The organism is Streptomyces sp. NPDC093260, from assembly GCF_040683715.1.
GTDB lineage: Bacteria > Actinomycetota > Actinomycetes > Streptomycetales > Streptomycetaceae > Streptomyces > Streptomyces sennicomposti.
Genome location: NZ_JBFBEK010000025.1, coordinates 1 through 56,175, shown reverse-complemented (window position 1 = coordinate 56,175; position 56,175 = coordinate 1). Strand labels below are relative to the sequence as shown.

Annotated in this window: 52 protein-coding genes and 1 pseudogene (1 of these 53 only partly in view); 26 read left to right on the top strand and 27 right to left on the bottom strand. The window is 73.3% G+C overall.

What is annotated here, in order from left to right; genetic code table 11:
• From AB0N63_RS27110 to cobI, 7 genes are all read left to right on the top strand, one after another.
• Window positions 1-754 carry the 3' portion of a cobalamin biosynthesis protein gene (locus AB0N63_RS27110; RefSeq protein WP_365532585.1) on the top strand. The gene continues 275 nt to the left of window position 1, outside the view, so only the last 754 of its 1,029 coding nucleotides appear in the window; its start codon lies off the left edge, out of view; it ends in the stop codon at window positions 752-754.
• Entirely contained in the window at window positions 751-2,259 is a 1,509-nt protein-coding gene (locus AB0N63_RS27105) for a cobyric acid synthase (protein ID WP_365532583.1), read from the top strand. The genes AB0N63_RS27110 and AB0N63_RS27105 overlap by 4 nt, the downstream gene beginning before the upstream one ends.
• Window positions 2,256-5,909 (top strand): cobaltochelatase subunit CobN, encoded by a 3,654-nt coding sequence (gene cobN / locus AB0N63_RS27100; protein ID WP_365532581.1) that lies wholly within the window; start codon window positions 2,256-2,258, stop codon window positions 5,907-5,909. The genes AB0N63_RS27105 and cobN overlap by 4 nt, the downstream gene beginning before the upstream one ends.
• Entirely contained in the window at window positions 5,906-7,936 is a 2,031-nt protein-coding gene (locus tag AB0N63_RS27095) for a putative cobaltochelatase (RefSeq protein ID WP_365532579.1), read from the top strand. The genes cobN and AB0N63_RS27095 overlap by 4 nt, the downstream gene beginning before the upstream one ends.
• Entirely contained in the window at window positions 7,936-8,535 is a 600-nt protein-coding gene (cobO, locus tag AB0N63_RS27090; protein ID WP_365532576.1) for a cob(I)yrinic acid a,c-diamide adenosyltransferase, read from the top strand. Before AB0N63_RS27095 ends, cobO begins: the two co-directional genes overlap by 1 nt.
• A 67-nt stretch (window positions 8,536-8,602) precedes the next feature.
• Window positions 8,603-10,033, top strand: a complete 1,431-nt coding sequence (locus tag AB0N63_RS27085; RefSeq protein ID WP_365532692.1) for a cobyrinate a,c-diamide synthase — start codon at window positions 8,603-8,605, stop codon at window positions 10,031-10,033.
• Entirely contained in the window at window positions 10,030-10,761 is a 732-nt protein-coding gene (gene cobI / locus AB0N63_RS27080; protein ID WP_365532574.1) for a precorrin-2 C(20)-methyltransferase, read from the top strand. Before AB0N63_RS27085 ends, cobI begins: the two co-directional genes overlap by 4 nt.
• An 83-nt stretch (window positions 10,762-10,844) precedes the next feature.
• On the opposite strand, the gene AB0N63_RS27075 is transcribed toward cobI, so the two are convergent.
• Complete coding sequence (locus tag AB0N63_RS27075) at window positions 10,845-11,576, bottom strand: ZIP family metal transporter (RefSeq protein ID WP_365532572.1); 732 nt, start codon at window positions 11,574-11,576, stop codon at window positions 10,845-10,847.
• 95 nt (window positions 11,577-11,671) lie between these two features.
• Here AB0N63_RS27075 and cobM point away from each other — a divergent pair, with 95 nt between their 5' ends.
• Genes cobM through cobC form a run of 5 tightly spaced genes read left to right on the top strand, consistent with a single transcriptional unit; the run spans window position 11,672 to window position 17,558 of the window.
• The gene (cobM, locus tag AB0N63_RS27070) at window positions 11,672-12,490 is read left to right on the top strand and encodes a precorrin-4 C(11)-methyltransferase (protein ID WP_365532569.1); all 819 of its coding nucleotides are present in this window, start codon (window positions 11,672-11,674) and stop codon (window positions 12,488-12,490) included.
• Window positions 12,487-13,749, top strand: coding sequence for a precorrin-6y C5,15-methyltransferase (decarboxylating) subunit CbiE (gene cbiE / locus AB0N63_RS27065; RefSeq protein WP_365532568.1), 1,263 nt, complete (start codon window positions 12,487-12,489; stop codon window positions 13,747-13,749). Before cobM ends, cbiE begins: the two co-directional genes overlap by 4 nt.
• Window positions 13,746-15,452, top strand: a complete 1,707-nt coding sequence (gene cobJ, locus AB0N63_RS27060) for a precorrin-3B C(17)-methyltransferase (RefSeq protein WP_365532566.1) — start codon at window positions 13,746-13,748, stop codon at window positions 15,450-15,452. Before cbiE ends, cobJ begins: the two co-directional genes overlap by 4 nt.
• A 59-nt stretch (window positions 15,453-15,511) precedes the next feature.
• The gene (locus AB0N63_RS27055) at window positions 15,512-16,432 is read left to right on the top strand and encodes a sirohydrochlorin chelatase (protein WP_365532565.1); all 921 of its coding nucleotides are present in this window, start codon (window positions 15,512-15,514) and stop codon (window positions 16,430-16,432) included.
• A complete protein-coding gene (gene cobC, locus AB0N63_RS27050; protein WP_365532564.1) occupies window positions 16,422-17,558 on the top strand; it encodes an Rv2231c family pyridoxal phosphate-dependent protein CobC in 1,137 nt (378 codons plus the stop codon). Before AB0N63_RS27055 ends, cobC begins: the two co-directional genes overlap by 11 nt.
• Before the next feature lie 139 nt (window positions 17,559-17,697).
• On the opposite strand, the gene AB0N63_RS27045 is transcribed toward cobC, so the two are convergent.
• Both AB0N63_RS27045 and AB0N63_RS27040 read right to left on the bottom strand, forming a co-directional pair.
• The gene (locus AB0N63_RS27045) at window positions 17,698-18,621 is read right to left on the bottom strand and encodes an SCO1860 family LAETG-anchored protein (RefSeq protein ID WP_365532563.1); all 924 of its coding nucleotides are present in this window, start codon (window positions 18,619-18,621) and stop codon (window positions 17,698-17,700) included.
• A 308-nt stretch (window positions 18,622-18,929) separates the two neighbouring features.
• The gene (locus AB0N63_RS27040; RefSeq protein WP_365532560.1) at window positions 18,930-20,027 is read right to left on the bottom strand and encodes an amidohydrolase family protein; all 1,098 of its coding nucleotides are present in this window, start codon (window positions 20,025-20,027) and stop codon (window positions 18,930-18,932) included.
• A gap of 131 nt (window positions 20,028-20,158) precedes the next feature.
• On the opposite strand from AB0N63_RS27040, the gene AB0N63_RS27035 reads away from it, so the two are divergent.
• The 5 genes from AB0N63_RS27035 (at window position 20,159) to thpD (ending at window position 24,888) form a co-directional block, all read left to right on the top strand.
• Entirely contained in the window at window positions 20,159-21,265 is a 1,107-nt protein-coding gene (locus AB0N63_RS27035; protein ID WP_365532559.1) for an aminotransferase class V-fold PLP-dependent enzyme, read from the top strand.
• Between the two features lie 331 nt (window positions 21,266-21,596).
• Window positions 21,597-22,172 carry a diaminobutyrate acetyltransferase gene (gene ectA, locus AB0N63_RS27030; RefSeq protein WP_365532557.1) on the top strand — a complete coding sequence of 192 codons (576 nt, stop codon included), beginning with the start codon at window positions 21,597-21,599 and terminating at the stop codon, window positions 22,170-22,172.
• A 71-nt stretch (window positions 22,173-22,243) separates the two neighbouring features.
• Complete coding sequence (ectB, locus tag AB0N63_RS27025) at window positions 22,244-23,515, top strand: diaminobutyrate--2-oxoglutarate transaminase (RefSeq protein ID WP_365532555.1); 1,272 nt, start codon at window positions 22,244-22,246, stop codon at window positions 23,513-23,515.
• 69 nt (window positions 23,516-23,584) lie between these two features.
• The gene (locus AB0N63_RS27020; protein WP_365532553.1) at window positions 23,585-23,989 is read left to right on the top strand and encodes an ectoine synthase; all 405 of its coding nucleotides are present in this window, start codon (window positions 23,585-23,587) and stop codon (window positions 23,987-23,989) included.
• Window positions 23,990-23,994: 5 nt separating this feature from the next.
• The gene (gene thpD, locus AB0N63_RS27015) at window positions 23,995-24,888 is read left to right on the top strand and encodes an ectoine hydroxylase (protein ID WP_365532551.1); all 894 of its coding nucleotides are present in this window, start codon (window positions 23,995-23,997) and stop codon (window positions 24,886-24,888) included.
• Between the two features lie 64 nt (window positions 24,889-24,952).
• Here the strand turns inward: thpD and AB0N63_RS27010 are convergent, their stop codons facing one another.
• From AB0N63_RS27010 to AB0N63_RS27000, 3 genes are all read right to left on the bottom strand, one after another.
• Window positions 24,953-26,038, bottom strand: a complete 1,086-nt coding sequence (locus AB0N63_RS27010; RefSeq protein WP_365532690.1) for an aminotransferase class V-fold PLP-dependent enzyme — start codon at window positions 26,036-26,038, stop codon at window positions 24,953-24,955.
• 70 nt (window positions 26,039-26,108) lie between these two features.
• Window positions 26,109-26,831 carry a DsbA family oxidoreductase gene (locus AB0N63_RS27005; RefSeq protein ID WP_365532549.1) on the bottom strand — a complete coding sequence of 241 codons (723 nt, stop codon included), beginning with the start codon at window positions 26,829-26,831 and terminating at the stop codon, window positions 26,109-26,111.
• A 161-nt stretch (window positions 26,832-26,992) separates the two neighbouring features.
• Complete coding sequence (locus tag AB0N63_RS27000) at window positions 26,993-28,522, bottom strand: aldehyde dehydrogenase (NADP(+)) (protein WP_365532547.1); 1,530 nt, start codon at window positions 28,520-28,522, stop codon at window positions 26,993-26,995.
• A gap of 143 nt (window positions 28,523-28,665) precedes the next feature.
• On the opposite strand from AB0N63_RS27000, the gene AB0N63_RS26995 reads away from it, so the two are divergent.
• Window positions 28,666-29,439, top strand: a complete 774-nt coding sequence (locus AB0N63_RS26995) for an IclR family transcriptional regulator (protein WP_169436713.1) — start codon at window positions 28,666-28,668, stop codon at window positions 29,437-29,439.
• Window positions 29,440-29,535: 96 nt separating this feature from the next.
• Here AB0N63_RS26995 and AB0N63_RS26990 read toward each other — a convergent pair whose 3' ends face one another.
• Window positions 29,536-30,339: an HAD family acid phosphatase gene (locus AB0N63_RS26990; RefSeq protein ID WP_365532545.1), complete on the bottom strand. Its 804-nt coding sequence runs from the start codon at window positions 30,337-30,339 to the stop codon at window positions 29,536-29,538.
• A gap of 219 nt (window positions 30,340-30,558) precedes the next feature.
• Here AB0N63_RS26990 and AB0N63_RS26985 point away from each other — a divergent pair, with 219 nt between their 5' ends.
• Window positions 30,559-30,810: a hypothetical protein gene (locus AB0N63_RS26985; RefSeq protein WP_365532542.1), complete on the top strand. Its 252-nt coding sequence runs from the start codon at window positions 30,559-30,561 to the stop codon at window positions 30,808-30,810.
• 53 nt (window positions 30,811-30,863) lie between these two features.
• Here the strand turns inward: AB0N63_RS26985 and AB0N63_RS26980 are convergent, their stop codons facing one another.
• A complete protein-coding gene (locus AB0N63_RS26980; protein ID WP_365532540.1) occupies window positions 30,864-32,027 on the bottom strand; it encodes a hypothetical protein in 1,164 nt (387 codons plus the stop codon).
• Window positions 32,024-32,968 carry a 5-dehydro-4-deoxyglucarate dehydratase gene (locus tag AB0N63_RS26975; protein WP_365532538.1) on the bottom strand — a complete coding sequence of 315 codons (945 nt, stop codon included), beginning with the start codon at window positions 32,966-32,968 and terminating at the stop codon, window positions 32,024-32,026. The genes AB0N63_RS26980 and AB0N63_RS26975 overlap by 4 nt, the downstream gene beginning before the upstream one ends.
• Before the next feature lie 227 nt (window positions 32,969-33,195).
• Between AB0N63_RS26975 and AB0N63_RS26970 the strand changes: the two genes are divergently transcribed.
• Together AB0N63_RS26970 and AB0N63_RS26965 are read left to right on the top strand one after the other, a co-directional pair.
• A complete protein-coding gene (locus tag AB0N63_RS26970; RefSeq protein ID WP_365532536.1) occupies window positions 33,196-34,005 on the top strand; it encodes an NAD(P)-dependent oxidoreductase in 810 nt (269 codons plus the stop codon).
• A 181-nt stretch (window positions 34,006-34,186) separates the two neighbouring features.
• On the top strand, window positions 34,187-35,395 hold the full coding sequence (locus AB0N63_RS26965; protein WP_365532687.1) for a TerD family protein: 1,209 nt from the start codon (window positions 34,187-34,189) through the stop codon (window positions 35,393-35,395).
• A gap of 262 nt (window positions 35,396-35,657) precedes the next feature.
• On the opposite strand, the gene AB0N63_RS26960 is transcribed toward AB0N63_RS26965, so the two are convergent.
• The 3 genes from AB0N63_RS26960 to AB0N63_RS26950 form a co-directional block, all read right to left on the bottom strand.
• Window positions 35,658-36,224, bottom strand: a complete 567-nt coding sequence (locus tag AB0N63_RS26960) for a helix-turn-helix domain-containing protein (protein ID WP_365532533.1) — start codon at window positions 36,222-36,224, stop codon at window positions 35,658-35,660.
• A gap of 245 nt (window positions 36,225-36,469) precedes the next feature.
• A complete protein-coding gene (locus tag AB0N63_RS26955) occupies window positions 36,470-36,688 on the bottom strand; it encodes a hypothetical protein (protein ID WP_365532532.1) in 219 nt (72 codons plus the stop codon).
• A 614-nt stretch (window positions 36,689-37,302) separates the two neighbouring features.
• Window positions 37,303-38,757: a hypothetical protein gene (locus AB0N63_RS26950; protein ID WP_365532530.1), complete on the bottom strand. Its 1,455-nt coding sequence runs from the start codon at window positions 38,755-38,757 to the stop codon at window positions 37,303-37,305.
• Window positions 38,758-39,090: 333 nt separating this feature from the next.
• On the opposite strand from AB0N63_RS26950, the gene AB0N63_RS26945 reads away from it, so the two are divergent.
• Window positions 39,091-40,914, top strand: a complete 1,824-nt coding sequence (locus tag AB0N63_RS26945) for an endonuclease/exonuclease/phosphatase family protein (RefSeq protein WP_365532526.1) — start codon at window positions 39,091-39,093, stop codon at window positions 40,912-40,914.
• Window positions 40,915-41,092: 178 nt separating this feature from the next.
• On the opposite strand, the gene AB0N63_RS26940 is transcribed toward AB0N63_RS26945, so the two are convergent.
• From AB0N63_RS26940 to AB0N63_RS26925, 4 genes are all read right to left on the bottom strand, one after another.
• Window positions 41,093-41,578 (bottom strand): DUF3618 domain-containing protein, encoded by a 486-nt coding sequence (locus AB0N63_RS26940; protein ID WP_365532523.1) that lies wholly within the window; start codon window positions 41,576-41,578, stop codon window positions 41,093-41,095.
• Complete coding sequence (locus tag AB0N63_RS26935; protein ID WP_365532520.1) at window positions 41,575-42,036, bottom strand: phage holin family protein; 462 nt, start codon at window positions 42,034-42,036, stop codon at window positions 41,575-41,577. The genes AB0N63_RS26940 and AB0N63_RS26935 overlap by 4 nt, the downstream gene beginning before the upstream one ends.
• A 142-nt stretch (window positions 42,037-42,178) precedes the next feature.
• Entirely contained in the window at window positions 42,179-42,904 is a 726-nt protein-coding gene (locus AB0N63_RS26930; RefSeq protein WP_365532518.1) for a hypothetical protein, read from the bottom strand.
• Window positions 42,901-43,050, bottom strand: a complete 150-nt coding sequence (locus tag AB0N63_RS26925; RefSeq protein ID WP_365532516.1) for a hypothetical protein — start codon at window positions 43,048-43,050, stop codon at window positions 42,901-42,903. Before AB0N63_RS26925 ends, AB0N63_RS26930 begins: the two co-directional genes overlap by 4 nt.
• A gap of 171 nt (window positions 43,051-43,221) precedes the next feature.
• Here AB0N63_RS26925 and dapA point away from each other — a divergent pair, with 171 nt between their 5' ends.
• A complete protein-coding gene (gene dapA, locus AB0N63_RS26920) occupies window positions 43,222-44,148 on the top strand; it encodes a 4-hydroxy-tetrahydrodipicolinate synthase (RefSeq protein ID WP_365532514.1) in 927 nt (308 codons plus the stop codon).
• A 75-nt stretch (window positions 44,149-44,223) separates the two neighbouring features.
• Here dapA and dapD read toward each other — a convergent pair whose 3' ends face one another.
• The 11 genes and pseudogenes from dapD to AB0N63_RS26865 form a co-directional block, all read right to left on the bottom strand.
• Complete coding sequence (dapD, locus tag AB0N63_RS26915) at window positions 44,224-45,210, bottom strand: 2,3,4,5-tetrahydropyridine-2,6-dicarboxylate N-succinyltransferase (protein ID WP_365532512.1); 987 nt, start codon at window positions 45,208-45,210, stop codon at window positions 44,224-44,226.
• Between the two features lie 63 nt (window positions 45,211-45,273).
• A pseudogene (locus AB0N63_RS26910) lies at window positions 45,274-45,624 on the bottom strand (hypothetical protein).
• Window positions 45,625-45,660: 36 nt separating this feature from the next.
• On the bottom strand, window positions 45,661-45,984 hold the full coding sequence (locus AB0N63_RS26905; protein WP_365532509.1) for a multidrug efflux SMR transporter: 324 nt from the start codon (window positions 45,982-45,984) through the stop codon (window positions 45,661-45,663).
• A 136-nt stretch (window positions 45,985-46,120) separates the two neighbouring features.
• Window positions 46,121-46,453, bottom strand: coding sequence for a metal-sulfur cluster assembly factor (locus AB0N63_RS26900; protein ID WP_365532507.1), 333 nt, complete (start codon window positions 46,451-46,453; stop codon window positions 46,121-46,123).
• On the bottom strand, window positions 46,450-46,917 hold the full coding sequence (gene sufU / locus AB0N63_RS26895) for a Fe-S cluster assembly sulfur transfer protein SufU (protein ID WP_365532505.1): 468 nt from the start codon (window positions 46,915-46,917) through the stop codon (window positions 46,450-46,452). Before sufU ends, AB0N63_RS26900 begins: the two co-directional genes overlap by 4 nt.
• 21 nt (window positions 46,918-46,938) lie before the next feature.
• Window positions 46,939-48,195, bottom strand: coding sequence for a cysteine desulfurase (locus AB0N63_RS26890; RefSeq protein ID WP_365532503.1), 1,257 nt, complete (start codon window positions 48,193-48,195; stop codon window positions 46,939-46,941).
• Window positions 48,192-48,956, bottom strand: coding sequence for a Fe-S cluster assembly ATPase SufC (gene sufC / locus AB0N63_RS26885; protein ID WP_009187972.1), 765 nt, complete (start codon window positions 48,954-48,956; stop codon window positions 48,192-48,194). Before sufC ends, AB0N63_RS26890 begins: the two co-directional genes overlap by 4 nt.
• Window positions 48,957-48,963: 7 nt before the next feature.
• Entirely contained in the window at window positions 48,964-49,287 is a 324-nt protein-coding gene (locus tag AB0N63_RS26880; protein ID WP_365532501.1) for a non-heme iron oxygenase ferredoxin subunit, read from the bottom strand.
• Window positions 49,284-50,465, bottom strand: coding sequence for a Fe-S cluster assembly protein SufD (gene sufD / locus AB0N63_RS26875; RefSeq protein ID WP_365532498.1), 1,182 nt, complete (start codon window positions 50,463-50,465; stop codon window positions 49,284-49,286). The genes AB0N63_RS26880 and sufD overlap by 4 nt, the downstream gene beginning before the upstream one ends.
• 87 nt (window positions 50,466-50,552) lie before the next feature.
• Window positions 50,553-51,974 (bottom strand): Fe-S cluster assembly protein SufB, encoded by a 1,422-nt coding sequence (sufB, locus tag AB0N63_RS26870; protein WP_365532497.1) that lies wholly within the window; start codon window positions 51,972-51,974, stop codon window positions 50,553-50,555.
• Entirely contained in the window at window positions 51,971-52,714 is a 744-nt protein-coding gene (locus AB0N63_RS26865) for an ArsR family transcriptional regulator (RefSeq protein ID WP_365532494.1), read from the bottom strand. Before AB0N63_RS26865 ends, sufB begins: the two co-directional genes overlap by 4 nt.
• A 367-nt stretch (window positions 52,715-53,081) precedes the next feature.
• On the opposite strand from AB0N63_RS26865, the gene AB0N63_RS26860 reads away from it, so the two are divergent.
• The 3 genes from AB0N63_RS26860 to AB0N63_RS26850 all read left to right on the top strand — a co-directional run bounded on the left by AB0N63_RS26860 (window position 53,082) and on the right by AB0N63_RS26850 (window position 56,053).
• Window positions 53,082-54,005: an ABC transporter ATP-binding protein gene (locus AB0N63_RS26860; protein ID WP_365532491.1), complete on the top strand. Its 924-nt coding sequence runs from the start codon at window positions 53,082-53,084 to the stop codon at window positions 54,003-54,005.
• A gap of 180 nt (window positions 54,006-54,185) precedes the next feature.
• Entirely contained in the window at window positions 54,186-54,989 is an 804-nt protein-coding gene (locus AB0N63_RS26855; protein ID WP_365532490.1) for an ABC transporter permease, read from the top strand.
• Between the two features lie 56 nt (window positions 54,990-55,045).
• Window positions 55,046-56,053, top strand: coding sequence for a COX15/CtaA family protein (locus AB0N63_RS26850; RefSeq protein ID WP_365532488.1), 1,008 nt, complete (start codon window positions 55,046-55,048; stop codon window positions 56,051-56,053).
• Window positions 56,054-56,175 lie beyond the last annotated feature (122 nt).

The window sequence follows — 56,175 nt, the reverse complement described above, 5'->3', positions numbered from 1 at the left end:
CGTCGGCGGCACCTCCCTCGCCCGCGAGGCCCGCGCCGTCGGACGCGCCCTGGAGTCCGGCGACGTCGAGGCCGCCCGGGCCCGCCTCCCCCACCTGTGCGGACGCGACCCGCAGGCGCTGGACGCCGACGGGATCGCCCGCGCCGTGGTCGAGTCGGTCGCCGAGAACACCTCCGACGCCGTGGTCGGCGCGCTCACCTGGGGCGCCGTCGCGGGCGTGCCGGGACTCCTCGGGTTCCGGGCGGTCAACACGCTCGACGCGATGGTCGGCCACAAGTCGCCACGCCACCGCCGCTACGGCTGGGCCTCCGCCCGGCTGGACGACGTGGCGGGCTGGCCGGGGGCGCGGCTGACCGCCGTCCTGGCCACCGTGGCCGGCGGCGATCCGCGCGGCGCCGTACGGGCCTGGCGCGCCGACGCCGCCGAGCACCCGAGCCCCAACGCCGGGCCGGTCGAGGCCTCGTTCGCGGGCGCGCTCGGCGTGCGGCTGGGCGGCACCCTGTCGTACGGGGGGCGCGTCGAGCACCGTCCGGTGCTCAACGGCGGCGGACGCGCCGTCCAGGTGTCCGACATCGACCGGGCCGTACGCCTCTCCCGGCGCGTGAGCTGGCTCGCGCTCGGCGTCTGCGCCGGCGCACGCCTCCTGGGCAGTCGCCTCCTCAACCCCGCGCCGAAGGGCGGTCACCCCTTGGCCGCCGCGCCGAAGTCCGGCCGCCGCGCCCGCATCCCCGTGCCGAAGGGACGTACCTCATGAGCGGCGGTCTGCTCGTCGCCGGAACCACCTCCGACGCCGGGAAGAGCGTCGTCACCGCCGGGATCTGCCGGTGGCTGGTCCGCCAGGGCGTCAAGGTCGCGCCGTTCAAGGCGCAGAACATGTCCCTGAACTCCTTCGTCACCCGCGAGGGCGCCGAGATCGGCCGCGCGCAGGCCATGCAGGCGCAGGCGTGCCGCATCGAGCCGACCGCGCTGATGAACCCGGTGCTGCTCAAGCCGGGCGGCGAGCAGAGCAGCCAGGTGGTGCTGCTCGGCAAGCCGGTCGGCGAGCTGAGCGCCCGCGGCTACCACGGCGGGCGGCAGCAGAAGCTCCTGGGCACCGTCCTGGACTGCCTGGCCGAGCTGCGGGGCACGTATGACGCGGTGATCTGTGAGGGGGCGGGCAGCCCGGCGGAGATCAACCTGCGCCGGACCGACATCGTCAACATGGGCATCGCGCGCGGCGCTCGGCTGCCAGTGCTCGTCGTCGGCGACATCGACCGCGGCGGCGTCTTCGCCTCCTTCTTCGGCACCCTCGCCCTGCTGTCCCCCGAGGACCAGGAGCTGGTCGCCGGGTTCCTCGTCAACAAGTTCCGCGGCGACGTCTCGCTGCTCGAACCCGGCCTCGACATGCTGCACGGGCTGACCGGGCGGCACACCTACGGCGTGCTGCCGTTCCGGCACGGGCTCGGCATCGACGAGGAGGACGGCCTCCGGGTCTCCCTGCGCGGCGCCGTCCGGGAGTCCGTCGTCGCCCCGCCGGTCGGCGAGGACGTGCTGCGCGTCGCGGTCTGCGCGATCCCGCTGATGTCCAACTTCACCGACGTGGACGCGCTGGCCGCCGAACCGGGCGTCGTGGTGCGGTTCGTGGACCGCCCGGAGGAACTGGCCGACGCGGACCTGGTCGTCGTCCCCGGCACCCGCGGCACGGTCCGCGCACTGCGCTGGCTGCGGGAGCGGGGCCTCGCCGACGCCCTGGTGCGCCGGGCCGCCGAGGGGCGGCCGGTGCTCGGCGTCTGCGGCGGCTTCCAGATCCTCGGCGAGCACATCGAGGACGAGGTCGAGTCGCGCGCCGGCGCGGTCGCGGGGCTCGGACTGCTGCCCGTGCGGGTGCGCTTCGCCCGCGAGAAGACCCTCACCCGGCCCTCCGGGCAGGCCCTCGGCGAGCCGGTCGAGGGGTACGAGATCCACCACGGGGTGGCCGCCGTCGAAGGCGGTGAGCCCTTCCTGGACGGCTGCCGGGTCGGCGCCGTGTGGGGCACCCACTGGCACGGCTCGCTGGAGTCGGACGGCTTCCGGCGCGCCTTCCTGCGTGAGGTGGCCGCCGCCGCGGGCCGCCGCTTCACACCCGCGCCCGGCACCTCGTTCGCCGCGCTGCGCGAGGAGCAGCTCGACCGGCTCGGCGACCTCATCGAACAGCACGCGGACACGGACGCGCTGTGGCGGCTCATCGAGTCCGGCGCGCCGCAAGGACTGCCCTTCATCCCACCGGGAGCGCCCGCATGAGCACAGTGTTGTTGTTGTCGACCGCCGACACCGATCTCCTGGCGGCCCGGGCCTCCGGCGCGGACTACCGGATCGGCAACCCGACCCGCGTGGACGTGGCAGCCGAGCTGCCCGCGCTGCTGGACGGCGCGGACCTCGCCGTCGTCCGGCTGCTCGGCGGCAAGCGGGCCTGGGAGGACGGGCTGGCCGCCCTGAAGGCCTCCGGGGTGCCGACCGTGCTGCTGGGCGGCGAGGCCGTGCCGGACGCGGAGCTGATGGCCGAGTCGTCCGTCCCGGCGGGTGTGGTGGCCGAGGCGCTGCGCTACCTGGTCGAGGGCGGACCCGACAACCTCACCGAGCTGGCCCGGTTCCTGTCCGACACGGTGCTGCTGACCGGCGAGGGCTTCGAGGAGCCCCGGAAGATGCCGGAGTTCGGCGTCCACGGCGACCGCGCCCTCACCCCGGGCCGGCCCACCGTCGGCGTGCTCTTCTACCGCGCCCACGAACTCAGCGGCAACACCGCCTTCGTGGACACCCTGTGCGACGCGATCGAGGCGCACGGCGCCAACGCCCTCCCGGTGTACTGCGGTTCGCTACGCGGCGCCGACCCGGCCCTGTACGAGCTGCTGGCCGAGGCGGACGCCCTCGTCGCCACCGTGCTGGCCGCCGGCGGCACGCACGCCTCGCGGGCATCGGCGGGCGGCGACGAGGAGGCCTGGGACATCGGCGCACTCGCCGACCTGGACGTGCCTGTGCTGCAGGGGCTCTGCCTCACCTCCTCGCGGGCCGCCTGGGACGAGTCGGACGCCGCGCTGTCGCCCATGGACGCGGCGATGCAGGTCGCGATCCCCGAGTTCGACGGCCGGCTGATCACCGTCCCGTTCTCCTTCAAGGAACAGGGCCCGGACGACGTCCCGGTGTACGTGGCCGACCCCGAGCGCGCCGCCCGCGTCGCCGGGATCGCCGTACGGCACGCCCGCCTCGGGCACAAGCCGAACGCCGAGAAGAAGGTCGCCCTCGTCTTCACCGCCTACCCGACCAAGCACTCCCGCGTCGGCAACGCGGTCGGCCTCGACACCCCTGCCTCCGCGGTACGCGTCCTGGACGCCCTGCGCGACGCCGGGTACACGCTGACCGAATACCCCGCGGGCGGCGACGAGTTGATCCACCGGCTCATCGAGGCCGGCGGCCACGACGTGGAGTGGCTGACCGAGGAGCAGCTCGCCGCCGCGCCCGCCCGAGTGCCGCTCGCCGACTATCAGGCGTGGTTCGCGCGGCTCGACCCGGAGCTGCGCGAGGCGATGACCGAGGCGTGGGGCGAGCCGCCGGGCTCCCTGTACGTCGACGGCGACGACATCGTGCTCGCCTCCCTCCGGTTCGGGAACGTCGTCGTCATGATCCAGCCGCCGCGCGGCTTCGGCGAGAACCCGATCGCGATCTACCACGACCCCGACATGCCGCCCTCCCACCACTACGTGGCGGCCTACCGCTGGCTGGACAACAGCTTCGGCGCGGACGCGATCGTGCACATGGGCAAGCACGGCACGACGGAGTGGCTGCCGGGCAAGGGCCTCGGCCTGAGCGCCGGGTGCGCACCGGACGCGGTCCTCGGCGAACTCCCGCTGATCTACCCGTTCATCGTCAACGACCCGGGCGAGGGCACCCAGGCCAAGCGACGCGGCCACGCCACCGTGGTCGACCACCTCGTCCCGCCGATGGCCCGCGCCGACACCTACGGCGATCTGGCCAAGCTGGAACAGCTCCTGGACGAGTACGCCCTCGTCTGTGACCTGGACCCGGCCAAGGCCCCGGCCGTCCGCGCCCAGATCTGGACGCTGGTCAAGGCCGCCGAGCTGCACCACGACCTGCACGTGAACGAGCAGCCGGACGACGACGAGTTCGACGAGTTCGTCATGCACATCGACGGCTATCTGTGCGAGATCAAGGACGTGCAGATCCGCGACGGCCTGCACGTCCTCGGCGGCGGCCCGGTGGGCGAGCCCCGGGTGAACCTGGTCCTCGCGGTGCTGCGCGCCTCCCAGGTGTGGGGCGGGCAGGCGAACGCGCTGCCCGGTCTGCGGGCCTCGCTCGCGGCCCACTTCGGGCTGGTGGAGAAGGAGTTGCTGGCCGAGCCGGGCGCCCCGGTGAAGATCCCGGTGGAGCTGACGGACCTGGCGGACGGTCCGGCGCGGTCGGCCGCCGACGCGATCGACCTGCTGGAGCAGCTGTGCCGGCGGATCGCGGAGGGCATGGAGGAACGCGGCTGGGCGGCGGCCGAGAGCGCCGCCCTGGTACGGGAGGTGCTGAAGGCCGAACTGCCCGAGGCGGTCGCGGTGCTGGAGTTCGCCTGCACCGAGGTCGTGCCGCGGCTCGCCCGCACCACGGACGAGATCGGGCACATCCTGCGGGCGCTGGACGGCGGTTACGTCCCGGCCGGTCCGTCCGGCTCACCGACCCGCGGCCTGGTCAACGTGCTGCCGACCGGCCGCAACTTCTACTCCGTCGACCCCAAGGCGATTCCGTCCAGACTGAGTTGGGAAGTCGGCCAGTCGCTGGCGGACTCACTGGTGCAGCGGTACCTGACCGACACCGGCGCGTACCCGAAGTCCGTCGGCCTGACGGTGTGGGGCACCTCCGCGATGCGCACGCAGGGCGACGACATCGCCGAGATCCTGGCGCTGCTCGGCTGCCGCCCGGTGTGGGACGACGCCTCGCGCCGGGTGACCGGCTTCGAGGTGGTGCCGCTGGAGGAGCTGGGCCGGCCGCGCATCGACGTCACGGTCCGTATCTCCGGCTTCTTCCGGGACGCGTTCCCGCACGTGGTCGGGCTGATCGACGACGCGGTGCGGGCGGTGGCGGAGCTGGAGGAGCCCGCCGAGTCCAACTACGTACGGGCGCACGCCGACGAGGACACCGCCGAGCACGGCGACCGGCGGCGCGCGACGGCCCGGATCTTCGGCTCCAAGCCGGGCGCGTACGGCGCGGGCCTGCTGCCGCTGATCGACGCCCGCAACTGGCGCTCGGACGCGGACCTCGCCGAGGTGTACGCGGTGTGGGGCGGTTACGCCTACGGGCGCGGGCTCGACGGGCGGGCGGCGCGCGGCGACATGGAGACGGCGTTCCGGCGGATCGCGGTGGCCGCGAAGAACGTCGACACGCGCGAGCACGACCTGGTCGACGCGGACGACTACTTCCAGTACCACGGCGGCATGGTGGCCATGGTCCGCCATCTGACGGGCACCAGCCCGGAGGCGTACGTCGGCGACTCGGCCGCCCCGGACCAGGTCAGGACCCGCACGCTGGGCGAGGAGACCCACCGCGTCTTCCGCGCCCGGGTGGTCAACCCGCGCTGGATGGCGGCCATGCGCCGGCACGGCTACAAGGGCGCCTTCGAGATGGCGGCCACCGTCGACTACCTGTTCGGCTACGACGCCACGGCGGGCGTGGTGGACGACTGGATGTACGAGAAGCTCAGCGCCGAGTACGTCTTCGACGCGGAGAACCGGGACTTCATGAAGAAGTCCAACCCGTGGGCGCTGCGCGGCATCACGGAACGGCTCCTGGAGGCGGCGGACCGGGGGCTGTGGGCGGAGCCGGACGCGGACACGCTGGAGCGGCTGCGCGCCACCTATCTGGAGCTCGAGGGCGACTTGGAGGACGACGAGAAGTGAGTACCCCGTTTCCGTTCACGGCCGTCGTCGGTCAGGACGATCTGCGGCTGGCGCTGCTGCTGAACGCCGTCTCCCCGGCGGTCGGCGGTGTGCTGGTACGCGGCGAGAAGGGCACCGCGAAGTCCACCGCCGTGCGGGCGCTCTCGGCGCTGCTGCCCGCGGTGGACGTCGTCTCCGGGTGCCGTTTCTCCTGCGACCCGGACGCGCCCGACCCCGCCTGCCCCGACGGGCCGCACGAGCCGGGGGCGTTCGAGTCGCGCCCGGCGCGGATGGTCGAGCTGCCGGTCGGCGCCTCCGAGGACCGGCTGGTGGGCGCCCTGGACATCGAGCGGGCGTTGGCGGAGGGCGTGAAGGCCTTCGAACCGGGCCTGCTCGCCGACGCCCACCGGGGCATCCTCTACGTCGACGAAGTCAACCTCCTGCACGACCACTTGGTCGATCTGCTGCTCGACGCGGCCGCCATGGGCGCCTCGTACGTCGAGCGCGAGGGCGTCTCCGTACGGCATGCCGCGCGGTTCCTGCTCGTCGGGACCATGAACCCCGAAGAGGGCGAGCTGCGGCCTCAGTTGCTGGACCGGTTCGGGCTGACCGTCGAGGTCGCCGCCTCCCGCGAGCCCGACCAGCGGGTGGAGGTCGTGCGCCGGCGGCTCGCCTACGACGACGATCCGGCCGGGTTCGCCGCGCGCTGGGCCGGCGAGGAGGCCGCGGTGCGGCACCGCATCGTCGCCGCGCGGGAGTTGCTGCCGCAGGTGCGGCTCGGGGACGGGGCGCTGCGGCAGATCGCGGCGACCTGCGCCGCCTTCGAGGTGGACGGCATGCGTGCCGACATCGTGATGGCGCGTACGGCGACGGCGCTGGCCGCCTGGGCGGGGCGGACCGACGTCCTCGCCGAGGACGTACGGCAGGCCGCGCTGCTGGCACTGCCGCACCGGCGGCGGCGCAACCCCTTCGACGCGCCCGGTCTGGACGAGGACAAGCTCGACGAGACGTTGGAGCAGTTCGCCGGAAACGACGGGGACGGCGGGGACGGCGACGGGGACGACGGGCCCGACCCGGGTCCGGACGGACCCGGCGGTGGCGGCGGGCAGCCCGCGCCGGACGACGGCGGTCCCCAGGGCGGTGACGCCGCGGCGCGGCCGGAGGCCGCGGAGGGCGGGGAGCCGCAGCCGTCCGGAGCGGGCGGCGGTGAGCAGGCGCCGGCGCGGGCGGCGGAGCCGTTCCGCACCAAGGTGCTCAGTGTTCCGGGCATCGGCGAAGGCGCCGCCGGGCGCCGCTCCCGGGCGCGGACCGAGCACGGCCGGACGACCGGCGCGCGGCGTCCGCGCGGCGCGCTGACCAAGCTGCACCTGGCGGCGACCGTGCAGGCCGCCGCCCCGCACCAGCGGGCTCGGGGGCGCAGTGGTCCGGGGCTGGTCGTGCGCCGGGACGATCTGCGGCAGGCGACGCGCGAGGGGCGCGAGGGCAACCTCGTCCTCTTCGTGGTGGACGCCTCCGGTTCGATGGCGGCGCGGCAGCGGATGAGCGCTGTGAAGGGCGCCGTGCTGTCGCTGCTGCTGGACGCCTACCAGCGGCGGGACAAGGTGGGGCTGGTGACGTTCCGCGGCCGGGACGCGGAGGTCGCGCTGCCGCCGACCTCGTCCGTGGACGCGGCGGCGGTCCGCCTGGAGTCGCTGCCGACGGGCGGCCGTACGCCGCTGGCGGCCGGTCTGCTGCGGGCGCACGAGGTGCTGCGGGTGGAGCGGCTGCGGGATCCCGCGCGCCGGCCGCTGGTGGTCGTGGTGACCGACGGGCGGGCCACGGGCGGCCCCGAGCCGGTGGCGTTGGCGGGGCGGGCGGCGCGGCTCTTCGCGGCCGAGGGGATCGCGTCGGTGGTCGTGGACTGCGAGTCGGGGCCGGTGCGGCTAGGGCTCGCCGGGCAGCTCGCCGGTGAACTGGGCGGTACGGCGGTGACGTTGGACGAGCTGCGGGCCGACTCGATCGCCGGTCTGGTCAGGGATGTGCAGGGGACTTCGAGGAGGGCCGCGTAATGCCGCAGGGGCAGCCGAGCGTCGTACCGGAGGACGGGCTGACGACGCGTCAGCGTCGCAACCGGCCGCTCGTGGTCGTGCACACCGGGATCGGCAAGGGCAAGTCCACCGCCGCCTTCGGGCTGGCGCTGCGCGCCTGGAACCAGGGCTGGCCGATCGGGGTGTTCCAGTTCGTCAAGTCGGCGAAGTGGAAGGTCGGCGAGGAGAACGCGCTGAGGGTGCTGGGGGCGTCCGGGCAGGGCGGCTCCGTCGACTGGCACAAGATGGGCGAGGGCTGGTCCTGGGTCCAGCGGGACGCCCAGACGGACAACGAGGCCAAGGCCCGCGAGGGCTGGGAGCAGGTCAAGCGGGACCTGGCCGCCGAGACGTACCGGCTGTACGTGCTGGACGAGTTCGCGTACCCGATGCACTGGGGATGGGTGGACACCGACGAGGTGGTCGAGGTGCTGCGGGCGCGGCCCGGGACCCAGCATGTCGTCATCACCGGGCGCAACGCGCCGAAGAAGCTGGTGGAGTGCGCCGACCTCGTCACCGACATGTCCAAGGTGAAGCACCCCATGGACGTGGGGCAGAAGGGCCAGCGGGGCATCGAGTGGTGACGTCGTGCTGAACTCCCCCGTCGCCGCCGGTTCCCCGGCCTCCGTCGCGTCGCCTGGTTCGGCCGCCGTGCCGTCCGGGTCCACCGTCGCGTCCGTGCCGCGGCTGGTGATCGCCGCGCCTTCCTCCGGAAGCGGCAAGACCACCGTCGCGACGGGGCTGATGGCCGCGCTCGCCGGGCGCGGGTTGGCCGTGTCCCCGCACAAGGTGGGGCCGGACTACATCGACCCCGGCTACCACGCGCTCGCCACCGGGCGGGTGGGGCGCAACCTGGACGCGTACCTGTGCGGACCCGAGCTGATCGGGCCGTTGTTCCTGCACGGGGCGCGCGGGTGCGACATCGCCGTGGTCGAGGGTGTGATGGGGCTGTACGACGGGGCCGCCGGGCAGGGGGAGCTGGCGTCCACGGCGCAGGTGGCGAAGCTGCTGCGGGCGCCGGTGGTGCTGGTCGTGGACGCCTCTGCGCAGTCGCGGTCGGTGGCGGCACTGGTGCACGGGTTCGTGACGTGGGACCCGGAGGTGCGGGTCGGGGGCGTGATCCTCAACAAGGTCGCCTCGGAGCGGCACGAGGCGTTGTTGCGGGAGGCGCTGGAGGCCGTGGGGGTGCCGGTGCTGGGGGTGTTGCGGCGGGCGCCGCAGGTGAACACCCCGGCTCGGCATCTGGGGCTGGTGCCGGTCGCCGAGCGTCGGTCGGCCGCGGTGGAGGCGGTCGCGGCGATGGGGGCGCAGGTGGCCGCGGGATGTGATCTGGAGGCGTTGGTCGCGCTGGCGCGGGGTGCGGGGGCGTTGCCGTGTGCGGCTTGGGACGCGGGGGAGGCCGCGGCTCGGGAGGCCGGTGCGGGTGCGGCCCGGACGCCGGACGGACCGACGGAAATCGGCCGCAGTTGCGGAGTGACCGTCGCCGTTGCCGGTGGGGCCGCGTTCACCTTTTCCTATGCCGAGCACGCCGAGTTGCTGGCCGCCGCCGGGGCCGAGGTCGTGGTGTTCGATCCGTTGCGGGACGAGGCGCTGCCCGAGGGGACCCGGGGGCTGGTCGTCGGGGGCGGGTTCCCGGAGGTGTACGCCGCCGAGCTGTCCGCCAACGAGGCGCTGCGCAAGGCCGTGGCCGAGCTCGCCCTGAGCGGGGCGCCCGTCGCGGCCGAGTGCGCGGGGCTGCTGTATCTGTGCCGGGAGCTGGACGGGCGGCCGATGTGCGGGGTGCTGGACGCCTCCGCGCGGATGACCGGGCGGCTGACGCTCGGGTACCGGGAGGCCGTGGCCGTCGGCGACAGCGTGCTCGCCGCGGCCGGCCGGCGGATGCGCGGCCACGAGTTCCACCGGACCGTCGTGGAGCCCGGCGCGGGGTCGGGGGCGGCGGCGCCCGCCTGGGGGCTGCACGCGCCCGAGCGGCGGGTCGAAGGCTTCGTGCAGAGCGGTGTGCACGCCAGTTATCTCCACACGCACTGGGCCGGCGCGCCCGGTGTGGCCCGTCGGTTCGTCGAGAGGTGCCGGACGTCATGAGCAGCAGACTGGTCGGAGTAGGGGTCGGTCCCGGCGATCCCGAGCTGGTGACCGTGAAGGGCGTGAACGCGCTGCGTGCGGCCGAGGTCGTGGTGGTGCCCGTGATGGACACCGGGGAGCGCGGGCGCGCGGAGGCGACCGTGCTGCACTACGTGGGCGTGGAGAAGGTCGTCCGGGTGGTGTTCGCGCTGAACGAGCGCAGTGACCGGGCGCGTCGCGAGGCGGCCTGGGACGCGGCCGGGGAGCGGGTCGCCGCGTTGCTGCGGGCGCACGGGTCGGTGGCGTTCGCCACCATCGGCGACCCGAACGTGTACTCGACGTTCACGTATCTCGCGCAGACCGTCGCCGAGCTGGTGCCGGGGGTCGCGGTGGAGACCGTGCCCGGCATCACCGCCATGCAGGACCTGGCGGCGCGCTCGGGGGCGGTGCTCACCGAGGGGACTGAGCCGCTGACGCTGGTGCCGGTGACGGCGGGCGCCGCCGTGCTCAAGGACGCGCTGAACGGGCCGGGCACGGTCGTCGCGTACAAGTTCGGGCGGCAGGCGGGGGAGGTCGCCGAGGCGCTGCGGGACAGCGGGCGGATCGAGGACGCGGTGTGGGGTTCGGCCCTCGGGCTGCCGGAGGAGTCGATCCGGCCGGCCGGCGAGCTGGGCGGCGCTGCCCTGCCGTACCTCTCGACGCTCATCGCGCCGGCCCGGCGCACCGGCGGGCGGGGCGGCAAGCTGTGAGCGGCGCCCCCTCCCGGCCGGCCCGCGCGACCGGCCGCCGCCGGCCCGCGTCAGGCGGCCGGACCGCCCACCACCGCCCCATGTCACGCGGCCAGGCCCACCACCAGCCATATGAACGCCACTCCGGCGACCGTGCACAGCAGGGTGGAGCGGGCCGGGTGGTCGTGGTGGGCCTCGGGGAGGATCTCGGCCGCGGCGAGGTAGAGCAGTACGCCGCCGAAGAGGCCGAGATAGCCGCCGAGGAACCACTCCGGGATGCTGATGAAGGCGGTCGAGGCCGCGCCCACGAGCGGGGCCAGGGCGTCGGCGACGAGCATCGCGACGGCCTTGCGGCGCGCGTTGCCGTACAGGCGGGTGAGGGTGAAGGTGTTGAAGCCGTCGGCGAAGTCGTGGGCGATCACGGCGAGCGCGACCGCGGCGCCCATGCCGCCGCCCACCTGGAAGGCCGCGCCGATCGCCACGCCGTCCATGGCGCTGTGACCGACCATGGCCGCCGCCGCGGTGAGGCCCACCTCGGGCGCGCGGTGGTTGTGGGTCTCGGCGCCGCCGTGCGCGGCCTGGCGGGCGGCGAGCAGCCGTTCCACCAGGTGGGCCAGCAGGAAGCCGGCCACGAACAGCAGCAGGGCGGCCGGTACGCCGAACACCTCGCGGCTCACAGCGTGCAGCGCCTCCGGCAGCAGGTCCAGGCCGACCACGCCCAGCATCAGGCCGCCGGCCAGTCCGAGGACCAGGTGGCGACGATCGGTCACCCGCTGTGCCGTCCAGCCGCCGGCCAGCGTCATCAGGAACGCGCCGAGCGCGACGAAGACCGCCATGTGCCCTTGCTATCCGATCAACCCCCGATCGCGCACATCCGGCCATCCGCCGACCCCCGCACACCATGACATACCGTACGGAAGGACCTGACCCCATGGCCGCTGCCACCCCCGGCAGGGTGACCTTCGTCGGCGCCGGTCCCGGCGCCGCCGACCTGCTGACGTTCCGCGCCGCGCGCGCGATCGCCGAGGCCGACGTCGTGATCTGGGCGGCCAGCCTGGTCCAGGCGGAGGTTCTCGAACACGCGCGCGAGGACGCGGAGATCCTGGACTCGGCGACCATGTCCCTGGAGGACGTCGTCGCCGTGTACGAGCGGGCCCGCGCCGAGGGCCTGAAGGTGGCCCGGATCCACTCCGGCGACCCGGCACTGTGGGGCGGTACGCAGGAGCAGCTGGACCGGTGCGACGCGCTCGGGATCGAGACGGAGGTCGTCCCCGGCGTCTCGTCGTTCTCCGCGGTCGCCGCGCTCGCCCGGCGCGAGCTGACCGTTCCCGAGGTGGCGCAGTCGGTGGTGCTGACCCGGCTCGGCGGCGGCAAGACGCCGATGCCGCCCGGCGAGGAGGTCCGCGAGTTCGCCCGGCACGGCACCACCATGGCGGTCTTCCTGTCGGCGGCCCGCAGCGGGCAGCTGGTGCGGGAGCTGCTGGAGGGCGGCTATCCGACGTCCACGCCGGTCGTCGTGGCCTACCAGGCGACGTGGCCGGAGGAGCTGGTCGTGCGGTGCACGATCGGGACGCTGGAGGAGACGGTCAAGGAGCACAAGCTCTGGAAGCACACGCTCTTCCTGGTCGGCCCGGCGCTCGGCGCGCACGGCACCCGTTCGCATCTGTACCACCCGGGCCACTTCCACGGGTACCGCAAGGCCGACCCGGAGGCCCGCAAGGCACTGCGCGCACGGGGTGCGAGCACGTGATCACGGTCGTCGGCACGGGCACGGGCGCGCCGCCGGACGAAAGCCTGCTCGCCGGGGCTGAGCTGGTCGTGGGCGGCCGGCGGCACCTGGAGTCCGTACGGCTGCCCGACACCGCCGAACGGGTGGTGCTCGGGCCGCTGGCGCCCGCCCTGGACGTCATCGCCGCGTACGTCGGCAAGGAGCGGCGGGTGGTGGTGCTGGCCTCCGGCGATCCGGGGTTCTTCGGGATCGTGCGGGCGCTGGCCGAGCGGTTCGGGCCGGACCTGCTGGACGTGCGGCCGGGCGTCTCCTCGGTGGCGGCCGCCTTCGCGCGGATCGGGCTGCCCTGGGACGACGCGGTGGTGGTGAGCGCGCACGGGCGCGATCTGCGCACCGCCGTCAACGTGTGCCGGGCCCGGGCCAAGACCGCCGTGCTGACCGGGCCGGGCGCGGGCCCCGCAGAACTGGGGGCCGCGCTCGCCCGCACGTCGGGCGACCGGGTCCTGGTCGTGGCGTCCGCGCTCGGCGAGGCCGGCCGCGAGCGCGTCGAGACGGTCACGCCGGCCGAGGCCGCCGCCCGCGACTGGGGCACGGCGGTGAGCGTGGTGCTGTGCCTGGACCGTGCGCGGGCGCTGGGCGCGGTGCGGACGGTGGCCGGCGCGGCCGGCGCCCCCGCGGGCTGGGCGCCGGCCGAGGACGCGTTCGCGCACCGCGACTCGATGATCACCAAGTTCGAGGTGCGGGCGCTGGCGCTGGCCCGGCTCGGGCCGCGCCTGGGCGACCTGGTGTGGGACGTGGGCGCGGGCTCGGGGTCGGTGGCCGTGGAGTGCGCACGGCTCGGCGCGGCCGTGGTGGCGGTCGAGAAGACCGCCGACGGGGCCGGGCGCGTGCGCGCCAACGCCGCCGCGCACGGCGTGGACGTGAGCGTGGTGCACGGCACGGCCCCCGGGGTGCTGGCGGAGCTGGCCGACGATCCGGACGCGGTGTTCGTGGGCGGCGGCGGGCGCGAACTGCCCGCGATCGTGGGGGCGTGCGCGCGGCGGGCCCGGCGGACCGTCGTCGTCGCGCTGGCCGCCCTGGACCGGGTGCCGGACGCGCGCCGGGCGCTGACCGCCGCCGGGCTGGACTGCGACGGGGTGCTGCTGCAGTCCTCCCGGCTCGCGCCGCTGCCGGGGGACGTGACCCGGCTGGCGGCGACCAATCCCGTTTTCCTGCTGTGGGGGACGCGGCCCGAGGGGGCGGCGGCGACCACGGCGCGCACAGAAGGAGTTGCTCAGTGATCGGCCTCATCTCCGCCACCGCGGCGGGCGCGGCTGCGCGGAACCGGCTGGCGGCCGCGTGGCCGGACCGTACGCGGGTGTACGACGGGCCCGTCGGCGACGCCGTACGGGCCGCCTTCGCCGAGTGCGAGCAGCTGGTGTGCTTCCTGGCGACGGGCGCGGTGGTGCGGCTGATCGCGCCGCTGCTCGGCGACAAGAGCGCCGACCCGGGTGTGGTGTGCGTGGACGAGGGCGGCCGGTTCGCGGTGTCGCTGGTCGGCGGGCACGGCGGCGGCGCCAACGAACTGGCCGTCGAGGTCGGCGGGGCGCTGGGCGCCGAGCCGGTGGTGACGACGGCCACGGACTCCGTGGGCGTGGCCGGTCTCGACACGCTCGGCCTGCCCGTGGAGGGCGACGTGGTCGCGGTGACGAGGGCGCTGCTGGACGGCGAGCCGGTACGCCTGGACGCCGAGGTGTCCTGGCCGCTGCCCGCGCTGCCGGTCGCCGACCGGGGCGCGTACGTCGTCCGGGTCACCGACCGTGCCGCGCAACCGGCCGACGGGGAGGTGCTGCTGCGTCCGCCGTCCCTCGTCGTCGGCGTCGGCGCCTCCCGGGGCGCACCGGTGGACGAGGTGCTGGAGCTGGTCGAGGGAGCGCTGCGGGAGGCCGGGCTGTCGGCGCGCTCGGTCGCCGAACTGGCCACCGTGGACGCCAAGTCCGGCGAGCCGGGCATCGTCGGGGCGGCCGGGCGGCTGGGCGTGCCCCTGGTGACGTACACCGCCGAGGAGCTGGCGGCGGTGGTGGTGCCCAACCCGTCCGGCGCGCCGCTGGCCGCCGTCGGCACGCCGTCCGTCGCGGAGGCCGCCGCGCTCGCCGGCGGAGGTGAACTCCTGGTGCCCAAACGGAAGTCGCGGCGGGCGGACGGGCGGCCCGCGATGGCCACCTGCGCCCTCGTACGGCGACCCGCGCGCGGCCGGCTCGCCGTGGTCGGGCTCGGCCCCGGGGCGCGCGATCTGCTGACCCCGCGCGCGACGGCCGAACTGCGGCGCGCCGCCGTCCTGGTGGGGCTCGACCAGTACGTCGACCAGATCCGAGATCTGCTGCGGCCGGGCACCCGGGTCCTGGAGTCCGGGCTGGGCGCCGAGGAGGAGCGGGCCCGCACGGCGGTGGCCGAGGCGCGCAAGGGCCACGCGGTTGCGCTGATCGGCAGCGGCGACGCCGGGGTGTACGCCATGGCCTCCCCCGCACTCGCCGAGGCGTCCGACGACATCGACGTGGTCGGCGTGCCGGGGGTGACGGCGGCGCTCGCCGCCGGGGCGGTCCTCGGCGCGCCGCTCGGCCACGACCATGTGTCGATCAGCCTGTCCGACCTGCACACGCCGTGGGAGGTCATCGAGCGGCGGGTGCGGGCGGCGGCCGAGTCCGATCTCGTCGTCACCTTCTACAACCCGCGCTCGCGCGGCCGCCACCGGCAGCTGCCCAGGGCGCTGGAGATCCTCGCCGGGCACCGGGAGCCGACGACGCCGGTCGGCGTCGTGCGCAACGCCTCACGGCCCGACGAGTCCGCCCGGCTGACCACGCTGGCGAAGCTGGACCCGGCGACGGTCGACATGATGACCGTCGTCACGGTCGGCAACACCGCCACCCGCGAGATCGCGGGCCGCATGGTCACCCCGCGCGGCTACCGCTGGCAGGACGGCGGCGGCCGCCAGGAGGCCCGGTGACCGCCCCCGGCTCCCCCTTCCCGCAGACCGATCCGCACCCCTTCGCTCAAGGAGACCCCGTGACCACCCCGACGCCGCCCGCCCTGCTCATCGCCGGCCATGGCACCAGGGACGACGCCGGAGCCGAGGCGTTCCGCGACTTCGTCCGGGAGCTGGGCGAACGCCACCCCGAACTGCCCGTCGCGGGCGGCTTCATCGAACTGTCCCCGCCGCCGCTCGGCGACGCCGTCGCCGAGCTGGTGGAGCGCGGGGTGCGCCGGTTCGCCGCCGTGCCGCTGATGCTGGTGTCCGCCGGGCACGCCAAGGGCGACATCCCGGCGGCGCTCGCCCGCGAGAAGGAACGGCACCCGGGGATCTCGTACACCTACGGCCGTCCGCTCGGTCCGCACCCGGCGCTGCTGCGGGTGCTGGAGCGGCGGCTCGACGAGGCGCTGGAGGGCGCCGGCGGGGACCGCTCGGAGGTGACCGTGCTGCTGGTCGGGCGCGGCTCGACCGACCCGGACGCCAACGCCGAGGTGTTCAAGGCGGCGCGGCTGCTGTGGGAGGGACGCGACTACGCGGGCGTGGAGACGGCGTTCGTGTCGCTGGCCGCGCCGGACGTGCCCGGTGGGCTGGACCGGTGCGCGCGGCTGGGGGCGCGGCGGATCGTGGTCCTGCCGTACTTCCTGTTCACCGGCGTCCTGCCGGACCGGGTGCGGCGGCAGACGGCGGACTGGGCCGCCGCGCACCCCGAGGTCGAGGTGCGGTCGGCGGACGTGATCGGTCCCGAGCCGGAGCTGCTGGACCTGGTGATGGAGCGGTACCAGGAGGCGGTCGAGGGCGATCTTCGGATGAACTGCGACTCGTGCGTGTACCGGATCGCGCTGCCCGGGTTCGAGGACAAGGTGGGGCTGCCGCAGCAGCCGCACTTCCACCCGGACGACGACGGCCACCACCACGGACACCACCACGGCGGCCACAGCCACTCGCATGCGCACTGACCACGGGGCAGCACCCCGCGAGGCCGCCGCGCACCACGGGGGCACGGCAGCGCGAGACGGCGGGGCCGCGCCCGGCGGGCACGATCTGCGGCACCACGGCGACGCGGAAGTACGCGACGACGGCGCGGAGTTGGTCGATCTCGCCGTGAACGTCCGGGCGGACACCCCGCCGGCGTGGCTGCGGGAGCGGATCGCCGGCTCGCTCACCGGCCTCGCCGCCTACCCGGACGGGCGGACGGCGCGGGCGGCGGTGGCCGCACGGCACGGCCTGCCGGCCGAGCGGGTGCTGCTGACGGCGGGGGCGGCGGAGGCGTTCGTGCTGCTGGCGCGGGCGCTGAGGGTACGGCGTCCGGTCGTCGTGCACCCGCAGTTCACCGAGCCGGAGGCGGCGCTGCGGGACGCGGGACACACCGTCGACCGGGTGCTGCTGCGGGCGGCGGACGGCTTCCGGCTCGATCCGGCGGCCGTCCCCGAGGACGCGGACCTCGTGGTGGTCGGCAACCCGACCAACCCGACCTCCGTGCTGCATCCGGCCGGCACCGTCGCCCGGCTGGCCCGGCCGGGGCGGACGCTGGTGGTGGACGAGGCGTTCATGGACGCGGTGCCCGGAGAGCGGGAGGCCCTGGCGGAGCGGACCGACGTGCCCGGGCTGGTGGTGCTGCGCAGCCTCACCAAGACCTGGGGGCTCGCGGGGTTGCGGATCGGTTACGTGCTGGCCGCGCCGGAGGTCGTGGCCGAGCTGGAGCGGGCGCAGCCGTTGTGGCCGGTGTCCACGCCGGCGCTGGCGGCGGCCGAGGCGTGTGTGGAGCCCGCGGCGCTGGCGGAGGCGGAACGGGCGGCGCGGCGCATCGCGGCGGACCGGGCCCGTCTGGTGGCGGGCCTCGCCCCGTTCGCCGCCCGCGGGGTGCGGGTGGTGGAGCCGGCCGAGGGGCCGTTCGTGCTGGTGCGGGTGCCCGGGACGGCCGGTGTGCGGCGCCGGCTGCGCGCGCTGGGGTACGCGGTGCGGCGCGGTGACACGTTCCCGGGCCTGGGCGAGAACTGGCTGCGGCTCGCGGTGCGGGACGAGGGGACGGCACGGGGGTTCCTGGCGGCGCTGGACCGAGCACTGTCCTCGGACACGGAGTAGGGGGCCACCCCTTCCCCCCTCTCTTCGGCCGCCCGCCCACCGGAACACCCCCCAGGGGCTTCGCCCCACCCCGGCGCGCGGCGCCATCCCTGCCGAGTCCGGCAGGTGGGTGGGCGAAGCGCTCCCGGGCTGCGTCACCTCACGACCGCCGACGGCGCGTCAGCGCCACCGCCCCGCCGCCCGCGGCCAGCAGCACCACCGAGCCCCCCGCGAGGTACGGCGTCAGGGAACTGCCGCCCGTCTCGGCGAGGTCGCTCCCCGCGGGGGCGCCCTGCGGCTTCACGTCCGCGGCCGACGGGGTCGAGGCGGCCGCCGGGGCGGGCTCCCGCGCGGCCCCCGCCGGCGTCTCGCAGGTCGCCTTCGCCAGCGTCACCGTACCCTCGACATCGGCCACGTTCAGCTTCAACGGGTCGACGGACACCCTGAGTTCGAGCGCGGTGGCCGCGGCCGTGCGCGAGGTCGTCCCGCGCTGGGAGAGGTCCAGGCGAACCTCGCCCACGCCCGGGACCTTGACGTCGGTCGTGCCGCCCGCCGTCAGCGCGACCTTCCGGCCGAGCACGGTCACGGCGCCCAGGACGTTACTCGCGGCCGCCGGCGCACGCCCGGTCGCGCAGGTGGCCTTCGCCGTGACCTGGTCGACCTCGATCAGGGACAGCAGCGGGAGGCCGGGCACGTGGAGGCGGGCGTGGGCGAGGTCGACGGATCCCTCCGCCCTGTCGTCCGTGACCGTCGCGTCCGTCCTCGCCACGTCCGCGCGCAGCACGCTGAACGGCTTTCCGCCGTCGACGCCGTCCACCCGCGCCGTCAGCGCGGTCCGACGGGCGCTGGCGGGCGCCTGGATCTCGTCCAGGGAGACGGTGAGCGGGACGTCCACCGTCCTGTTGAGCAGGGACACGTCGAGGTCGGTGCGCAGCACGGACGCGCTCGCGCGGCCCTGGCCGTGCCCGTCGGTCGCGTGCGCGGCGCCCGCCCCGGCCAGGGCGGCGGGGCCGGCGGCGAGGGCGGTGGCGGCGGCGAGGGTGGCGCAGCGGCGCGCGGGCGCGCGCAAGGTGTGACCGTTCAAGGTGTGGGACCCCCAGAGAGGAGTGCTCGGGACCCCGAAAGGATTACGCACCGAGAGTGAACGGGCGGCGATCCAGGGTGACTTCACTCCAACGAGGGGTTTCCGGCCGTCTTTTCGATTCCTTCGGCACAGGTGTTCCTGCGCGTCACCCCCACGCCCCTCGCGTACGAACGCCCTGGTTGACACACGGGCGCGTACGACGGAGTGCACAACGACCCGCCGGGACGGCGGTCACGCCCCGTCAACGCGCGCGACGGTCGCGTTCCGTGCAGGCGGGCGGAGGCGGACCGGGCGGGCGGAAGGTGCGCCTATCCCACGACCCGCCCGTTCACCACGACCCGCCGCGGCCCCGCCAGCACCCGTACGTCCGCCCGCGGGTCCTCGTCGTACACCACGAGGTCGGCCGGAGCGCCCTCCTCCAGGCCGGGGCGGCCGAGCCACTCCCGCGCGGCCCACGCCGTCGCCGACAGGGCGTCCAGCGGCGGGATGCCGGCCCTGACGAGTTCGGCGACCTCGGCGGCGACCAGGCCGTGCGGCAGGGAGCCGCCGGCGTCCGTGCCGACGTAGACCGGGATGCCGGCGTCCCAGGCGGCGCGGACGGTGTCGTAGCGGCGCTCGTGGAGCCGGCGCATATGGGCCGACCAGCGGGGGAACTTCGCCTCGCCGCCGGCCGCCAGGGAGGGGAAGGTGGCGATGTTGACCAGGGTGGGGACGATGGCGACGCCGCGCTCGGCGAACAACGGGACCAGGTCCTCGGTCAGGCCGGTGGCGTGCTCGATGCAGTCGATGCCCGCCTCGACCAGGTCGCGCAGCGAGTCCTCGGCGAAGCAGTGCGCGGTGACGCGGACGCCCAGGCGGTGGGCCTCGGCGATCGCGGCCTCGGCCGCCTCGCGCGGCCAGCAGGCGGACAGGTCGCCGAGGTCGCGGTCGATCCAGTCGCCGACGAGCTTGACCCAGCCGTCGCCGCGCCGCGCCTCCTGGGCGACGTACGCCACCAGGTCGTCCGGTTCGATCTCCCAGGCGTAGTTGCGGATGTAGCGGCGGGTGCGGGCGATGTGCCGGCCGGCCCGGACGATCTTCGGCAGGTCGTCGCGGTCGTCGATCCAGCGGGTGTCGGAGGGCGATCCGGCGTCGCGGATCAGCAGCGTGCCGGCCTCCCGGTCGGTCAGCGCCTGCTTCTCGGCGACGTCCTCGGGGACCGGGCCGTGCGCGTCCAGGCCGACGTGGCAGTGCGCGTCGACGAGGCCGGGCAGCGCCCAGCCGCGCACCGTCCGCACGTCCCGCGCCCCGGCGGGACGTTCGTAAGCGATCCGGCCGCCCACCACCCACAGCTCGTCGTGGACCTGGTCCTCCCGCGGGCCCGCCAGCACCCGCCCCGTCACGTGCAGCACCGCGTCATCGCTCATGCCTGGCACCCTAAGTCACCGGTGAGAGGGGGTGGGAGGGCCGCCGGTTACCCTCGACCCAGTCGTACCCGCGACGACCGAGAGGCGGTCGTCCCCGTGACGACCGAGAGACGACGAGAAGAGAGCACGCCGTGACGCACCCGTTCCTGGACCTCGCCCCGCTGAGCGCCGACCGCTTCGCCTCCATCGAGGACCGGGTGGCGCGGCTGCTCGCCACCGAGCAGGACGTCCTGATCACGCAGGGCGAGGCGCTGCTGCCGCTGGAGGGCGCGATCCGCGCCGCGGCCGGGCCCGGCACGGTGGCCCTGAACGTGATCACCGGACCCTACGGGCAGACGTTCGGCGACTGGCTGCGGGACTGCGGCGCGACGGTGTACGACCTGGCGGTGCCGTTCCACACGGCGGTGACCGCGGCGCAGGTGCGGGAGGCCTTCGCCGAGCACCCGGAGATCGACTTCGTGTCGCTGGTGCACGCGGAGGCGGCGACCGGCAACACCAACCCGGTCGCGGAGATCGGCGAGGCGGTGCGGGAGCAGGGCGCCCTGTTCTACCTGGACGCGGTGGCGTCGATCGGCGCGGAGCCGGTGCTGCCGGACGCGTGGGGAGTGGACCTGTGCGTGATCGGGGCGCAGAAGGCGATGGGCGGCCCGGCGGGTGTGTCGGCGGTGTCGGTGAGCGAGCGCGCCTGGGCCCGGATGGCGGCCAACCCGCACGCTCCGCGGCGTTCCTACCTCTCCCTGCTGGACTGGAAGGAGCGGTGGATCGACGGCGGCCGCAAGGCCCTGCTGCACGCACCGGCGCAGCTGGAGATGCTGGCCCTGGAGGCGTGTGTGGAGCGCATCGAGTCGGTGGGCCTGGACGCGGTGATGGCCCGCCACCGGGCCGCGGCCGCGGCCACCCGGGCGGGTGTGCGGGCACTGGGCGTGGGCCTGGAGCCGTACGTGCACGAGGCGTCCGAGGCGGCGCCGGTCGCCACCACGCTGCGGGTGACGGCGGGGGTCGCCGCCTCCGATCTGGTGGCCCGCGCCCTGGCGGCCGACCCCGGTCTGCCGCTGGCGGCCGGCGGCGGCGCCCTCGCCAAGGAGATGATCCGGGTCAACCACTACGGCCTCGACGCGACCCGGGAGGCGGTCGAGGCGTCCGTGACCGCCCTGGGCGCCGCGCTGGGGGCCGAGGGGGGCGCCCGGGCGGATCTGGAGGGCGCGCGCCGCGCCGTCGCCGAGGCGTGGCGACAGTAGTCGCCGGCCGCTTTTATCGGAACAGGGGAACAATAGAATACCGGGAATTCATTCGGGGTAGCTGCCCGTCTTCTCCTGCCCCGTCCTCCAATCCGTAAACCCAACGCTTCGAAGAACGTCCGGTGGCGTAATTCCGCGAGGTCTCGACGGGATTACGTCATTGTGACGCACTCCACAGAGCAGACCTTTTTGTCCGGTAATGCACGGGCAAACCGCCACATCGCGCCGCCCCATCGCGCGACCGCGCGCACACGCGATAACACATGGACCACGCCCGCGTAAGGGCTCGGGGCGATGCATTTTTCAATTCAGCTCGGTAAGTTCAATTCGCATGACTGCCGCACAAGCAGACCTGCGAACCGACCGACCGGAAATGCCGAACGCCGTATCCGAGGACATCTCCCGCACCGAATCCGGCGCCCTGTCCCTCGGGCGTCCCTCGGTCGCCGACGGCGCCGCGCTGTGGCGGCTGGCCAAGGACTCCAGGACGCTGGACGTGAACTCCTCGTACAGCTATCTGCTGTGGTGCCGCGACTTCGCCGCCACCTCCGTGGTGGCGCGCGACGCCGACGGCGAGCCGGTCGGCTTCGTCACCGGTTACGTACGGCCCGACCGCCCCGGCACCCTCCTGGTGTGGCAGGTCGCCGTCGACGCCGGCCACCGCGGCCGCGGCCTGGCCGCCCGGCTGCTGGACGCGCTCGCCGCCCGTGTCGTCGCCGAGCAGGGGGTCACCGACCTCGAGACCACCATCACCCCGGGCAACACCGCCTCCGAGCGGCTGTTCACCTCCTTCGCCGCCCGGCACGGCGCGCGCTGCGAGCGCGAGGTCCTGTTCGCGGCCGACCAGTTCCCCGACGGGCCGCACGACCCCGAGGTCCTGTACCGCATCGGCCCGCTCGCCCGCTGAAGGGCGCGCCCCCTCCCCACCGCTTCCGACTCGACCGACCTCCCACTCCCCCACCCGAGGAGCGATTCGTCGTGACCATCACCCAGCCGGACCTGAGCGTTTTCGAGACCGTGGAGTCCGAGGTGCGCAGCTACTGCCGCGGCTGGCCCACCGTGTTCGACCGTGCGCGCGGCAGCCGTCTGTACGACGAGGACGGCCATGAGTACCTCGACTTCTTCGCGGGCGCCGGCACACTCAACTACGGCCACAACAACCCGGTGCTGAAACGGGCGCTGCTCGACTACCTCGACCGGGACGGCATCACCCACGGTCTGGACATGTCGACCACGGCCAAGCGCCGCTTCCTGGAGACCTTCCAGAACCTGGTGCTGCGCCCGCGCGACCTGCCGTACAAGGTGATGTTCCCCGGCCCGACGGGGACCAACGCGGTGGAGTCCGCGCTGAAGCTGGCGCGGAAGGTGAAGGGGCGCGAGGCGATCGTGTCGTTCACCAACGCCTTCCACGGCATGTCGCTGGGCTCGCTGGCGGTGACCGGCAACGCCTTCAAGCGGGCCGGCGCCGGCATCCCGCTGGTGCACGGCACGCCGATGCCGTTCGACAACTACTTCGACGGCCGGGTGCCGGACTTCCTGTGGTTCGAGCGGCTGCTGGAGGACCAGGGCTCCGGGCTGAACAAGCCGGCCGCGGTGATCGTGGAGACCGTGCAGGGCGAGGGCGGCATCAACGTCGCCCGGCCCGAGTGGCTGCGCGCCCTGGCCGAGCTGTGCGAGCGGCAGGACATGCTGCTGATCGTCGACGACATCCAGATGGGCTGCGGCCGCACCGGCGCCTTCTTCTCCTTCGAGGAGGCGGGCATCACCCCGGACATCGTCACGGTGTCCAAGTCCATCAGCGGCTACGGCCTGCCGATGTCGCTGTGCCTGTTCCGGCCCGAGCTGGACATCTGGGAGCCCGGCGAGCACAACGGCACCTTCCGCGGCAACAACCCGGCCTTCGTCACCGCCACCGCCGCCCTGGAGACGTACTGGACCGACGGGTCGGCGATGGAGAAGCAGACCCGCACCCGAGGTGAGCAGGTCGAGCAGTGGCTCGTCTCCATCACCGAGGAGAACCTCGCCGACATCAAGGAGTACCGGGGCCGCGGCCTGGTGTGGGGCGTGGAGTTCCACGACAAGGAGCGCGCCGGGCGGATCGCGCGCCGCGCTTTCGAACTCGGCCTGCTGGTGGAGACCTCCGGCCCGGAGAGCGAGGTCGTCAAGCTGCTGCCGGCCCTGACCGTCACACCCGAGGAACTGGACGAGGGCATGAGCCTGCTCGCCCGCGCGGTCCGCGAGACCGCCTGAACCCCGCGACACACCTGCGGCACACCCGCGAGAAGCACCGTCACCACCTGCAAGGAGGCACACAGCACCGTGATCGTCCGTTCGTTCAAGGAGATCGAAGGCACCGACCGGCACGTGAAGGCGGCGTCCGGCACCTGGGAGAGCAAGCGGATCGTGCTGGCCAAGGAGAGGGTCGGCTTCTCCCTGCACGAGACGATCCTCTACGCGGGCACCGAGACGTCGATGTGGTACGCCAACCACATCGAGGCCGTGGTCTGCGTGGAGGGGGAGGCCGAGCTGACCGACCGGGAGACCGGGAAGACGTACACGATCACGCCCGGCACCATGTACCTCCTCAACGGCCATGAGCGGCACACGCTCAGGGTCAAGGAGGACTTCCGCTGCATCTGCGTGTTCAACCCGCCCGTCACCGGCCGGGAGGACCACGACGAGAACGGCGTCTACCCGCTGCTCACCGAGCCCGAGGAGGTGTGAGGACCATGACCGTCGCTCCCGTGAGGGACCTGTACCCCACCCGCGGCGCCACCGAGGTGACCGTTCCCCGCCAGGACCCGGTCGTCTGGGGCTCCCCGGACACGCCCGGTCCGATCGCGACCGCCGACCTCCAGGCGTTCGAGCGGGACGGCTTCCTCGCCGTGGACCAGCTGATCACCGACGACGAGGTCGCCGTCTACCGGCGTGAGCTGGACCGGCTGGTGGCCGACCCCGCGGTCCGGGCCGACGAGCGGTCGGTCGTCGAGCCGAAGTCCCAGGAGATCCGCTCGGTCTTCGAGGTGCACCGGATCAGCGAGGTGTTCGCGCGGCTGGTGCGCGACGAGCGCGTGGTCGGCCGGGCGCGGCAGATCCTCGGCTCGGACGTGTACGTCCACCAGTCCCGGATCAACGTCAAGCCGGGTTTCGGGGCGAGCGGCTTCTACTGGCACTCGGACTTCGAGACCTGGCACGCCGAGGACGGTCTGCCGAACATGCGGACGGTGTCCGTCTCGATCGCGCTGACCGAGAACCTGGACACCAACGGCGGCCTGATGATCATGCCCGGTTCGCACCGGACGTTCCTCGGCTGCGCGGGCGCAACGCCCAAGGACAACTACAAGAAGTCGCTCCAGATGCAGGACGCGGGCACGCCGTCCGACGAGGCGCTCACCGCGCTGGCCGGGGAGCACGGCATCCGGCTGTTCACCGGCCGGGCCGGCTCGGCGACCTGGTTCGACTGCAACTGCATGCACGGTTCCGGCGACAACATCACGCCGTATCCGCGCAGCAACGTGTTCATCGTGTTCAACAGCGTGGAGAACACCGCGGTGGAGCCGTTCGCGGCCCCGGTCCGCCGGCCCGACTTCATCGGGGCGCGGGACTTCACGCCGGTGCGCTGAGCGCGCCCCGTGGATCGGCGGGGGCCCTCTCGGGTGGGACGAGAGGGCCCCCGCGTTGCGCGGTTCAGCCCGCGAGGACGTCCAGGAGGCGGTCCACGTCGGCCTGCGTGTTGTAGAGGTGGAACGCGGCCCGCAGATGGCCCGCGCGGTTCGAGACCTCGACGCCCGCCTCGCTCAACTCGCCCTGGCGGCCGCCGAGTCCGGGCACGGAGACGATCGCGGAGGCGGGTGCGGGGACCGGTTCGTGGCCGAGGGAGCGCAGCCCGGCGCGGAACCGGTCGGCGAGGGCGAGGTCGTGGGCGCGGATCGCGTCCGCCCCCAGTTCCTCCACGAGTTCCAGGGAGCGGCGGCCGCCGACGTAGGAGAACAGTGCGGGGCTCTCGTCGAACCGCCGCGCGGAACGGGCGAGTTCGCCGACCGGTCCGTAGCAGCTGTCCCAGGGACGCTCCCCCGCCACCCAGCCGGCGAACACCGGGCGCAGTCCGCCGAGGTCCTCGGGGACGACGAGGAAGGTCACCCCCCTCGGACACAGCAGCCACTTGAAGGCGACGGCGGAGACGAAGTCGTAGTGGTCCGCGTCGAGGTCCAGCCAGCCGGCCGCCTGGGAGGCGTCGACGTAGGTGCGCGCCCCGTGCTCGCGCGCCGCCGCGCGGATCGCGGGCAGGTCGGCGATCCGGCCGTCCGCCGACTGCGCGGCGCTCACCACGACCAGGGCGGTGCCGGGCCGCACCGCGCCGGCGAGCCGCTCCAGCGGGACGCTGCGCACCTTCAGGTCGCCGCGCACGTGGAACGGGTTCACCGTGGAGCTGAAGTCGTCCTCGGCGGTGACGACTTCGGCGCCCTCGGGCAGCGCGGCGGCGACGAGGCCGCTGTAGACGGCGACCGAGGCCCCGGCCGCCACCCGGCGGTCGGGGACCCGCAGCAGCCGGGCGAAGCTCGCGCGGGCCGCCTCGACGTCCGCGAACATGTCGGTGGGCCGCCCGGCGGCAGCGGCGTCCACGGCGGTGCGCAGCGCCGTGACCGCACGGGCCGGGAGCAGCCCGAGGCTCGCGGTGTTCAGATAGGTGTTCCTCGGAGCGAACTCGGCACGGACGAGGTTCTCGAAGGTCTCCATGGGTCCACTCTGCGGCCCCGTGAAGTCGAAGTCCATCACGGACGTCGCCGCGGCTTCTCCAAGGCCGCCTTATGACCGCACGCCGACCTGCGGAAACGCCGGCGCCTCAGGCCTGCGGCACGGCGCAGCCCTCGGGACCGCAGGCGTCCGCGCCGCCGTCGCCGTCCTGCAGGAGGGTCAGCGGGGTGTGCTCGTCCCACGCCTGGGCGAGGGCCTGCGCGAAGACCTCGGCGGGCTGGGCGCCGGAGACGCCGTACTTGCGGTCCAGGACGAAGAACGGCACCCCGGTGGCCCCGAGCCGCGCGGCCTCCCGCTCGTCGGTGCGGACCTCGTCGGCGTAGGCGTCCGGGTCGGCGAGGACCCGTCGCACCTCGCCGGCGTCGAGCCCGGCGGCGATCGCCAGCTCTTCCAGCCGCTCGTCGCCCTCGGCGAACACCGAGCGCTCCTCGGCGAAGTTCGCCCGGTACAGCGCGTCCAGCAGTTCGCTCTGGCGGCCGTGCTCCCTGGCGAGGTGGAGCAGGCGGTGCATGTCGAAGGTGTTGCCGTGGTCGCGGCCCCGGGTGAGGTAGTCCAGTCCCTCGGCGGCGGCCTGCGCGCCGAGGTTGTCCTCGCCGGCCTGCGCCTGCGCCTCGCTCATGCCGTACTTCCGGGTGAGCATGGCGAGCACGGGCTGGACGTCGTCCTTGGCGCGGTGCGGGTCCAGCTCGAAGGAGCGGTGCACGACCTCGACCCGGTCGCGGTGCGCGAAGCCCGCCAGCGCCTTCTCGAACCGCGCCTTTCCCACGTAGCACCAGGGGCAGGCGATGTCCGACCAGATCTCGACGCGCATGTTCTCGGTTCTCTCCAGCTCGTACGGAAGGCGGCGGGCGGCCGCCCTCCGCGCCGTATGTGAACGTTCAAGCAGCGCGGTCCATTCCCCGGCGCGGGCGCCCCGGTGCCGAGAGCGGCGGGGGTGCGCGCGGCTGGTGCGCCGCCCGCCGCCCGCCCGGCTCAGCGTTCCAGCCGCCCGTCGTAGCGCCGCGGCAGCCCCAGCGGGTTGTCGTCGCGCAGTTCCGGCGGGAGCAGCGCCTGCGGCGCGTTCTGGTACGCCACCGGCCGCATCCAGCGTTCGATCGCGGTGCCGCCGACCGAGGTGGAGGTGGAGGTCGTCGCGGGGTAGGGGCCGCCGTGGTGCTGGGCGGGGGCCACCGCGACGCCGGTCGGCCAGGCGTTGACGACGACGCGCCCGGCCAGCGGGGTCAGCTCGGCCAGGAGCCGTGCGCCGTCGCCTTCACCGGCGGCCTCCTCGGTGGAGAGGTGGACGGTCGCGGTGAGGTTGCCGGGCAGCCGGGACAGCACGGCGGCCGCCTCCGCCCCGTCGGCGTAGCGGGCCACCACGGTCACCGGCCCGAAGCACTCCTCCAGCAGCAGGTCGTGGGCGCCCTCGCCGGTGAGCCGGGCGGCGGGGACGGTGAGGAAGCCCGGGCTCACCGTGTGCTCGCCGCCGGCGCCCGGGGTGACGGGGGTGTCCACGTCGGGCAGTGCGGTGCGCTCGGCGATGCCCGCGAGGAAGGCGTCGCGCATCCGGTGGTCGAGCAGGACGCCGGACGCCGTGTCGCTGACGGCGTCCGTGAGGGACTTGACCAGCCGGTCGCCGGGCGCGCCCGCCGGGGCGAGGACCAGGCCGGGCTTGACGCAGAACTGCCCGACGCCGAGCGTCATCGACCCGGCGAGCCCGGCCCCGACGGCCTCCGCGCGCTCGGCGGCGGCGGCCTCGGTGACCAGGACCGGGTTGAGCGAGCCCAGTTCGCCGTGGAAGGGGATCGGCGCCGGGCGGGCCGCCGCCGCGTCGAACAGCGCCCGGCCACCGCGCACCGACCCGGTGAAGCCGGCTGCGGCCACCTGCGGGTGCCGGACCAGTTCGACGCCGGCCTCGAAGCCGTGGACCAGGCCGAGGACGCCGCCCGGGACGCCGTGCTCGGCGGCGGCCCCGCGCACCAGCCGGGCGACCAGTTCGGACAGCGCCGGGTGGTCGGGGTGGGCTTTGACGACCACCGGGCAGCCGGCGGCCAGGGCGCTGGCGGTGTCGCCGCCGGCGACCGAGAAGGCGAAGGGGAAGTTGGAGGCGGAGTAGACGGCGACGACGCCGAGCGGCACCTTGTAACGGCGCAGGTCCGGGATCGGCGGGGTGGCGGTGTCGTCGGGGTGGTCGATGATCACGTCGAGGAACGCGCCCTCCTCCACGATGTCCGCGAAAGCGCGCAACTGGTAGCAGGTCCGCGCGAGTTCCCCGGTGAGCCGGACCGGACCGAGGGCGGTCTCGGCGTCGGCCGCCTCCACCAGGCGGTCCTCGGCGGCCGCCAGCCGGTCGGCGGCGGTGCGCAGGAAGGCGGCCCGCACGGTGCGGTCGGCGAGCGCGGCGCGGGCGTCGTGCGCGGCGCGGACGGCGGCGTCCACCTCCTCGGCTGTGGCCTCCACCGCAACCTGTTCCCGCTGCTTCCCGGTACGGGGATCGACGCTCCAGACTGGTGCTGCTGCCACCGCGGGTTCCCTCCAGATGTCGTGCGGATGTCCTGCCGCAGTACATGGGTCATCCATCAGGGTCGTTCGATATACTGAACGCTGTCTCTGATGATGAATATGTGTCGGAGACTATTTCCCGTGGAACGAAGGGGTCAAGGGCGATGTCGGCAGGCGAGACAGGCGGCGGGGCGCAGGTCAAGTCCGCGGTGCGGACCGTTGAGTTGCTCGAGTACTTCGCCGGCCGGCCCGGTATGCACTCGCTGGCCGCGGTCCAGGAGGCCGTCGGCTATCCCAAGTCCAGCCTGTACATGCTGCTGCGCACCCTGGTCGAGCTGGGCTGGGTGGAGACCGACGCGACGGGCACGCGCTACGGCATCGGCGTGCGGGCGCTGCTGGTCGGCACCTCCTACATCGACGGCGACGAGGTGGTCGCGGCGGCCCGGCCGACCCTGGACCGGCTCTCGGACGACACCACCGAGACCATCCACCTGGCGCGGCTGGACGGCACCAACGTCGTCTATCTCGCCACCCGCCAGTCGCAGCACTATCTGCGCCCCTTCACCCGCGTCGGCCGCCGGCTGCCGGCCCACTCCACCTCGCTCGGCAAGGCGCTGCTGAGCACGTACACCGACGAGCAGGTCCGCAAGCTGCTCCCGGAGACGCTGCCCGCGCTGACCGAGAACACCATCACCGACCGCGAGAAGCTGATCGAGGAGCTGCACCAGATCCGGGAGCAGGGCTTCGCCGTGGACCGCGAGGAGAACACGCTCGGTCTGCGCTGCTTCGGCGTGGCGATCCCCTACCGCACCCCGGCGCGGGACGCGATCAGCTGCTCGGTCCCGGTGGCGCGGCTGACGCCCGCGCACGAGCAGATGGTCAAGGACGCCCTCTTCGACGCCCGCGACCGGCTGACCCTCGCCACCCGCAGGCTCTGAGCGCGGGATGCGGCCGTGCCCCCGCCCGGCGGACGCCGGCGGGGGCACGGCCGTGCGGTCTCCTGGAGACCTGGCAGGCCTGGGGCGAACCCCGCCCTAGCCGACGAAGTACGTCGGGTTCGGCAGCTTGTAGGTGCGGTCGGCGTAGCCGCCGTCGAGGTCGGAGTACTGGTCGCCGAAGTTGGCGACGATGTCGTAGCCGAGGTCCTCGATGTGCTTGCGGGTGCCGGACTTGAACTGCACGGTGGTGCACTTCCAGGCGCCCGGGGTGGCGCAGTCCTTCAGGTACGCCGGCGGGTTGGCCGCGTCCTTGAGGAACATGTGACCGGCGTCGAGGTTCACGTCCGCGCCGACCTTCTTCAGGTTCTGGACGGCGGCGGTGCGCTGCGCCTCGGACAGGCCCGAGTTGTAGAAGACGGCGACGCCCTTCTTCGCGGCGTAGCGCACGAGTTCGGGGCTGCCGAAGACCTCGGGCCGGTTCGCCTGGTCGACGTAGGCGGCCCAGGTGGCGCTGTTGTAGCCGTAGTTGTTCTTCTTCTCGTAGTCCAGGCTGAGCAGCAGCGTGTCGTCGATGTCGAAGACGACGGCGGGCTTCGCTCCCTTGTGCTGGTGCTGCTGCGCCTTGCGGGCCGCCCGGTCGATGTACCGCTTGGCGTCGGCGTCGATGCGCGCCAGGTCCTCGGCGTACTGGCTGCTCGGGGACGCCTGGTACACGCCGTCGGCGTCGAGCGCGGTGCCGTAGTAGGTGTCGATGTCCTTGGTCAGCAGCCCGATGTTGTAGGGCTCGTGCGTGGAGTTGGCCACCGACTGGCCTGCGGTGGCGGCGCCCGCACCGTAGAGGGCGACGCCGGCGACGGCACAACTGGCGGCGACGGCCGTCGCCTTGAGAGACTTCCGCATGGGTTCTCCGGGTCTGATGGGTGGTTGATGCACCAGGTCACGCATTGTCTACGCGCATCACGTCCGGGACGCGAGAGGCGTTACCCGATCGATACGCGATCCTTCGCACGGGGCATTGCCCGTACATGGATGCGACATGACCCTCCCTTGACCCGGCTCACCTAAGGTCGGGAGCCGCTGTCGCGAACGGGGGTGCGTGTGCATGGCTGACGGCAGATCGTGTTCGCCGCAGGCGGCCTGCTCGCCCTGTGGTGCGGGGTGAACTGGGCGTTCGACGTCCGTGGGATCACCACGCGCAGGGCCGATGGGATCCGCCGGAAGAGCGAGGAGCGGTGGGCGGACACGGGGCGGCTCGGCGGACCGACGACGTTCTACTCATCGGTCGGGTACCTGCGGTTCCTGGGCGCGGTCCTGGCGGGTGCGGGGCTGCTGCTGGTGGTCGCGGCCTACGCCCTGTGGCGCCTGGGCTGAGCCGCCCGCGCCGGACCGGCCCGTTCAGAGCCGCCCGCGCCGGACCGGCCCGTTCAGAGCCGCCCGAGTGCCTCCCGGACCGCCGCCAGATCGGCGTCCGACGCCAACCCGGCGTGGTACAGCCGCAGTTCGTTCGCGCCGAGGTCGCGTGCGCGGGCCGCGTCGGCGGCCAGGGCGCCCGGGCGGCCGCCCATGCCGGAGACGACGGTGAGGTTCGCGGCCAGAACGGCGTCCGGGCGGCTCTGGTCGGCGAACGGGGCGAGCAGAGCGGGCCCGCCGGCGCAGGGCACCACGACGCCGTCGGCGACGGAGAGGATGTGCGCGGGGTCCACCCCGGCGTTGGCGCCGCAGCGGTACGGCGCCGGGTCGGCGTGCAGCAGCACCCGGAAGCCGTCGGGGGCCGCCGCGCGGACCGCCGCCACCGCCGCCTCCTGGAGCGTGCGCGCCCGCTCCTCGCGCCATGCGCGGGTGGCCCGTGCCGTGCTCTCGCCGAGCAGCCTCTCCACCCCCGCCCAGCCCTCCTCCTCGGGCGCGCCCCGCCACACCGGTTCCAGCGCGGTGCGCACCGCGTGGGCCAGCCGGTCGGCGTCCAGGCCGTGTTCGGCGTAGCCGGTGCGGCAGGCCGGGCAGAAGCACAGCGACATCAGGTACTGCCCGGCCTCCCCGAGGGACACCCCGGCGATCTTGTCGTGGGCGTGCAGATGGGCGAGGCCGTACCAGCCCAGCGACTCCAGCTCGGTGCCGTGCGCGCCGGGCCGCACCGCCGCCTCGGCGGCGAGGTCGGTCAGGTAGGTGCGGGTGGCGGGCTGTGCGACGCACGGCGCCCACGGGTAGCGGTCGCCGTAGGCGTTGACGACGGAGGTGTCCGGATGCTCGGCGCCCAGGCGGGAGTTGTGGGCGAGGACCACCCAGGAGTGGACCTCCAGACCTGCCTCGGACAGGGCGTGCGCCGCCTCGCCGTACGCGTCGCCGGGCGCCCAGTCGCCGGCCGGGTAGGGCCTCGGGACGCGTCCCGTCCAGCGCTCGCCGGGCGGGTAGAGCACTGCGGCGTGCTCGGCGGTGACCACGCGGTGGCGCGGGTGGCGGGGGGTGAGCGCCCGGGTGGAGTGGTAGGCGGCGGCGAGGGTCACCGACCGTACGCCGAGCGCCGCGACACGGTCGGGCTCACCGGGGTCGCCGGTCACGTCCCAGGGGTAGAGGAACGCGCCCGCCCTCACGCGTCCTCCCCGAGCAGCGCGCGGCCGTGCTCGATCAGCCGGGCGAGCTGCCTGACGTGCTCGTCGGCCGGTTCGTGCAGCGGCGGCCGGACCTCGCCGACGTCGAGCCCACGCAGCCGTACCCCCGCCTTGACCAGCGACACGGCGTATCCGGCGCCCTGGACGCGCAGTTCCACGAAGGGGCGGTAGAAGCCGTCCAGGAGGCGGTGCGCGGTGGGGTCGTCGCCCTCGCGCAGCGCCCGGTGGAAGGCGAGGGCGACCTCGGGGACGAAGCAGAAGACGGCGGAGGAGTACAGGTGGATGCCGACGCCGCGGTAGGCGAGCTGGGTCTGCTCGGCGGTGGGCAGCCCGTTGAAGTACAGGAAGTCACCCGGCGCCTCGGTGCGCACCGCGCTGACGACGCGCTGCATGAGGTCGAGGTCGCCGAGGCCGTCCTTGAGGCCGATGACGCCGTCGGTGCGGGCCAGTTCGACCACCGTCTCGGGGGTGAACACGGCGTTGTCACGCTGGTAGACGACGACCGGCAGGGCGGTGGCCGCGGCCAGTTCGCGGTAGTGGCGCAACAGTCCCTGCTGCCCGGCGACGACGAGGTAGGGCGGCATGGCGAGCAGCCCGTCGGCGCCGGCGTCCTCGGCGAGGCGGGCGTAGCGGACGGCGAGGGCGGTGCCGTAGCCGGCGCCCGCGACGACCGGCACGCGTCCGGCGCTCTCCTCGACGGCGGCGCGCACCAGTTCCCGGAACTCCTCGGGGGTGAGCGCGTGGAACTCACCGGTGCCGCAGCAGGCGAAGACGGCGGCGGCGCCGTCCTCGATGCCGCGGCGGACGTGGGCGCGGTAGGTGCCGAGGTCGACACGGCCCTCGGGGCCGTAGGCGGTGACGGGGAAGAACAGCGGCCCGCTGGGGATGCTGAGGCGTTCGGCGAGGGGGGCGGCTGACGGCACGGGCTCTCCCTAGGGCAGGCGCTCACGTTTCTGATCGGCGTCCATATGCATGAACAAGGGCACGCTACGCGGCCCCATAACGGCCGGTCAAGCGCGCATGGCGACCACGTGGCACCTGATTCCCGGCCCCCGCGCCCTACTTGACGGAGCAGGACCCGCATCCCTAGCGTGTCCACGCATGTGAATACTGTCCATACATACGTCCGTCCGACGCTAGGAGTCCGCCGATGCCCGCTCCCCGCACCGTTCTGCTCACCGGCGCCGCCGGCGGGCTCGGCACCCTGATGCGCGGCCTGCTGCCCGGGTACGGCTACGACCTGCGGCTGCTCGACCTGCGGCCGATCGAGGACGAGCCGGACGCCGTCACCGCCGACCTCTGCGACCCGGCGGCGCTGCGCGAGGCGGTCCGGGGCGTCGACGCGATCATCCACCTCGCCGGCATCTCCCTGGAAGCCCCGTTCGAGAAGATCCTCAAGGCCAACATCGAGGGCACGTACCACCTGTACGAGGCGGCCCGCGCGGAGGGCGTCGGCCGGATCGTCTTCGCCTCCTCCAACCACGCCGTCGGCCGCACTCCCCGCCCGCGCGGCGAGGACCCGCTGATCCCCGTCGACACCCCGCGCCGCCCCGACACCTTCTACGGCCTGTCCAAGTCCTTCGGCGAGGACCTCGCCCAGCTCTACTGGGACCGGCACGGCCTGGAGACCGTCTCGGTGCGCATCGGCTCCTGCTTCCCGGAGCCGACCAGTGTGCGGATGCTGTCACTGTGGCTGAGCCCCGCCGACGGCGCGCGCCTCTTCCACGCCGCCCTGACCGCCGAGCACGTCGGCCACACCGTGGTCTACGGCTCCTCCGCCAACACCCGCCTGTGGTGGGACCTGACCGGCGCTCGGGCGCTCGGCTACGAACCGCGGGACGACTCCGAGCCGTACGCCGCGAAGCTGATCGCCGAGCAGGGCGAGCTGGACCCGGACGACGAGGCGCAGGCATACCTCGGCGGCCACTTCGTGACCGACCCGCCGATCTGGCCGTACTGACGTTCCGGCCGCGGTGACGGTCGCGCGGGCGTACCGACGGCCCGGTCGCAGTGACGGACCGGCCGCACCGCGCCCGCGTCCCGGCCACGCCTCCGTACGCCGCCGGTGGCGCGGCCGTCACCCGTTCGGCAGGTAAGGGAACGGTAAAGCGGACTCGATCGTTACCCCCCACATGACAGCTATGACCCCCGGCTCGAACATCCCGCTCACCACCGCCCGAGTGACGGTGGACGTCGCCGCCCCGGTGCGGCTGGACGTCTCGGGCCTGCTGCTCACCGCCGACGGCAAGGTGCGCTCCGACGACGACTTCATCTTCTACAACCAGCCCAGCGGGCCGGGCGTGACCTACCGCTCGGGCGGCGGCGCCGCCCCCGACGCGATCAGCGTGGACACCGCCGCCGTGCCGCCGGGCATCGAGAAGATCGTGGTCACCGCGAGTCCCGACGCCGCCGGACAGACCTTCCAGGGCATCGAGCCCACCGCCACCCTGCGCGACGCGGACACCGGCGCCGCGCTGGCCACGTTCACACCCCCGCAGCTCGGCACCGAGACGGCGCTGGTGGTCATGGAGATCTACCGGCGCGCCGGCCAGTGGAAGGCGCGCGCCGTGGGCCAGGGGTACGCCGACGGACTTGCGGGCATCGCCACCGACTTCGGCGTCTCGGTGGAGGAACCGGCGCCCGCTCCGGCCGCCGCCCCGCACCCGGGCGTCCCGCCGCAGCCCGTGACTCCCCCGCCCGCGATGCAGCCCCAGGTCGCCCCGCCCGCGCCCGCCGCTCCCCCGGCCCCGCCGGCCGCCGCGCCCGGCACGGGCAAGGTCAACCTGGACAAGGGACGGGTCAGCCTCCAGAAGAACCAGACGGTGTCCCTGGTCAAGGGCGGCCGCCCGCTGCTGTCCCAGGTGAAGATGGGGCTCGGCTGGGAGCCGGCGTTCCGCGGCGCGGACATCGACCTGGACGCCTCCGTCATCGCCTACGGCCCGCAGCGCAACCACATCGACAGCTGCTACTTCGGCAAGCTCGCCATCCTGAACGGCGCGGTCAAGCACTCCGGCGACAACCTCACGGGCGAGGGCGCGGGCGACGACGAGGTGATCGTGGTCGACCTCGGCCGCCTCCCCCAGGAGGTCACCGGCCTGGTCTTCACCGTCAACTCCTTCTCCGGCCAGAAGTTCACCGACGTCGCCAAGGCGTACTGCCGCCTGCTGGACGCCGCCACCGACGAGGAACTGGTCCGCTTCGACCTCACCTCCGCCGAGCCCCAGACCGGCGTCCTGATGGCCAAGCTCATCCGCCAGTACTCGGGCGAGTGGGAGATGACGGCCATGGGCGACTTCCTCAAGGCCCGCACCGTACGCAACATGGTCAAGCCGGCGGCGCAGGCGCTGTAGCGGACGACGGGGCTGCGAGGGCCGCCACTCGCCCGCGGGGGCGGCCCCGGCCGCGGGGGGCCGGGCCGACCTGGACTGGTCGGCGGTCGGCGGTCGGCGGTCGGCGGTCGGCCAAGCCAGGGCCGGTCGGGGTCCGGTGTCGGCAAGGGCTGAGGCCGGTCGGCGCTCTGACGGGTCGCGGCCGAGCGGTCGCGGGTCGGGGCCGATCGGGACCGGTCGAGGGCGTGGGGCTGTTGATGCGGCTGGGGCCGTTCAGGGGCGGTTACGCCCGTAGCCCCTCCATCAGCAGTGCCAGGTACCGGCGGATGTGCCGGTCCTGGCCGTCCGCCAGTTCCGAGGCGGACACCACGCCGTGCGCCAGCCGCAGCACGTCGACCGAGTCGATGTCCCCCCGCAGCGCGCCCGCACTCTGCGCGGCGGCCACCAGCCGGGCCGCGGCTCCCTTGATCGACGCGGCGCAGACCGTGACCGCGGCCGAGTCGCCGTCCGTGACGGCCGAGCCCAGCAGTGCCTTGAGCCCGCGCACCTGCACCGTCCCGAGGGCCAGCTCGGTCAGCCACGCCACCAGCGCCTCGCCCGGCGCCAGCTCGGCCGCCAGTGCGTCGGCCCGCGCGGCCAGCGCCGCCATCCGGTCGGTGTACGCCGCCTCCAGCAGCGCCCGGCGGTTGGGGAAGTGCCGGTACAGCGTGCCGGAACCGACCCCCGCCCGCTTGGCGATGTCGTCCAGCGAGGCGTTCTCACCGTGCTCGGCGAAGGCCTCCGCCGCCACCTCCAGCAGCCGCTGGTAGTTGCGCCGGGCGTCCGCGCGCATGGGCCTGACCTGCGTCATCCAGATACTCCTTGCGAGCCGGAGGCCATCTCCGTATGGTATCGGACCCCGAAACGGAGACAGTCCCCGTTTCTTTCGGAAGTAGTCCGCCCGTGTCTCTTCCCCGCCCGGCCGGCACCGGCCCGCGCGCGGTGCGGGTCCGCTACCGGCAGGCCGTCCTCGACCGGTCCGCCGACGACCTCGCAGATCTCCACGCGGCCGACGCCGTGCACGAGTTCCCGTTCGCCTTCCCGGGCCTGCCCGCGCTACCACGGGCGCGAGGAGGTGCGCGCCGGGTACCGGCGCTGTGGGGGCGCGAGTCCGGCCCGGCCGGAGCGGATCGACGAGTTCGCCGTCCACGCCACCGCCGATCCCGAGGTGATCGTCGTGGAGCGGAGCGTCGCCGGGACGCTCGTCCCCGCCGGGCGGCCTTCGCGGTGCCCGGCCCGCTGGTGCTGCGCGTCCGCGACGGCCTGCCCGTGCACGTGCGCGACTACATGGACGCGGCCGCGGCCGCTCGCCCGACGGGCCGCACCAGGACTGACGGGTCCGGTCCGGTCGCGCCCGGGCCGCCCCGTCGTGTGCGGCCGCGCCCACACCGGGCGGCGACGTCGGGGGCGCACCCACCGACCGGTCACCTCCGCACCACTCCCACCGACCGGTCACCTCCGGGCCAGACCCGACCGCTCACGCCACGGCGCCGGCCTCCGTCAGCCCAGCCCACGGACGGGCGGCGTCAGCCGCCTCCGGCCAGGGACCGTCGGGCGTGTCAAGGCCGACAGCGTCATCCGACCCACAGCCGGCGCCGTCAGCCGCCTCATGACCGGCGGCCGCCGGCCGCGTGAGCCCCCGGAGGCCGTCGGCCCTCGGCCGGCCGCGGCCGGACGGACCACGTCCAGCGGCCGTCAGCCCAGCCACGGCCAGTCGGCGTCCCGCGCCTGCTCCAGCAGCGCGACCATCCGGAAAGCCGAGTCCGAGAGCCCGCCGAAGGTGTGCCGGTTGCCCGTGACTGCTCGTGAGGGATGTTCGACGCTGCCGCACCCACCCGGGCGGACGCCGCTCCCCGGGGTGACGGGGCCGCAGCGGGCCGGAGGCGGCCCTACTCCCCCCGGGCGCTGCGCGCCTTGAACGCCGCCTTGCGGGCCTCCTTGGCGATGCGCTTGTCGGGGTGGAGGCGGCCCATCGCCTCCAGGACGTCCGCCGTCTGCGGGTGGTCCACCCGCCAGGCCGCCGCGAAGAACCCGCTGTGCTGCTCCGCGAGGCCCTGGACGAGGGCGTGCAGTTCGGCTGAGTCGCCCTCGGCGGCCAGTTGCGCGGCCACCGTGTCGATGGTGAGCCAGAAGATCATGTTCTCGGTCGGCGGCGGCACGTCGGCCAGGCCCCGTTCCGTCAGCCAGACCCGGGCCAGGCCGCCCAGCTCGCGGTCGTCGAGGACGTCCCGCAGCGCGGGTTCCGCGGCGGGGCCCACCAGGGACAGCGCCTGCTGGCAGCGCAGCCGCCGCAGCGGGGCGCCCGCGTCCGTGCCGCGCGCGGCGGCGAGCAGTTCCGTGGCCGCGGCCAGCGGCTCACGGAGGGCCAGCCACTGCTCGGTCTCGGCGTGCGCGGCCGCGGGCGGGAAGGCGGCGGTGCCGTCGAGCAGCGCGTCCGCGCCCTTGTCCGCGAGGTCGCCGACCGCGGGGGCGTCGTGCCCGGCGTCGAGCAGCCGGGCGCGTACGCCGTAGAGCCCGAGCGGGGTGAGCCGCACCATGCCGTAGCGGCTGACGTCGACCTCGTCCACGGGCGCCGACGGGTCACCGCCGGCCCCGCTTCCGTCCTCGTCCTCGGCGTCGCCCTCACCGAGCAGCGCCTCGTCCACCGGCCGGTACTCGACCAGCCCCACCGGCTCCAGCAGCCGGAACTGGTCGTCCAGCCGCATCATCGCGTCGGAGACCTGCTGGAGCATGTCGTTGGTGGGCTCGCCCATGTCGCTGGGGACGATCACGGAGGCGGCGAGCGCGGGCAGCGGCACCGGTCCGCCGGGGCGGTCCTCGCCCACGGTGAGCAGATAGAGGTTGGTGAGCACCCCGTCCAGGAACTCCGCCTCGGCCTGCGGGTCCCACTGGAGCGAGCCGAAGTCGACCGTGCCGCCTTCGTCCATCGCGTCGATCAGGCCGTCCAGGTCGGGCACGGCGGCGTCCGCGAGCACCGCGTCCAGCGCGCTGAGCCAGACAGTGAGCACGTCGCGGGGCGAGCCGCCGGTGAGCAGGCGCAGTTCCGCGCCGGCGGCGACCGCACCGGTGTCCTCGTCGGTGATCTCGACCAGCCCGGTGTCCACGGCCGTGCGCCAGGCCTCGCTCGCCTCGGCCGCCGCGTCGTCGCCGCTCAGGCCCAGCGCCTCGGCCGCCGCGGGCAGTTGCTCCTCCACCAGCGCGCCGCCGGCGTCGATCCGCGTCGCGGGCCCGGCCCAGCGGGCGAGCCGGGCGGCGCGCGCGAGCAGCGGGGTGGCGAGGGCGTCCCGGGCCAGCTCCGGTTCGGAAGCGAGCCGCACCGGCGGGAGCGGGGACCTGTCTGACATCGGCTGGTTTCTCCTAGCGGACCTGGGGGCCTCGCGGGCATGGACGCCGGCGGGCCCGGAAAGCCTGACGACTCAACCGCTCAGCCTAGACGGATTTCCACCCATGCCGCCCGGTTCATCTCCCCGTCGGGTTCCGTACATGGCCGAAACCTTGACAACTGCCCTGGCCACGCAGGAGATTGACGCGCGTAGAAGTCGGGTGACGGCTGTGCACCGCATCCCCCTTCTACGCGCGTCACCACAGCGCCACACCTGCTGCATTCTCGTCCCACCCCGGTTTCACCACTGTTTCACCCTCGTCCCGGCGCTTGTCATGTCCCCGGAGGGATTTCCTTGCCGAGCAAGTCTTCCGCGCGTCTCGCCGCGCTGACCGTCGCCGCCGCCTGTTCCGCGGCGTCCACGATCCTGTTCACCGCGCCCGCGCACGCGGACTCCGTGCGCATCCACGACATCCAGGGCACGACCCGCACGTCCCCGTACGCCGGCCAGAAGGTCACGGACGTGGCCGGAATCGTCACCGGCGTGCGCGGCTACGGCTCGTCCAAGGGCTTCTGGATGCAGGACCCGACCCCGGACGCTGACCCGGCCACCAGCGAGGGCGTCTTCGTCTTCACCAGCTCCGCCCCGAAGGTAGCCGTGGGCGACGCGGTGACGGTGACCGGCACGGTCTCGGAGTACGTGCCCGGCGGCGCCTCCTCCGGCAACCAGTCGGTCACGGAGATCACCAAGCCCGTCGTCACCGTGGTCTCCAGCGGCAACGCCGTGCCCGCCCCGGTCGTCGTCGACGCCCGGTCGGTCCCGGCCGCCTACACCCCGGCGGGCGACCCGGCCGCGAACGGCTCCATCGGCGGCCTGACGCTGCGGCCCACGAAGTACGCCCTCGACTACTACGAGTCGCTGGAGGGCATGAACGTCAAGGTCGCCGACGCCCGCGTGGTCACCGGCACCGACCCGTACAGCGAGCTGTGGGTCACGGTGAAGCCGTACGAGCACAGGAGCCGCCGCGGTGGCACGGTGTACGGCTCCTACGACTCCCAGAACACCGGCCGGCTCCAGATCCAGTCGCTGGGCTCCACCGCCGACTTCCCCGTCGCGAACGTCGGCGACACCCTCACCGGGTCCACCGTCGGGCCGCTCGACTACAACCAGTACGGCGGTTACACGCTGGTCGCCTCACAGCTCGGCGCCCTCCAGAGCGGGGGCCTGAAGCGCGAGACGACGGCCAAGCAGTCCCGCGGCGAGCTGGCGGTCGCCACGTACAACGTCGAGAACCTCGACCCCTCCGACACCACCTTCGACGCGCACGCCTCGGCGATCGTGCACAACCTCAACGCGCCCGACATCGTGTCCCTGGAGGAGATCCAGGACGACAACGGCGCCACCGACGACGGCACGGTCGGCGCGGGCAAGACCGTGACCAAGCTGATCGACGCGATCGTCGCGGCCGGCGGCCCGCGCTACGAGTGGCGCTCCATCGACCCGGTCAACGACCAGGACGGCGGCGAGCCCGGCGGCAACATCCGCCAGGTCTTCCTGTTCAACCCCGCGCGGGTCTCCTTCACCGACCGCCCGGGCGGCGACTCCACCACCGCCGTCGGCGTGACGGAGGTGCACGGCAAGGCCGCCCTGACCGCCTCGCCGGGCCGCATAGACCCGGCGAGCGACGCCTGGAAGTCCAGCCGCAAGCCGCTGGCCGGCGAGTTCGTCTTCCGCGGCCGTACGGTCTTCGTGATCGCCAACCACTTCGCCTCCAAGGGCGGCGACCAGGGGCTGACCGCGCAGTACCAGCCGCCGGTGCGCAGTTCCGAGGTGCAGCGCCACCTCCAGGCGACCGAGGTGAACGCCTTCGTCAAGGACATCCTGAAGGTCCAGAAGAACGCGGACGTGATCGCGCTCGGCGACATGAACGACTTCGAGTTCTCCGACACCGCGAAGATCCTCGAGGGCCGCGGCGAACTCTGGTCGGCGATCAAGTCACTCCCGAAGAACGAGCGTTACACCTACGACTACCAGGGCAACCAGCAGGTCCTGGACCAGGTCCTGGTCAGCCCGTCGATCCGGCGCGGCGACTTCGCGTACGACAGCGTGCACATCAACTCGGAGTTCCACGACCAGATCAGCGACCACGACCCGCAGGTGCTGAGGTTCCGCCCGTAACCCGGGCGGCGGTACAGCGGGAGGCCGCCTCCGCCCTTCCCGGGTGGAGGCGGCCTCCCGCTTCTCTCCCTGCGCCTTCCTCTCGTCGCTTCCCCGTGCGCGGGGTCCCCGCCGAGCTGACCCGCGGGGGCGAGGGCGCGTACGCGCTGCCGCCCGGCGTCAGCCGCGCTGCGCCACGTCAGCGGCACCCGCTGCCGCGACGGCGGGCCAGCAGCCCGACCACCAGCACGGCGGCTCCCACGGCGCCCACGATCACCAACTGGCGCGGGTGACGCCGGCAGGCCTCGACCGCGCCGGAGACCGGCCGCCGGACCGAGTCCCCGGTCGTGTGCCCGGCCCGCTGCGCCGTGAGCTGCGCCCGGTGCCCCGCCTCGGCCGTCTTCTCCTGGACCCGGTGCCCGGCCAGCGCGGTCCTCTCCTGCACACGGTGGCCGGCCTGCGCGGCGGTGCTGCGCAGCTGGACCGTCAGCGCACCGGCCTTGTCCTTGAGGTCGGCCGCGCGGGCCCTGGCCCGGCCCTTCACATCGGCCTTGGCGGCCAGTTCCTCGACGGTGTCGCCGAGTTGGCTCCTGGTCCGCTCGATCTGCTGGCGCAGTTCGTCGGGGCCCTTCGCGCCGACGGCCCCCGTCGATCCGCCGCCCGCCCCCTGCGTCCTGTCCGTCATCGGTGGTGTGCCCTTTCCTTGATCTCCTCGACGTCCGCCTTGACGCTGCCGATCGTCCGCTGCGGCGTGGGCGGTCCGGCGCGATGCAGCTGGGCACGGCCGGTCAGCGCCAGCAGGCCCGCGGTCGCGAACAGCACGCCCGTCACGATGAGCGCCGCGGCCCACACGGGCAGCACCAGCGAGAGCGCGGCGACGCCCGTACCGGCGAGCGCGAACAGCCCGACGTAGGCGACGGCCCCCGCGGCGCCGAGCAGCCCGCCGCCCCGGCCCATGCTGCGGCCCTTGGCGGTCAGCTCCTCCTTGGCGAGGGCCGCTTCCTGCCTGATCAGCAGGGAGATCTGTTCGGTCGCCTGGTGGACGAGTTCGCCCACCGAGTGCTCGCCCGCCGGGCGGTCGCCCGCCAAGGGGCGCTCTTCGCGTACCGGCCTGGCAGGCCTGGCGTCGATGGTCCCGGTCACGGTGTCCCGCCTCCTCTCGGTTCGGAACACCCGGGTACCCCGCGTGGCCGTGGCTACCACCCTCGGCGTCGTACGCGGGGCGCGCGCCGCCGGGGCCGCCGGGGCACCGTGCCGCACCCCGCCCTCGCGGACCCCCCGGCGCTCAGTCCCGGCCCGCCGCGCCGCCGGCGCCGTGCTCGCCGAGACGGGCCAGCTGACTCTGGAACCAGTCGAGCCGTGCCTGCAACAGGGCTGCCTCGGCGACGAGTTCGGGCACGCCGAGGGCGTCGGGCGGGGCGTCGGCCCCGACCGCGTGAGGGGCGGAGTCAGGAACGGAGGGGGCGGGGACGATGGCGGGAGCGGCCACGACCCGCAGCCCCTCCCCGGCCAGCCGGGCGAAGGCGGCGAGCGTGACGGAGGTACGACCGCGCACGCAGCCCGCGCAGGCGGCGGCCAGGGCGAGGCGGCCGGGCCGGCCCCAGCCCGCGTCGGCCAGCGCGACGGCGGGTGCCCCGCAGCCGCACGGCCCGACCGTGGCCGTACGCACCCGCTGCCGGGCGTAGCGGAAACCGTGCTCGAAGCGGAGGTAGGCGCCGAGGACCGTGACCTCCAGGAGCACGGCGCCCCGGTGCTCGGCCGTGCACAGCAGGGCCTCGGCTGCCGCCCGGTCGTGCACGCAGTGGAAGCCGCAGTCGCACAGGCGGGCGGGCGGCCGGTGCCGGCGGCCGTAGACACAGGACGCGTCGGCGACGACGCCGTACGGCAGCGCGCCGCCGAGCGACACCCCGGTGAACCCGGCCCGGGCGCCGTCCCGGGACAACACCGGGTGGGCGATCTTGTAGCCGGTCGGCGGCTCCGCCGGGTGCTCGGTCGGCAGCCGCAGCCTCATCGGGCGGCCGGCACCTCTTCGGGCGCGGCGGTCCGCGGCTGCTGCTCCCGCTGGACCTCCACGGGACGTTCGGGACTCTCCTCCTCGCCCCGCGGCTGCTGCCGCTCCCGCGCGACTCCGGTGGCCAGTGCCTTGCCGAGCTTCATGACGCCTCCCATGAGCTGCCCGTCGGTGGACCTCAATGGACCTCATGCCCATGGTGACCCAGACCGGCCCTTTTGGACACAGCGCACGGAGGCGAATCCAGCACTGCTACGCGATACCCCGTAGAAGATTTAAGTGGAGCTACATCTTCTGTTCCCCCGAAACTACCGTTCATGAAGACACCCACGGCGACACGCACCGCCCCCGTCCCCGCGCCGGCTCCCTTCGGTCACGCCCTGTGCGCGATGATCACACCGTTCACGGCGGGGGGCGAGGCTCTCGACCTGGACGGAGCCCAGCGGCTCGCCGCGCGTCTGGTGACGGAGGGGTGCGACGGCCTGGTGCTGAACGGCACGACGGGCGAGTCGCCGACCACCACGGACGCGGAGAAGTCCGAGCTGATCCGGGCGGTACGGGAGGCGGTGGGCGACGGCGTCCCGATCGTGACCGGCGTGGGCACGGCCGACACCCGGCACACGGTGGAACTGACCCGCGCCGCGCACAAGGCGGGCGCGGACGCGGTGTTGGTCGTGCCGCCGTACTACAGCAGGCCGCCCCAGGAGGCGATCGAGGAACACTTCCGCACGGTGGCGGACGCCTCCGGAGTGCCGGTGATGCTGTACGACGTCCCCGCCCGCACCGGCGTCCGCGTCGAACCGGACACGCTGCTGAGACTGGCCGACCACCCGTCGATCGTGGCGGTCAAGGACTGCTCGAACGACTTCCTGGCCGCCCAGAAGCTCCTGTCCCGCACGGAGTTGGCGTACTACGCGGGCAGCGACGAACACAACCTCGCCCTCTACGCGGTCGGCGCCGCCGGTTACGTCAGCACGGTGGCGAACGTGATCCCCACCCGACTCCGCACGGTCCTGGACGAGTTCGACAAGGGCAACACGACGCAGGCGGCCCGCCTCCAACAACAGGCCACGCCCCTCATCGAGTCCCTCATGCACACCCCCCTGCCCGGCACCGTCACCACGAAGTCCCTCCTCACCGCCCTGGGCCACCCCGCAGGACCGCCCCGCCCCCCACTACGCCCGGCCACCCCCGAAACGACAGCAGCCCTCCTGGCGACACACGAACGGCTTACGGCCTGCTGACCTCCCACCGCGCACACCCCCGACACGACAAGGCGCCCTCCCCTGCCGGGAAGGGCGCCTGTGCATGACCGCCGGTCAGTTGTGGCTGTGCAGGACCTCGTTCAGGCCGCCCCAGACCGCGTTGTTCGGGCGGGCTTCCACCGCGCCGGTGACCGAGTTGCGGCGGAAGAGGATGTTGGAGGCGCCGGAGAGTTCGCGGGCCTTGACGATCTGTCCGTCCGGCATGGTCACGCGGGTGCCCGCGGTGATGTAGAGGCCGGCCTCGACCACGCACTCGTCGCCGAGGGCGATGCCCACGCCCGCCTCGGCGCCGATCAGGCAGCGCTCGCCGATGGAGATGATCACGTTGCCGCCACCGGAGAGCGTGCCCATCGTGGAGGCGCCGCCCCCGATGTCCGAGCCGTCGCCGACCACGACGCCCGCGGAGATGCGGCCCTCGACCATGGAGGTGCCGAGGGTGCCCGCGTTGAAGTTGACGAAGCCCTCGTGCATCACGGTGGTGCCCTCGGCGAGGTGCGCGCCGAGGCGGACGCGGTCGGCGTCGGCGATGCGGACGCCCTTGGGGGCGACGTAGTCCGTCATGCGCGGGAACTTGTCGATCGAGGTGACCTGGAGGTGCAGGCCCTCGGCGCGCGCGTTGAGGCGCACCTTCTCGATGTCGTCCACGGCGACCGGGCCGAGCGAGGTCCAGGCGACGTTGGCGAGGTGGCCGAAGATGCCCTCCAGGTTCTGGCCGTGCGGCCTGACCAGCCGGTGGGAGAGCAGGTGCAGACGCAGGTACACGTCGTGCGCGTCGAGGGGCTTCTCGTCCAGCGAGGCGATGACCGTGCGGACCGCGACCACTTCGACGCCCCGGCGGTTGTCCGGGCCGATCGCCGCGGTCGCGCCGCCGCCGAGGAGTTCGGCGGCCCGCTCGGCGGAGAGCCGCTCGGTGCCGGCCGGGCCGGGCTCGTCCGTCAGTTCGGGCGCGGGGAACCAGGTGTCGAGAACGGTGCCGTCGGCGGCGATCGTGGCGAGGCCGGCGGCCACGGCGCCGGTGGTGCGGGAAGCAGTGTCGGTCATGGGGAAAACCTAACGTGGGGCGGGGCGCGGGAGCGAACCGTGTCTCATGTGCCGGGCGCCGGTTCAGGGGATCACCCGAGCCAGCGCCTCCCGCGCGTACTCCTCGTCGTACGAACCGCCCGTCAGCAGCACGTGCAGGCAGATGCCGTCCATCAGCGCGACCAGGGCGCGGGCGGTGAGCGGATCGGTGCGGGGGGCCAGCAGCGCGGCGAGGTCGTTCGCCCATTCGGCGGCCGCCGGGCGCAGGGCGGGGCGCGCAGGGCGGCGAGGTACAGCTCGTACTCCAGCTCCGCTCCGGCGCGGTCGGGGGCCAGCCACTTCCCCAGGGCCGCGGCGAGTTCGCCGGCCAGCTCGCCGCGGGGGTCGGTCAGCCCCTCGTGCGCGCCGCACCACCCGGACCGCCGCGCCGATGATCCGCCGACGCCGGTCGGGGTCGCGGCGCCGGGGGCATCAGTGGCGCGCCCCGCCGAGGTTGAGCACGACCACTCCCCCGACGATCAGCAGGATGCCGCCGACCTTGGCCGCGGTCAGTTCCTCACCGAACAGCAGCAGCCCGAGCACGGCGACGGCCGCGGTGCCGACCCCCGACCAGATCGCGTACGCGGTGCCGATCTGCACCGACTTCAGCGCCTGGGCGAGCAGCACGAAGGAGATCACGTACCCGAGCGCCGTCAGCAGCGAGGGCCACAGCCTGCTGAATCCCTCGCTGTACTTCAGCGCCGTGGTGGCGACGACCTCGGCGGCGATGGCCCCGGCCAGCATCAGGTAACCCATGCGGGGAAGCGTAGTGAGCCGTGTGTACGCGCGTACACACGGCCTTTGGCCGAGGAACCTCGAGAACGGGGAACGGCGAGGTCCTGGTGGACCTCGCCGTTCCCCGTGCTTCCGCGGGTTGTTCCCGCTGGTGGTCTCAGACGTTGAACCCGAGCGCCCGGAGCTGCTCGCGGCCGTCGTCCGTGATCTTGTCGGGTCCCCACGGGGGCATCCAGACCCAGTTGATGCGCAGTTCGTTGACGAGGCCGTCCGTTGCGGACCTGGCCTGGTCCTCGATGACGTCGGTGAGCGGGCAGGCCGCCGACGTCAGGGTCATGTCGACGGTCGCGATGTTCGCGTCGTCGATGTGGATGCCGTAGATCAGGCCCAGGTTGACGACGTCGATGCCCAGCTCGGGGTCGACGACGTCCATCAGGGCCTCGCGGAGTTCCTCCTCCGAGGCCGGCTTCATCTCCACGGTCTCGCTCATGCGGTCTTCCTTTCGGCTTCGGCGCCGTCCAGCGCCTGGGCCGTCGCGTCCTTCCAGGCCATCCAGCTCAGCAGGGCGCACTTGACCCGGGCCGGGTACTTGGACACCCCGGCGAACGCCACCGCGTCCTCCAGGACGTCCTCCATCGCGTCGTCGGGCTCGATCTTCCCCTTGGACTGCATCAGCTCCAGGAAGGTCTCCTGGATCTTCTGCGCGTCGGCGAGTTCCTTGCCGACCAGGAGGTCGTTGAGCACGGACGCCGAGGCCTGGCTGATGGAGCAGCCCTGGCCCTCGTACGAGACGTCCTCGATCTTCGTGCCGTCGTACTTCACGCGCAGGGTGATCTCGTCGCCGCACGTCGGGTTGACGTGGTGCACCTCGGCGTCGCCGTCCCTCAGACCACGCCCGTGCGGGTGCTTGTAGTGGTCCAGGATGACTTCCTGGTACATGGAGTCCAGCTTCATGCGATCGCTCGTCCCGTCCCGTCAGCCGAAGAAGTTCCGTACGTGCTCCAGGCCGTCGACCAGGGCGTCGATCTCGGCCGGCGTGGAGTACAGATAGAACGACGCTCGCGTGGTCGCAGGAATTCCGTAGCGCAGGCAGACCGGCCGCGCGCAGTGGTGGCCCACGCGCACCGCGATGCCCTGCTCGTCGAGGACCTGGCCCACGTCGTGCGGGTGGATGTCGCCCAGCGTGAAGGAGATCGCCGCACCACGGTCCTCGGCCGTCGTCGGGCCGATGATCCTGAGGTCAGGGACCTGCGTCAGCCGCTTGACCGCGTACTCGGTCAGCGCGTGCTCGTGGGCGAGGATCTTGTCCATGCCGATCGAGTCCAGGTAGTCGATCGCCGCGCCGAGGCCGACCGCCTGCGCGATCGGCGGGGTGCCCGCCTCGAACTTGTGCGGGGCCGGCGCGTACGTCGAGGAGTGCATCGAGACGGTCTCGATCATCTCGCCGCCGCCGAGGAACGGAGGCAGGTCCTCCAGCAGCTCCTGGCGGCCCCAGAGCACACCGATGCCGGTCGGACCGCACATCTTGTGACCGGTGAAGGCCACGAAGTCGGCCTGCAGTGCCTGCACGTCCAGCGGCATGTGCGGGGCGGCCTGCGAGGCGTCGACGCAGACCAGGGCGCCGACCTCCTGGGCGCGGCGGACTATCGCCTCGACCGGGTTGAGGGTGCCGAGGATGTTGGAGACCAGCACGAAGGAGACGATCTTCGTCTTCTCGGTGATGACCTCGTCGAGGTTCGACAGGTCGAGCCGGCCGTCGTCGGTGAGGCCGAACCACTTCAGCTTCGCGCCCGTGCGCTGCGCGAGCAGCTGCCAGGGAACGATGTTGGAGTGGTGCTCCATCTCCGTGATGACGATCTCGGTTTCGTGGTCCACCCGGTAGGGCTCGTCGGCCCAGCCGAGCATGTTCGCCACGAGGTTGAGCGACTCCGAGGCGTTCTTCGTGAAGATCACCTCGTCGCGGCTCGGCGCGTTGATGAACGCGGCGACCTTGTCGCGCGCGCCCTCGTACAGCGCCGTGGCCTCCTCGGCGAGCACGTGCACGCCTCGGTGCACGTTGGCGTTGTGCTGCTCGTAGTACTCGTTCAGGACGTCGATGACCTGGCGCGGGGTCTGCGAGGTCGCGGCGTTGTCGAGGTAGACGAGCTTCTTCCCGTCGTGGACCACGCGGTCCAGGACAGGGAAGTCCTTGCGGAGCGCCTCGGTGTCGAGGAGGCCCGGCAGCTGTGTCACGCGGATGCGCCACCCTTCACGTATGCCTCGTAGCCCTCGTTCTCCAGCTTGTCCGCGAGTTCCGGGCCGCCGGACTCGACGATGCGGCCGCCGGCGAACACGTGGACGTGGTCGGGCTTGATGTAGCGCAGGATGCGCGTGTAGTGCGTGATCAGCAGGGTGCCGACCTCGCCGGTCTCGCGGACGCGGTTGACGCCCTCGGAGACGATCCGCAGCGCGTCGACGTCCAGACCGGAGTCCGTCTCGTCGAGGATCGCGATCTTCGGCTTGAGCAGTTCGAGCTGGAGGATCTCGTGGCGCTTCTTCTCACCGCCGGAGAAGCCCTCGTTGACGTTGCGCTCGGCGAAGGAGGGGTCCATGTGGAGCCGCTCCATGGTCTCCTTGACCTCCTTCACCCAGGTGCGCAGCTTGGGGGCCTCGCCGCGGATGGCGGTGGCGGAGGTGCGCAGGAAGTTGGAGACCGAGACGCCGGGGACCTCGACCGGGTACTGCATGGCCAGGAACAGGCCGGCGCGGGCGCGCTCGTCGACGGACATCTCCAGGACGTCCTCGCCGTCGAGGGTGACGGTGCCGCCGGTGATCGTGTACTTGGGGTGACCCGCGAGCGAGTAGGCGAGGGTGGACTTGCCCGAGCCGTTGGGGCCCATGATGGCGTGCGTCTCGCCCTGCTTCACGGTCAGGTCGACACCCTTGAGGATCTCCTTCGTGGCGTTGTCGGCCTCGACGGTGACGTGCAGGTCTCGGATTTCAAGCGTTGCCATGGGTGCCTCAGGACTCCTGGGAGAGGGAGACGAGCACGTCGTCCCCTTCGATCTTTACGGGGTATACGGGGACGGGACGCGTCGCCGGAAGACTGTCGGGCTTGCCGGAGCGGAGGTCGAAGCGCGAGCCGTGCAGCCAGCACTCGATGTGGCAGTCGTCGACCTCGCCCTCGGCCAGCGAGACGTTCGCGTGCGAACAGATGTCGTAGATCGCGAACACCTCGCCCTCGGTGTGCACCACGGAGATGGGCGTGCCGTCGAGTTCCACCCGCTTGGGGGTGTCCTCCTCCAGCTCGCTCAGCCCGCAGACGCGGACAAAGGCACCGCTCATGCGACGGACGCCTCCAGCTCCTCCTCGATCCTGGCGAGCAGGCGCTCCTCGATGTCGGCGACACCGATCTGCTGGACCAGCTCGGCGAAGAAGCCGCGGACCACGAGGCGGCGGGCCTCGTGCTCCGGGATGCCGCGGGCCATCAGGTAGAAGAGCTGCTCGTCGTCGAAGCGGCCGGTGGCGGAGGCGTGGCCGGCGCCGACGATCTCGCCGGTCTCGATCTCCAGGTTCGGCACGGAGTCGACCCGGGAGCCGTCGGTCAGCACCAGGTTGCGGTTCATCTCGTAGGTGTCGGTGCCCTCGGCCTTGGCCTCGATGAGGACGTCGCCGATCCACACGGCGTGCGCGTCGTCGCCCTGGAGGGCGCCCTTGTAGACCACGTTCGACTTGCAGTGCGGCGTGTTGTGGTCGACGAAGAGCCGGTGCTCCTGGTGCTGGCCGGCGTCGGTGAAGTACAGGCCGAACATCTCGACCTCACCGCCGGTGCCCGCGTACGTCACCCGGGGGTGCAGCCGGACCAGGTCGCCGCCGAAGGTGACGACGACCGACTTGAGGGCGGCGTCGCGGCCGATGAGGGCGTTGTGCTGGCCCACGTGGACGGCCTTGTCGTCCCAGTCCTGGACGGAGACGACGGTCAGCTTGGCGCCGTCGCCGATCAGGTAGTCGACGTTGGCGGCGAGGACCGCGTCACCGGTGTGGTCGATGACGACGACGGCCTCGGCGAAGGCCTCCAGCTCGATGACCTGGTGGCCGTAGGCGGTGCCTCCCTCGCCGTGCACGGCGATGCGGATCGGCTCGGTGAGGACGGTCTCCTTGGGGACGGTCACGACCGAGGCGTGCTCGAAGGCGGAGTAGGCCTGGGCGGCCACGCGGTCCACCGGGGCGCCGGCCCGGCCGAGCCGGGCGTCGTCGCGGCCGACGGTCTCCACGCGCACGCCCTCGGGGGCCTGGACGTCGACCTTCACGCCGCCGGTGGCGCTGGCGGTGCCGTCGTGCAGACCGCGCAGCCGGTCCAGCGGGGTGAAGCGCCACTCCTCCTCGCGGCCGTGCGGGACCGGGAAGTCCGCCACGTCGAACGAGGGCGGCGCGCTCATGCGCGTGGCGACGGTCGACTCGGCGGCCACCGCGATCTGGCCCGCGGTTGTCGAGCCCACGGGGATGTTCTGAGCCTCAGCCATGGCTGTCGGTCTGCTCTCTTTCCTGCGTCAGTTGTGATCCTCGGCCCGCCCACGAGGGCGGGCCGTCGCCGCTGGTGAGGGCGGTCGTCAGCCGACCGCGCCCTCCATCTGCAGCTCGATCAGCCGGTTCAGCTCCAGGGCGTACTCCATGGGGAGCTCCTTGGCGATCGGCTCGACGAAGCCGCGCACGATCATCGCCATCGCCTCGAACTCGGACAGACCGCGGCTCATCAGGTAGAAGAGCTGGTCCTCGGAGACCTTGGAGACGGTCGCCTCGTGGCCCATGGACACGTCGTCCTCGCGGACGTCCACGTAGGGGTAGGTGTCGGAGCGGGAGATGGTGTCCACGAGCAGCGCGTCGCACAGCACGTTGGACTTGGAGCCCGCGGCGCCCTCGCCGATCTCGACCAGACCGCGGTAGGAGGTGCGGCCGCCGCCGCGCGCCACCGACTTGGAGACGATGTTGGACGAGGTGTTGGGCGCCATGTGGACCATCTTGGAACCGGCGTCCTGGTGCTGGCCCTCGCCGGCGAAGGCGATGGACAGGGTCTCGCCCTTGGCGTGCTCGCCCATCAGGTAGACGGCCGGGTACTTCATCGTCACCTTGGAGCCGATGTTGCCGTCGATCCACTCCATGGTCGCGCCCTCGTACGCCACGGCGCGCTTGGTGACCAGGTTGTAGACGTTGTTCGACCAGTTCTGGATGGTCGTGTAACGGCAGCGGGCGTTCTTCTTGACGATGATCTCGACGACCGCGCTGTGCAGCGAGTCGGACTTGTAGATCGGGGCGGTGCAGCCCTCGACGTAGTGCACGTAGGCGCCCTCGTCGACGATGATCAGGGTCCGCTCGAACTGGCCCATGTTCTCCGTGTTGATGCGGAAGTAGGCCTGGAGCGGGATCTCCACGTGGACGCCCGGCGGGACGTAGATGAAGGAGCCGCCGGACCACACCGCGGTGTTCAGCGACGCGAACTTGTTGTCGCCGACCGGGATGACCGTGCCGAAGTACTCCTTGAAGAGGTCCGGGTGCTCCTTGAGAGCGGTGTCGGTGTCCAGGAAGATGACGCCCTGCTCCTCCAGGTCCTCGCGGATCTGGTGGTAGACGACCTCCGACTCGTACTGCGCGGCGACGCCCGCGACCAGGCGCTGCTTCTCCGCCTCGGGGATGCCCAGCTTGTCGTAGGTGTTCTTGATGTCCTCGGGCAGGTCCTCCCAGGACTCCGCCTGCTTCTCCGTGGAGCGCACGAAGTACTTGATGTTGTCGAAGTCGATGCCCGACAGGTCCGAGCCCCAGTTCGGCATGGGCTTCTTCTCGAACAGCCGCAGGCCCTTGAGGCGGAGCTTGGTCATCCACTCCGGCTCGTTCTTCTTGGCGGAGATGTCCCGGACGACTTCCTCGTTCAGACCGCGCTTCGCGGAGGCGCCGGCCTCGTCGGAGTCGGCCCAGCCGTATTCGTACTTGCCCAGGCCCTCGAGTTCGGGGTGGGCAGTCTCCGTGGGGAGAGTCATGCGGGGTTCCTCCCGGCCGTGCTAGCAGATGCGTCAGTGGAAATCTGGGGGATGAACGTCGTGCAGACGCCGTCGCCGTGCGCGATGGTCGCCAGTCGCTGGACGTGGGTACCCAGCAACTCCGCGAAGATCTCGGTCTCCGCCTCGCAGAGCTGCGGGAACTGCTCCGCGACGTGGGCGACCGGGCAGTGGTGCTGGCAGAGCTGCTCGCCCTTGTGCGGGAGGGGCGCGCTGCGCGCCGTAGCAGCGTACCCGTCGGCGCTCAGGGCCTTCGCCAGCGCTCCGGCGCGCTCGTCGGGGCCCACCGCCTCGATGGCCTTGCGGTACGCGCGCGCCTGCGCGGCGATGCGGGCGCGGGCGAAGGCGGCGACCGCCTCCTGGCCGCCCTCCCGCTCGGCGATCCAGCGCAGCGCGTCCGCGGCGAGCTTGTCGTACGACTGGTCGAAGGCGTCGCGGCCGCAGTCGGTGAGCGCGAACACCTTCGCGGGCCGGCCGCGCGTCCGCGCCCCGTACACCCGCCGCTCGCGCGCCTCGACGACGTCGTCGGCGAGCAGGGCGTCCAGGTGGCGCCGCACGGCGGCCTGGGTCAGTCCCAGCCGTCCGGCCAGTTCGGCGACGGTCGACGGGCCGTGGTCCAGGATGGACCGCGCGACCCGGTTGCGCGTGGAGCGCTCACCGGTCGCCAGTTCCTCCTGGGGGGTCCCCGCGGGGGTCTCCCGAGCCTCGTCGACGTTTTTCACAACGCCATTGTTGCGTAATTCCTCAGGGCCTGACAAGCGGCCTTGATCCGCACGAGTGGTGCCCTGCATCACTTAGGCGTCCCTAACTTGACCTGCGGAAACGATCTTTGATCGATCAGACGAGTGGCGTCCGCCAGGCCGTGCGCCACCCCTTGACCGGCCCGCACCCCCTCCGACCGGCCCGCTGGTGACCCGCGCCACCCTTGCCGAAAACCTGCGCGACCCCGGCGTACGCCGTGTCGTGACGCTTCCCCGGCGGGCGCGGTGGCGTACGCGGAGCGCCGGCTTCCGGTGCACCGGCCCCGCGAGGACGACTTCACCCACCCGGGGGTCTGAGCCGCCCGTCGCGAACCTAGACTCTGGACCCATGCGAAGTGAGCCCGTGGTCGAAGTACAGGCCCTGGTGAAGCGGTACGGCACGAAGACCGCGGTGGACGGCCTCGACCTGGTGGCCCGGGCGGGTGTGACCGCCGTGCTCGGCCCCAACGGCGCCGGCAAGACCACGACGGTCGAGACCTGCGAGGGGTACCGGAAGCCGGATTCCGGCACGGTGCGCGTCCTGGGTCTCGACCCCGTGCGGCAGTCGGCCGAGCTGCGGCCCCGGATCGGCGTGATGCTCCAGTCCGGGGGCGTGTACTCGGGCGCGCGGGCCGACGAGATGCTGCGGCACGTCGCCAAGCTGCACGCCCACCCGCTGGACGTGGACGCGTTGGTCGAACGGCTCGGGCTCGGCGGCTGCGGCCGGACCTCGTACCGCCGGCTCTCCGGCGGCCAGCAGCAGCGCCTCGCGCTCGCCATGGCCGTGGTCGGCCGGCCCGAGCTGGTCTTCCTCGACGAGCCGACCGCGGGCCTCGACCCGCAGGCCCGCCGGGCCACCTGGGACCTGGTGCGCGACCTGCGTGCCGACGGCGTCTCCGTGATCCTCACCACGCACTACATGGAGGAGGCGGAGCAGCTCGCCGACGACGTCGCGATCGTCGACGCGGGCCGGGTCGTCGTCCAGGGCTCCCCGGAGCAGCTGTGCCGCGGCGGCGCGGAGAACACCCTGCGCTTCACCGGCCGCCCCGGCCTCGACGTCGCGTCCCTGCTCAAGGCGCTGCCCACGGACTCGTCGGCCGCCGAGCTGACCCCCGGCTCCTACCGGGTCGTCGGCAAGGTCGATCCCCAGTTGCTCGCCACGGTCACGTCCTGGTGCGCGCAACACGGGGTGATGCCCGACCGGATCTCGGTGGAGCGGCACACTTTGGAGGACGTTTTTCTTGAGCTGACAGGCAAGGAGCTGCGCTCGTGAATCCGATCCGCACGGAGCCCTGCCGGGGGTCCGGGGGTCGCCCCCCGGGCAGGCACAGTCTTGAGCTGACAGGCAAGGAGCTGCGCTCGTGAATCCGGTCCGCACGGAGCCCTGCCGGGGGTCCGGGGGTCGCCCCCCGGGCAGGCACAGTCTTGAGCTGACAGGCAAGGAGCTGCGCTCGTGACCCTCACCACCGGCACCGGCGCCGGCAGTGGCGCCGCCACCGGCGCGTACGCCCCGCGGCCCGGCGCCGCCCCGCTGCCGCGCATGATCGCGGCGCAGGCGGCGCTGGAGACGAAGATGCTGCTGCGCAACGGCGAGCAGCTCCTCCTCACCGTCGTGATCCCCACCCTGCTGCTGGTGCTGTTCAGCGCGGTGGACATCGTGGACACCGGTGCGGGCGAGGCCGTGGACTTCCTCACACCGGGGGTCCTGGCGCTCGCCGTGATGTCGACGGCGTTCACCGGGCAGGCCATCGCGACCGGCTTCGAGCGGCGCTACGGCGTGCTGAAGCGGCTGGCCGCCTCGCCGCTGCCGCGCTGGGGGCTGATGACCGCCAAGACGGCGTCGGTGCTGGTCACCGAGGTGCTCCAGATCGTCCTGCTGACCGTGATCGCCTTCGCGCTCGGCTGGTCCCCGCACGGCGACCCGCTCGCGGTGCTCCTGCTGCTGGTCCTCGGCACGGCCGCCTTCTCCGGCCTCGGCCTGCTGATGGCCGGCACCCTGAAGGCCGAGGCCACGCTGGCCGCCGCGAACCTGGTGTTCCTGCTGCTGCTGGTCGGCGGCGGGGTCATCGTCCCGCTGGACAAGTTCCCCTCCGGCGCGCAGGACGTGCTGGGTCTGCTGCCCATCTCGGCCCTGTCCGACGGGCTGCGGGACGTCCTCCAGCACGGTGCGGGCATGCCCTGGGGCGACCTGGGGATCCTCGCCGGATGGGCGGTCGCGGCGCTGGCGGCGGCCGGGCGGTTCTTCCGCTGGGAGTAGGCCACCCGGGCGACGCGCGGGACCCTCGTGAACGCGTGCACAAGCGGACGCCTACCATGGGACGCGTGCCAAAGCTGACTCGCGCGGACGTCGTATCCGCGGCGCGCAACCCGCTCGCCTTCATCGCCGAACGCTGGACCCCGCAGCCGCGGACCGTCCGGCGGGCGGCCCTCGCCGCGCTCGTCATGGCGGTCGTCATCGTCGTGACCGGCGGCGCCGTCCGCCTGACCGGCTCGGGCCTCGGCTGCCCGACCTGGCCGACCTGCACGGACGACTCGCTCACCACCACGCGGGCGATGGGCTTCCACGGGGCGATCGAGTTCGGCAACCGCATGCTGACATACGTGCTGTGCGCCGCCGTCGGCTGGGCGATCATCGCCGCACGCTCCGCGAAGCCGTGGCGGCGCGGACTGACCCGGCTGGGCTGGCTCCAGTTCTGGATCGTCATGGGCAACGCGGTGCTCGGGGGCATCGTCGTCCTCGTCGGTCTGAACCCGTACACCGTCGCGGCGCACTTCCTGCTGTCCACGGCGCTGATCGCGGTCGCCACGGTGATGTGGCAGCGCACCCGCGAGGGCGACGCCGAGCCGCGTCCACTCGTCGGCAAGGCGGTGCAGCAGCTGGTGTGGTTCCTGGTCGTGGCGAGCGTGCTGCTGATCACGGTGGGCACGGTCGTGACCGGCGCGGGCCCGCACGCGGGGGACTCGGCCGAGGTCGAGCGCATCCGGCTGGACTGGGAGACGATCGCCAAGGCGCACGCGGTGCTGGCCTGGATCGTGGTGACCCTGACGTTCGCCCTGTGGTTCGTCCTCAAGGCCGTCGACGCGCCCAAGGGGCCGCTGGACCGGACACGGGACCTGTTCGTCGTCCTGCTCCTGCAGGGCGTCATCGGCTACGTCCAGTACTTCACGCATCTGCCCGAGGCGCTGGTGGCCGCGCACATGCTCGGTTCGTGCCTGATGTGGATCGGCGTGCTGCGAGTGCTGCTGTCACTGCGCGAGCGCCCCGACCCGGTGGCCGGCCTGCCGGGACCGGCCGCGGAGACGGAGCTGGCCACGGCGTGACGGGCGGCCGGGCGGCGCCCGGCCGCCCCGCCGCACCTGAGGGCTCGGAGGGCGGGACAGACAGCGTCTGTCCCGCCCTCCGAGCCCTCAGGCCGTTCAGCCCGTGCCGGGGGCGGCCCGCT

Excerpts from the sequence above, each read along its gene's own strand:
- dapA (WP_365532514.1), top strand. The coding sequence starts at position 43,222 with ATGAAGACACCCACGGCGACACGCACCGCCCCCGTCCCCGCGCCGGCT.
- AB0N63_RS26850 (WP_365532488.1), top strand. The coding sequence starts at position 55,046 with ATGGGACGCGTGCCAAAGCTGACTCGCGCGGACGTCGTATCCGCGGCG.
- cobI (WP_365532574.1), top strand. The coding sequence starts at position 10,030 with ATGAGCAGCAGACTGGTCGGAGTAGGGGTCGGTCCCGGCGATCCCGAG.
- AB0N63_RS26900 (WP_365532507.1), bottom strand. The coding sequence starts at position 46,453 with ATGAGCGAGACCGTGGAGATGAAGCCGGCCTCGGAGGAGGAACTCCGC.
- AB0N63_RS26930 (WP_365532518.1), bottom strand. The coding sequence starts at position 42,904 with ATGAGGCTGCGGCTGCCGACCGAGCACCCGGCGGAGCCGCCGACCGGC.
- dapD (WP_365532512.1), bottom strand. The coding sequence starts at position 45,210 with ATGACCGACACTGCTTCCCGCACCACCGGCGCCGTGGCCGCCGGCCTC.
- sufU (WP_365532505.1), bottom strand. The coding sequence starts at position 46,917 with ATGAAGCTGGACTCCATGTACCAGGAAGTCATCCTGGACCACTACAAG.
- ectA (WP_365532557.1), top strand. The coding sequence starts at position 21,597 with ATGACTGCCGCACAAGCAGACCTGCGAACCGACCGACCGGAAATGCCG.
- cobC (WP_365532564.1), top strand. The coding sequence starts at position 16,422 with ATGCGCACTGACCACGGGGCAGCACCCCGCGAGGCCGCCGCGCACCAC.
- AB0N63_RS26940 (WP_365532523.1), bottom strand. The coding sequence starts at position 41,578 with ATGACGGACAGGACGCAGGGGGCGGGCGGCGGATCGACGGGGGCCGTC.
- cobO (WP_365532576.1), top strand. The coding sequence starts at position 7,936 with ATGCCGCAGGGGCAGCCGAGCGTCGTACCGGAGGACGGGCTGACGACG.
- cobN (WP_365532581.1), top strand. The coding sequence starts at position 2,256 with ATGAGCACAGTGTTGTTGTTGTCGACCGCCGACACCGATCTCCTGGCG.
- AB0N63_RS26995 (WP_169436713.1), top strand. The coding sequence starts at position 28,666 with ATGTCGGCAGGCGAGACAGGCGGCGGGGCGCAGGTCAAGTCCGCGGTG.
- sufD (WP_365532498.1), bottom strand. The coding sequence starts at position 50,465 with ATGGCTGAGGCTCAGAACATCCCCGTGGGCTCGACAACCGCGGGCCAG.
- AB0N63_RS26970 (WP_365532536.1), top strand. The coding sequence starts at position 33,196 with ATGCCCGCTCCCCGCACCGTTCTGCTCACCGGCGCCGCCGGCGGGCTC.
- thpD (WP_365532551.1), top strand. The coding sequence starts at position 23,995 with ATGACCGTCGCTCCCGTGAGGGACCTGTACCCCACCCGCGGCGCCACC.
- cobM (WP_365532569.1), top strand. The coding sequence starts at position 11,672 with ATGGCCGCTGCCACCCCCGGCAGGGTGACCTTCGTCGGCGCCGGTCCC.
- AB0N63_RS26880 (WP_365532501.1), bottom strand. The coding sequence starts at position 49,287 with ATGAGCGGTGCCTTTGTCCGCGTCTGCGGGCTGAGCGAGCTGGAGGAG.
- AB0N63_RS27010 (WP_365532690.1), bottom strand. The coding sequence starts at position 26,038 with ATGGACTTCGACTTCACGGGGCCGCAGAGTGGACCCATGGAGACCTTC.
- AB0N63_RS27040 (WP_365532560.1), bottom strand. The coding sequence starts at position 20,027 with ATGAGCGATGACGCGGTGCTGCACGTGACGGGGCGGGTGCTGGCGGGC.
- AB0N63_RS26925 (WP_365532516.1), bottom strand. The coding sequence starts at position 43,050 with ATGAAGCTCGGCAAGGCACTGGCCACCGGAGTCGCGCGGGAGCGGCAG.
- AB0N63_RS26990 (WP_365532545.1), bottom strand. The coding sequence starts at position 30,339 with ATGCGGAAGTCTCTCAAGGCGACGGCCGTCGCCGCCAGTTGTGCCGTC.
- AB0N63_RS27075 (WP_365532572.1), bottom strand. The coding sequence starts at position 11,576 with ATGGCGGTCTTCGTCGCGCTCGGCGCGTTCCTGATGACGCTGGCCGGC.
- AB0N63_RS26860 (WP_365532491.1), top strand. The coding sequence starts at position 53,082 with ATGCGAAGTGAGCCCGTGGTCGAAGTACAGGCCCTGGTGAAGCGGTAC.
- AB0N63_RS27005 (WP_365532549.1), bottom strand. The coding sequence starts at position 26,831 with ATGCGCGTCGAGATCTGGTCGGACATCGCCTGCCCCTGGTGCTACGTG.
- AB0N63_RS26905 (WP_365532509.1), bottom strand. The coding sequence starts at position 45,984 with ATGGGTTACCTGATGCTGGCCGGGGCCATCGCCGCCGAGGTCGTCGCC.
- AB0N63_RS26965 (WP_365532687.1), top strand. The coding sequence starts at position 34,187 with ATGACCCCCGGCTCGAACATCCCGCTCACCACCGCCCGAGTGACGGTG.
- sufB (WP_365532497.1), bottom strand. The coding sequence starts at position 51,974 with ATGACTCTCCCCACGGAGACTGCCCACCCCGAACTCGAGGGCCTGGGC.
- AB0N63_RS26960 (WP_365532533.1), bottom strand. The coding sequence starts at position 36,224 with ATGACGCAGGTCAGGCCCATGCGCGCGGACGCCCGGCGCAACTACCAG.
- AB0N63_RS26950 (WP_365532530.1), bottom strand. The coding sequence starts at position 38,757 with ATGTCAGACAGGTCCCCGCTCCCGCCGGTGCGGCTCGCTTCCGAACCG.
- AB0N63_RS27105 (WP_365532583.1), top strand. The coding sequence starts at position 751 with ATGAGCGGCGGTCTGCTCGTCGCCGGAACCACCTCCGACGCCGGGAAG.
- sufC (WP_009187972.1), bottom strand. The coding sequence starts at position 48,956 with ATGGCAACGCTTGAAATCCGAGACCTGCACGTCACCGTCGAGGCCGAC.